This window comes from Ruegeria sp. AD6 (assembly GCF_056542325.1).
The window spans coordinates 55,957-109,475 of record NZ_JBQFZQ010000007.1 but is presented as its reverse complement, the minus strand read 5'-3'; the positions used below and the strand labels follow the sequence as shown (position 1 = coordinate 109,475).

Below are 53,519 nucleotides of genomic sequence, written 5' to 3'. Positions count from 1 at the left end.
GGCGAGGGGGAATATGGCCTGGCCCTGGTCGAAGCGGTTGCACATATGAGCCATCTTTACCACATTGGAGCTGTCACCCGGACGCGCCGCGCAGACGGTGCCTGGGTCTACCAACGCAAAGGGTAAAGAATGCAGGACGAGATCGAAACCTCAGCCGAAGCTGCCGAAGCGGCGGCCCTGCCGCGCTGCTACGAGGTCCACGCCAACGCCGAGGCCGAATCCGGTTCGAAAACCCTGCCGGAACCCTTGCAACAACCGGTCGAGACCAAAAGCCCGGCCCAATGGGCATACGAACGTCTGATCCTTTACATCCAGAACTTTGAAAAGACGCTGGATGGAGATCAGGAGGTTGCGATGGGCTTCACCGGCGGTGACGCGGGTGTCATGCGGATCGAAGGGATGGGGTATTTCGACCCCGATGTCATCACCTTCTACGGCTCGGATGGATCGGGCGCCCGCACCCAGCTGGTACAGCATGTCAGCCAGTTGAATGTCATGCTGCGCGCTTTGCCGAAATCGGTCGAGGACAAGCCCGCCAACCGCATCGGGTTCCGTCTGGCCGCAGATCTGGAAGAAAGCTGACTTGCAATTCACGCTTTCGCAGCCTTGAATGAGTAAACCGTTCAGGAGGCCGCGCAAGTGTCAGATTTCTCAGCCGTTACACATGCCTATGGTGCCGCCTGGCGGCGGCGGCGTGTCTTTGTGCCCGTCTACCTTGCCGTCCGCCTGTTGCTGATCGCGCTGATTGCACCGGGCGTGGCGGCGGCGGTCAATCTCGCGGTGTCCATGTCAAATCAAACGGCCCTGACGGATCAGGACATCGCAGCCTTCATTCTGTCCCCCGCCGGGTTCATCGCGGCGCTTGTGGTGCTGAGCCTGTTTCTGATGACCGAGGTTTTTGTCTTTGCGGTCATGGCGGGTTCGCTGCGTATGGGCGAGCCCGATCCGTGGCGCGCAGGCAGCTCTTCGATCCGCCTGGTTCTGTCGCGCCTGCCCGCGCTGTTCAGCTTTGCCGCGCGCTTTATCCTGCGCGTGCTGCTTCTGGCGCTGCCCTTTCTGGCCATTTCCGGCCTTATCGCGTGGTGGTGGCTGACCGAATATGACATCAACTACTACCTGACCTTCCACCCGCCCGCCTTCTGGGTTGCTGTGTTGATGATCGGGGCGGTGATGCTTGTGATGGCATGGGTCCTGATCCGCAGGCTATCGGCCTGGGCGCTTTCGCTGCATCTGGTGTTGTTTGAAAACGTTCACCCGGCGCATGTGTTCAATATCAGCGCATCGCGGATGGAGGGTAATCGGGGCCGTCTGAAACTGTCGCTGGTGCTGTGGCTGGCCACGCGCCTTGTCATTGCTGCAGTGATTGCGTGGGTTGCGGGCCTCCTGTTTGCACTGGTGCCGTTGCAGGGCAGCGGCCATCTGCGTCTGGCCTTGATCTACAGCCTGGTCATTGCGGGGCTTTGGGCCTTGGCCGGTTTGGTGCTGGCGGCCACGGCGCTGGGCGCTTTGGCGGTTTTGCTGGATCGGTTCTTTGAACCGCAGACAGCCGACCTGCCGCATCCCGAACCGGGGCGTCTGGGGGTGCCGCTGTTCACCGCTGTAGGTCTGGCCTTGATCGCCGTGCTGGCAGGTGTTTGGTTTGGTCAAAACCTGCTGGAAAGGGTGCAGGCCCCGGACCGGGCCGAGGTGATCGGCCACCGCGGGGCGGCGGCGTTGCGGCCTGAAAACACTATGGCCTCGGTCCTGAAAGCCATCGAGGACGGCGCGGACTGGGTTGAGATCGACGTACAGGAAACGGCGGATGACGTGGTGATCGTCGCCCATGACAGCGATTTCATGAAACTGGCCGGGGTCAATCTAAAGGTTTGGGACGCCACGATGGAGGATGTGGCCCAGATTGATATCGGCAGCTGGTTTGGCCCCGAATATGCCGATCAGCGCACCCCGACGCTGCGTGAGGTTTTGGGGGCCACAAAGGGTAGATCCAAGGTCATTATCGAGCTGAAATACTACGGTCACGATATTGATCTGGAGAACCGCGTGGCCGCTTTGGTCGAAGAGTTGGGAATGCAGGACGACATTGCCACGATGTCGCTGAAATACCCGGCTGTTCAAAAGATGAAGGCGATCCGGCCCGATTGGCGCGCGGGCGTTCTGGCCGCAACCGCCGTGGGTGATCTGTCCGGGTTGGAGGGGGATTTTGTTGCCGTGAACGCGGCCACGGTCTCGCCTGGGCTGATCCGATCCGTTCAGGATGCGGGCAAGGACATCTATGTCTGGACGGTGAATGATCCGCTGCAAATGTCTGCCATGGCCTCGATGGGGGTGGACGGGCTGATCACCGACCGCCCAGCCATGGCGCGCGAGGTTTTGCGCGTTCGTGCCGAGATGGGACCGGCAGAGCGGTTGCTGCTGTGGCTGGCCACAAGTTTCGGAATGCAGGTCGATACCGAGGCGATGCGCGATGACAGCCCATAAGCTGGCGCTGTTTCTGATCTGCCTGTCGGGGCCTGCCGTCGCGCAGGACCTGATGCGCAGCGTCGAAATGCCTGCCCACCGGGCCTTGATCGCGCAGCGGGGCGTCGAACCTCTGACACCGTTTGAAACCGACGGATGTTCGGGCGGGTTGTCGGCCAGTTGGCGCTGGGTGGCAGACACCTTCCCGCAGATCGGTGAATTGTATCAGGCGCATCCCCCTTGGGAGGAATGTTGCGTCATCCATGACCGTGCCTATCACAACGCAGGTGGGGCCTTGCGCGCCGAAGACAGCTTTGACGCGCGGCTTTCTGCGGATCAAACCTTGCGGGCCTGCGTCAAGGACCATGGCGACAGCCATGCCGAGGAATACGCTGAGCGCTATGAGATGACCCCTGATCAGATCCGAAACGTCCATGCGTTGACAGCAGATACCATCTACGGTGCCGTCCGCTTTGGCGGCGGCCCGTGCAGCGGATTGCCCTGGCGCTGGGGATTTGGATATCCGGGATGTTCCGTGTTCGGAGAACGCACCCCTGCAAGCGAGTGACGTCATGCCCTGCGCGCGAATGACGTGGTGACAGCCTGACTCTTTTCGATTATCCAACAGGAAAACACGCGAATTGGGATTCTAAGACACATGGCTGACCACAAGCACGGCGAAATGGACATCACCGTCCAGGAAAAAACCTTTAACGGCTTCATCAAGGCCACCACATGGTGCGTGGTTGTCATCGCCTTCCTTTGCCTGTTCCTCGCGGTTTTCGCGTCCTAAGCTGAACCGAGGGCGACCCGTGTTCCGGATTTTGATTGCCTGCCTTCTGGCAGCAACGCTGACAGGCTGCGCGGTGTCCGACCGTCCGCAGGCAGATCAGGCCGAGATTGTCGCCCGGTCTTACCGTGACCCCGGGCCGTCTACCCTGACGCTGTATACGATGATCAACACGCGCACCGGATCCGGCGCGCACACATCCTTGATGATCGGCGGCAGCGAGCGGGTGATCTTTGATCCTGCCGGGTCGTTTCGCGCGGACGTAGTGCCGATCAAGGACGACGTTCTTTATGGGATCACCCCGGCGGTCGAGCAAGCCTATCGCAGCTCGCACGCACGCGAATCCCATTATGCGCGGATCCAAACGATTCAGGTGAGCCCTCAGCAGGCCGAAATCGCGCTGCAGCTGGCCAAGCAAAGCGGACCGGTTGCAGGCGCGTTCTGCGCAAACTCAACCGCCCGGATATTGCAGCAGGTGCCGGGGTTCGAGCAGATCGACGTCACGTTTTATCCGGTGAAGCTCTCGGATCAGTTCGGACAATTGCCCGGTGTGGTGACGGAAGAATACCGCGAGAACGACGATGCCGATCTGCAAAAGGGTCTGGCCGCGAACAATGCGCGCCTGAACCAGTTGGATGCGACGTCAACCCAATAGGAACAGCAACCCATAAAGGGTTGCCGAGCCGGTGAAAATCGCGGCAAGAACGTTTTTCGTCAGAACTCCGACCGATAATGCGACTGCGGCGGCTGCCATGCGCGGGATGTCGGGTTGCCCTTCGGTTGCCGTGGGCCAGACGACCAGTGGCGCAATCAGGGCCGGAATGATGGCAACCGCTGTGTAGCGCAGGTGCCGCAACAGCCACGGTGGCATCGGACGGTCGCCAACCAGCCCGATAAAGGCAAAGCGCAGGGCAAAGCTGCCGACGGCCAGCCCGACGATGATGGTCCAGATGGTGACCGGGTCGACCTGAGTCATGATTTCTTCCCCTCCAGCATCAGTTCGGCTTGCGCCCCGGCCACCATCCCCGCCGCTCCGGCGATCAGCAAACCCAGATTGAACGGGACGGCAACCGTCAGCAGCGCGACGACAATCGCAACCAGCGCGGCGACCACATGCGCCAGCGTCCGCATCATCGGGCCCACCATGGCCAGAAAGGTGATCGGCAGCGCAAAATCCAGTGCCCAGCTTTCAGGGATTTGTGCCCCAAGAACCGCACCCAGATAGGTGGTGAGCATCCAAAGCGGCGTGATCGGCGTGACCGACCCGAAGAAATACGCCATGCGCTGAGGCACGGTCATCCGGGGTTCTTTTTCGAACCGCACCACCGAGCAGGCATAGGACTGATCCACGATCAAATAGGCTGCGCAGGCCCTCTGCCACAGGGGCGCCGCCCCTAAATAAGGGGTGAGCGAGGCCGAATACATCGCCACCCGCAGGTTTACCGCCAATGCGGAGGCCAGAATGATGATGGTCGGTGCGTTGTCCTGCAGCAACTGCAGGGCCGCAAACTGTGCGGCGCCTGCAAAAACCGTGATCGAGAAGGCCATTGTCTGAACGATGTCCAGCCCGGCCTCGGTCGCGAAAACGCCGAACAGGGTCCCGAAGGGCATCGCCACGAAGATGAACGGCGTCCCGTCGCGAAAACCCTTCCAGAAGTATGACTTGGATGTGGCGGTTGCCATGGCTAAATCCTATGGTGTCCGCAGAAGAAGTAGCGGTCTTGGGAAAGGGTTGCAATTGGCCACGGAACTGGATGTCACGGACTACATCATCGCCCCAGACCCCGGCGCGGCCCGCCTGACCCGCGCGGTGGAAGGCGTGGACCAGAATGGCGAGGTCAGCCAAATCTCGGTGGTCGAGGAGCGCCCGCTGACGATATTCCTGAATTCGCAGGAAATCGTCACGGCGATGACAATCGGCGACTACCCGGAATATCTGGCACTGGGATTCCTGCGCAATCAGGGCATGTTGCTGGCCGATGACCAGATCACGCGGGTGGACTATGACGACGATCTGGAAACCGTCGTGGTTCGCACGGCGCGTGAGACCTCCTACGAGGACAAGCTGAAGAAAAAGACCCGCACCAGCGGCTGCGCCGTGGGCACCGTGTTTGGCGACATGATGGAGGGGTTGGAGGACGTGCGCCTGCCGCAGGTTCAGGTGCGCACCTCATGGCTCTATGATCTGGCCGCCAAGATCAACCGTACGCCATCCCTGTATCTTGAGGCCGGGGCGATCCATGGCACCGTGCTGTGCCGCGAGAACCGCCCGCTGGTTTATATGGAGGATGTGGGCCGCCACAACGCGGTCGACAAGATCGCAGGCTGGATGCTGTCCGAGGGTAAGGCGGCGGAGGACAAGATCCTTTACACCACCGGGCGGCTGACGTCCGAGATGGTGATCAAAACAGCGATGATGGGCATCCCGGTTCTGGCCTCACGGTCCGGTTTCACCGCCTGGGGCGTCGAGATCGCGCGCGAGGTCGGCCTGACCCTGATCGGCCGGATGCGCGGCCAGCGGTTTGTGTGCCTCTCGGGTGAGGACCGGCTGGTACGCGACGTAGACCCGGCCAGCGTCGCGGTAGAGGACAGGAAACATCGACGGAAAAGTGCGGGGTGAACATTGACATACAATTTCCATTTGTCGGAACAAATAGACGACAAAACTCTTATTAGAGCCATGGGCCCTTGCAGGCAAAATTATAGCGGGAAAGGAGCTTATTGGGGCTACTTGGCTTTGGATGCATCAAGAGGAATTTTGGCTGTTGTTGGCGGAATTGTTGTTGCTTTCATAGTGTTTCGTGCGCTTGGTACTCTACCTCTTACACAAGGTCTTTTTGCACCTGTTTCCGGAGGGGTGATTGGAGCTGGAGTACTCTATTTTGCGGAACGTTCTTCCAAAAGGCTGAAAGTCCGACAGATGCTGGCCTCGCCGATTTACAGCGGTGGAACTGACTTTATGTTCTCGCCAGAAGGTTTGGATATGCGGTCACCTCACGTAACTTGGAATGTGTCTTGGCATGCTGTTGAGCAAGTCGTCGAAGATAGGGCGGGGTTTTTCTTTTACGCAGGTGCCTTCGTGTATGTTCTGCCCAAAAAACTGTTGAGTACAGAAGAGGCTAAGACCTTCCCAAAAACAGTCGAAAACTGGCGTTCTACGGAGAAGACAAATTGATCCGCCCCCTCGGCGTTATCCTCGCAGGCGGTCTAGCAACCCGCATGGGGGGTGGTGACAAGGGCCTGTTGGAAATCGGGGGGCAAAGCCTGTTATCTCATGTTATCGAGCGGCTGTCTCCGCAGGTCGATCATCTTGCCCTCAACGCCAATGGCGACCCCAAACGGTTCGCTGATCTGAACTTGCCGGTCCTGCCGGACACGATCGAGGGTTTTGCCGGTCCATTGGCGGGCGTTCTGGCCGGGCTCGATTGGGCGGCCGAGCAGGGCGCGGACAGTATCGTGACAGCCGCCGCAGATACGCCCTTTTTCCCACGCGATCTGGTGGATCGGTTGACCGCCACAGCGCAGGGGCAGACGCATCCGCTGGTGTTGGCGACGACGCCGCGCACGGGTGAGGAGGCGTTGAAATCCGGCGGCGGCAAGCGGGTGAACCGGCACCCGACTTTTGGCCTCTGGCCGGTGGCGCTGCGCGATGATCTGCGTGCGGCGTTGAACGATGGGCTGCGTAAGGTCGTGCTGTGGACCGATCAGCACAACGGGCGCGAGGCGTTGTTTCCGGCTGACCCCTTTGATCCGTTCTTCAACGTCAATACGCCCGACGATCTGGCGCTGGCCCGAAAACTGTTGGAGCAGGCATGAGGGTTTACGGCGTCACCGGTTGGAAAAACGCGGGCAAAACCGGGTTGATGGAGCGGCTGGTGGCCGAGGTCACCGGGCGCGGGTTCACCGTTTCAACCGTCAAACATGCGCATCATTCCTTTGATGTCGACCAGCCCGGGCGCGACAGTCACCGTCACCGAATGGCGGGCGCCAGCGAGGTGCTGCTGGCCTCGGGCCAGCGCGTGGCCCTGATGCAGGAATTGCGCGGCGCGCCGGAACCTTCGCTGGAGGCTCTGCTGGCGCGTCTGTCGCCGGTCGATCTGGTGCTGATCGAAGGCTACAAACGCGAGCGTCACCCCAAGGTCGAAGCCTTCCGCGCTGAGCCAGGCAATGATCTGATCGCGACCCGAGACGACACGATCCGCGCGGTTGCCAGCGATACGCCTCTGGACCTGGATCGCCCTGTTTTCGACCTGAACGACACAAAGGCAATTGCGGATTTCATCCTGTCCGAGGTCGGTTTGTGAGCCTTTTCGACAGCTTTGCGATGGTGGACTGGTCGGGTGGTAACGATACCGGACCGCGCCCGCGCAAAGACGCGATCTGGGCTTGTGTGGTGCGCGAGGATGCCGTGCAGGCGCTGGACTATTTGCGCAACCGTCAGGTCGCCGAGGACTGGTTGCGCAGGCTGATCGAGACCGAACTGGCCGAAGGTCGCCGCTTGCTCCTGGGCTTTGATTTTCCCTTTGGCTACCCCAATGGCTTTGCCAAGGCGGTTACGGGGACAAGTGACCCCTTGGCTTTGTGGGATTGGTTCGGGGCGCAGATCCAGGATTCTCCGACCGCCAACAACCGCTTCGATCTGGCGGGGCGGATCAACCGTCGGTTTGGCGGCAAAGGTCCGTTCTGGATGAACGCCCTGCGGCGCGAGGTTGATGGATTGCCGCGCACCAAACAGGACTATCACAACCCGTTCCCGGATCGCCGCATTGTTGAGACGCGGGCCAAAGGCAGTTTCACCTGTTGGCAGATGGCCGGGGCGGGCGCGGTGGGCGGTCAGGTGATGATGGGCCTGCCGGTTCTGAACCGTTTGCGGCACGCTTATGCGGGCAAGATCGCCGTCTGGCCGTTTCAACCGCTGGACAGGCCCGTGGCTTTTGTCGAGATATGGCCCTCGCTCAAGTTGGGGAAGGCTCCGCCGGATCGGATCAAGGATGCATGGCAGGTTGAACAGGTCGCATTGACACTGTCGCGCTTGACGGATCAGGAATTGGCAGAGCAATTGACTGTCACGGCCCCAGAGGAGGGGTGGATTTTGGGTGTACCGCAAAACAAACCGACCATAGCGCCGCCGCCATTGCGGAACGATTGTTTCGCCTTGCCCGCGGGCGTGAACTGGACGCCGGTGGATGAGGCATTGGCGCTGTTGCGGGATCGGTTACGACCGGTAACAGGGGCCGAGACGGTGCCCTTGGCGCAGTCGATGGGTCGGGTTCTGGCCGAAGACGTGGAGGCGCAACGCTCGAACCCGCCGCAACCCAATACGGCGGTGGATGGCTATGGCTTTGCAGGTCCCGCTGCAGACGGCGCGCAGGTGATGCCCCTGACCGAGGGCCGCGCGGCTGCGGGCATTCCCTTTGACGGGTCTGTGCCTGCGGGTCATGCGCTGCGCATTCTGACCGGGGCCGCTTTGCCCGAAAGTGTTGATACCGTTGTTCTGGAAGAGGACGTGACCGTTCAGGACGGCCATATCGCCTTTCACGGGCCTATGAAAAAGGGCGCAAACACCCGCCGCGCTGGCGAGGACGTTGCGCAGGGTGACACCGCCTTGCCCGCCGGGCGCAGGGTGACACCGGCGGATATGGCTCTGCTGTCCGCCGTCGGTATCGCCGAGGTTCCCGTTCGCAAACCCCTGCGCGTCGCAGTTCTGTCCACCGGTGATGAACTGGTCGAGCCGGGCGATGCTGTGGGTGCGGGTCAGATTTTCGATGCGAACCGCCCGATGTTGTTGTCCTTGTTGGAGCGGATGGGGTTTGAGCCCATCGATATGGGTCGTGTGGCAGACGACCGCGATGTGTTGCGCGCGCGGCTGGATGAGGCGGCAGAACATGCCGATGCCATTCTGACCAGTGGCGGCGCATCGGCGGGGGATGAGGATCACGTCTCGGCCCTGTTGCGCGAAGCGGGCGCGATGCAGGAATGGCGGATTGCGCTGAAACCCGGACGCCCCCTGGCGCTGGGCATGTGGTCGGACACGCCGGTCTTTGGCTTGCCCGGCAACCCCGTGGCCGCGATGGTCTGCACGTTGATCTTCGCCCGCCCGGCTTTGTGCCTGATGTCGGGCGAGGGCTGGATCGATCCGCAAGGCTTCGATGTGCCCGCCGCGTTTGAGAAGCGCAAGAAACCCGGTCGTCGCGAATACCTGCGCGCGCGCCTGCGCGATGGCAGGGCCGAGGTCTTTCACTCGGAAGGGTCGGGCCGGATTAGCGGGCTCAGCTGGGCCGAGGGGCTGGTCGAAATCGAAGACGGCGCGCGACATATCCAGCCGGGCGATCCGGTGCGGTTCATTCCCTATGGCAGTTTCGGACTATGACCGTAACCGTCTCGCAAGGATTTACCGAGGCGGAACGATCCCAGGCCGCAGCCCTGTTCTGGCAGGCATTTGCAGCCAAACTGCACAAGGTCATGGGCCCCGACGACAAGGGGCTGGCCTTTTTCGAACGCGCGCTTGCCCCGGACTTTGCATTGGTCGCGCGGGATTCGTCTGGCCGGTTGCTGGGCCTTGCAGGGTTCAAGACGGCCGAGGGCGGGTTGGCGGGCGGCAGCCTGTCGGACCTCGCGCGCGTTTATGGCTGGCTCGGCGCGCTGTGGCGCGGCATGGTGCTGAGCGTGCTGGAGCGGGACCTGAAACCCGGCGTGTTTCAGATGGACGGCATCTTTGTTGCCGCCGAGGCGCGCGGGCAGGGCGTCGGGACGATGCTATTATCCGCGATCAAGGACGAGGCGCGTAGCCGGGGCATGGCCGAGGTGCAGTTGGACGTGATCGACACGAACCCGCGCGCGCAGGCTTTGTATGAACGCGAAGGTTTCAGGCCGGTGGGTTATGAGAAAACGGGACCGTTCCGCCATCTGTTCGGGTTCAGCAGTGCCACCAAGATGAGCTGGGCGGTCACGCCCGCCTAGTCGAAAGTCCCCGCAACGCGGCCCACCAGCATGAAGGCCCGTGCCGTTCTGGTATCGCCAAGCGCGGTCAGTTCCGCGTCGCTGGCATCAGGTTCAAACTCGACAATCATGTTGTCGAAGCGCCGCAGGAAGTGATGGGCGGCATCCCGGAAGATCGGGTCCTGTTTCATTCGCGCGGCGGTCAGCGCCAGCGAAGACCGGTCCCGGATCCCGCCCAGGGCTGCAACGGACCGCCCGCGCGCGCCTTGGGCAAATTGCCGCCAGATTTCGGGCCGCGCCATGTCGGGGCGCAGGTCGTCCATATAGATGCCCTCCTGGCTGAGCAGGGTCAGAACATCCTGAGAGGCCTGCACCAGTTGTGCGGTTTTCCGATCTTTCAACGCCATTCGCAAGGCGTTGAACCCTTCGGTGTCTTTCTCGGTCTCGGGGAAATTCAGGGCGCGGATAAAGGTATCGGTTGTCAGTGGCGGCGCGATGTCTTCGGCGGTGGTGCCAAGCGCCAAAGATGTCTGATCGCCCGGAGCCAGCGTGGGCTGGCCGCCCGACGCAGGCTCTCGCCGTTTGGTCGAAAAGGTGGCCAGCGCATCCTCGGCCTTTTTCGTGGCAGCGGCGATTTCGTCCAGTTTCTTGGCAACCGCAGGCTCAACGGAACTGGCCGCCCGCTGCTGTTGCAGGACATAGGCTTGTCGGATCGCGTCAATCGCTGTCTGCAACCGCGCGCTTTCCTCGCGCATCACGCGGCTGGCCCGCATCGCTGTGGCCGCAACCCAGATCATCGCCACCGGCATGAACACCGCAAGGAAGGTCACGATGAACCCGCTGCCTTCGTTCTGGTCGGGCAGCACCAGAAACACAACTGATACCACCAGCCAGATGACGCTGAGCACACCTGCGGCGATTTCGATCGAGGTCAAGCCTGTCCGCTCGGGGCGATCATAGATGCCCAGAGAGGTTGGCCGTTCGGTTTCCTGGTCAGGTTGGGTCCCCGACATATCAGACGCTCCGGTCAGGCGTATTCGATGCTCAGAACTTCGTAAGATCGCACTCCGCCGGGCGTGCGAACCTCGACACTGTCGCCTTCGTCCTTGCCGATCAGGGCGCGGGCCATGGGCGATTTGATATTCAGCAGGCCGTTTTCGATATTGGCCTCATACTCTCCGACGATCTGCCAGGTCTTTTCTTCGTCGGTATCCTCATCGACCAGCGTGACTTTGGCGCCGAACTTGATCGCACCGGACAATTTGGCAGGGTCGATCACGTCGGCCAGCGACAGGATGCCTTCCAGTTCCTTGATGCGGCCTTCGATAAAGCCCTGCTTTTCACGGGCCGAGTGGTATTCGGCGTTTTCCTTCAAATCACCCAGTTCCCGCGCCGAAGCGATGGCTTCGATGATCGCCGGACGCTCGACGGATTTGAGGTTTTTCAGCTCTGCTGCCAGCGCGGCATTGCCCGCAGGCGTCATTGGAATCTTTTCCATAGTCTTGTGGTCCACGCATAAATTGAGCCGCCCCGCCGCAGGGAAAGCGTCGGGGCGAATGATGGGTCGTTCAGTACCTGACCCAAATGGGGCGTGAATTGCAAGAGGCCAAGGGGCAGTCAGCGTTCGATTCGCGACTTAGCGCCGTTCATGTGGGGACGGTTCGCGCCTGTGACGGTGATCCGGGGGCTTGTTGCGCCGCCAGCGGCGCGAAGGGGTGCAAAGCCACAGCATATCAATCATATTGCACCACTTCGAACTCGATGCCGTTGTCATCGTCGAAATAGAACCGTCTGCCCGGTTCGTAATCGGCGTGGTTATGCGGTGTGAACCCGGCCTCGCGCACCTTGGCTTCGGTGGCGTCGATGTCTTCGACCAGAACGCCCACGTGATTGAGCCCGCCGACGATGTCATAGCTGCTTTCGCCTGCGGGTTTCGGGTTTCCGGGGGCATAAAGCGCAAGATAGGTATGCTGGCTGCCGACATGCACCGTATAGCCACCGGCAATGGCGGGGCCTTCCCAGCGGGTTTTCCAGCCAAAGACCCTTTGCATCCAAGCCGCCGAGGCCTGCGGGTCGCGGACGGTGAAATTGGTGTGTTCAAGCGTCGCCATCATGGGATCTCCTTTGCGAATTTGTTGCTTGTCACGACTCAGCGTAATTTCTAAACCTAACTTCAGGTCAAGATATTTTTTGCGAGGGTTCTATGGCGGTTTCCGAAGGGCTGGCAATTGGCGCATTGGCCCGGCGCACGGGATTGGCGGTGTCGGCCATCCGGTATTACGAGGCGCAGGGCCTGATCGCGCCCTGGCGCAATGCAGGCGGGCAGCGGCGCTATCAGCGGGCCGATATAAGACGGCTGAGCTTTGTGATGATCGCGCAGCAGTTCGGCCTGACCCTGCCGGAAATCCGCGAGGTTCTGTCGGGCCTACCGGGCAACCGCACACCCACGCCGCAGGACTGGAAGGATATCAGCATCACCCTGCGCGCCCGGCTGGATCAGCGAATCGATACTCTGATGCGGTTGCGCGACAATCTGGATGGGTGCATTGGCTGCGGCTGCCTCAGCCTGCCGAAATGCGCGCTTTACAATCCTGATGACCGGGCCAAGTCCCATGGTAGCGGTCCCAGATACCTGATGGGGGACGCGCCCGATACATAACTGCCGCATTGCAGCAATGTTACGCCGTGTTTTGATTGACCAAGGTCTTTCGGACCGGGTAATCACCCGTGAAACAAAATTGCGCAGACCACGCAGTGAAAGCGCCAATTCGGAAAGTTAGCTAAGGAGCCCGCGATGGCCGAGATTGAACGCGAAGCGATGGAATACGACGTAGTGATCGTGGGCGCTGGCCCTGCGGGTCTGTCTGCGGCCATCCGTCTGAAACAGCTTGATGCCGACCTGAACGTTGTTGTTCTGGAAAAAGGGTCCGAAGTGGGTGCGCATATCCTGTCGGGTGCGGTGCTTGACCCTTGCGGGCTGGACGCGCTGATCCCGGACTGGAAGGAAAAAGGCGCGCCGCTGAACGTGCCGGTGCATGAAGATAACTTCTACATGCTGGGAGAGGCCGGTCAGATCCGCATTCCCAACTTCCCGATGCCGCCGCTGATGAACAACCACGGTAACTACATCGTATCGATGGGCAATGTCTGCCGCTGGATGGCTGAGCAGGCCGAGGAACTGGGCGTCGAAATCTTCCCCGGCATGGCCTGTTCCGAGCTGGTTTATGGCGACAATGGCGAAGTCAAAGGCGTGGTCGCCGGTGTCTTTGGTCTGGAAGCCGACGGCTCTTATGGCCCGAACACCGAGCCGGGCATGGAGCTGCACGGCAAGTATGTCTTCCTGTCGGAAGGTGTGCGCGGTTCGCTGTCCAAGGAAGTCATCGCCAAATACGACTTGCAGGCCGGTAAGGAAGTGCAGAAATACGGCGTCGGCATGAAAGAGATCTGGGAGATCGATCCGGCCAAGCACAAAGAAGGCAGCGTCACCCACACCATGGGCTGGCCTTTGGGCAGCAACGCAGGTGGCGGTTCCTTCATCTATCATCTTGAAAACAATCAGGTCTATGTCGGATTCGTGGTTCACCTGAACTACAAGAACCCGCACCTGTACCCCTACATGGAATTCCAGCGCTTCAAGCACCACCCGATGGTGGCCGAGCTGCTGAAAGGCGGCAAGCGCGTCGCTTATGGTGCCCGTGCGATCACCGAGGGCGGCTATCAGTCAATGCCCAAGTTGGTGGCACCCGGCGTGGCGCTGCTGGGCTGTTCGGCGGGTATGGTCAACGTGCCGCGCATCAAGGGCAACCACAACGCCATGCTGTCGGGCAAAGCCGCAGCCGAAGCGGCGTTCGACGCCATCAAGGCCGACCGTTCGGGGGATGAGCTGACCGCTTATGAGACCGACGTGCGCGATGGTGCCATCGGCAGCGACCTGAAGAAGGTGCGCAACGTCAAGCCGATGTGGTCGAAATGGGGTCTGACCGCCTCGCTGATGCTGGGCGGTCTGGATATGTGGACCAACACGCTGGGCTTTTCGCTGTTCGGCACGCTGGGCCACGGCAAGAACGATGCGGATTCCACCGAAGATGCCAGCAAGCACAAGCCCATCGATTATCCCAAACCCGATGGCACGCTGTCCTTTGACCGCCTGACCAACGTGTCCTTCGCGGCCACCAACCACGAGGAAGCCCAGCCTTGCCACCTGCGCCTGGCCGACCCCGAGATCCCGGTGAAGGTCAACCTGCCCAAGTTCGACGAACCGGCGCAGCGCTACTGCCCCGCGGGCGTGTACGAGATGGTCGAGGATGAAAACGGTCCGCGATTCGTCATCAACTTCCAGAACTGCGTCCATTGCAAAACCTGCGACATCAAGGATCCCAGCCAGAACATCACCTGGACCACGCCGCAGGGTGGGGATGGCCCGAACTATCCCAACATGTAAGCAAAAAGATGGGCACTGGCAGGGTCGTGAAGGCTCTGCCATTGCCTCTTGCTGGCCAAGGCCCTAGCTTATCGCCCAGTCAATGACAGCAAGGCAGGCTTTTGGTGATTTCCATTGTTCGTCGCACGGTATTGGCCGTGTTGCTCTCTTCTTCCGTTGCGGTTCCGGTGTCTGCGGATACAGGCGCAGGCTCTTATCTGGCTGGGCGTCAGGCGATCTATGAAAGCGATTATGCGGCGGCCGAGAAATACTATGCTCAGGCACTGAAATTCGACCCCCAGAACGCGCTGCTTCTGGAAAGCGTTGTCGTCGCACGGCTTGCGCTGGGTGAGATCGAGCGCGCCTTGCCCGTTGCGCAGTCAATTGAAGAGGCGAACCTGCCCAGTCAGGCTGCGCGGATGGTGGTCGCCGCCAACCTGATCGCCGATGATAATCTGGCCGAACTGTTGGCCCGCGATCCTGAAACTCAGGGTGTTGGGCCATTGGTCGATGGTTTGATGATGTCCTGGGCCTATCTGGGTCAGGGTGAGATGACCAAAGCGATGGAGCAGTTCGATACAGTCTCGACCCAAAACGGACTGCGCGAGTTTGCGTTTTACCACAAAGCCATGGCGCTGGCCTCGATCGGGGATTTCGAAGGGGCCGAGGCGATTTTTGCGGAAAATGACGGTGCAATCGCGCAATTCTCGCGCCGTGCTGCGATGGCGCGGGTCGAGGTCTTGTCACAACTGGACCGCAACGCCGACGCATTGGCGTTTCTGGACGACGTCTTTGCGGCGGGCAGCGATCCGTCCATCGAAGACTACATCAGCCGTCTGACAGCCGGTGAGACCTTGCCCTTCACCCATGTGCAATCCGCGCGTGATGGGATGGCCGAGGTGTTTTTCTCGGTCGGGGCGGCGCTGAATGCCGAAGCATCGCCCGACTATGTCTTGCTTTACGCGCGCATGGCCAGTTTCCTGCGTCCCGATCACGTCGATGCCATTCTGCTGAGTGCCGAGTTGCTGGACGAACTGAACCAATACGATCTGGCGGTGGATGCCTATCGTCAGGTGCCCGCAGACAGCAATGATCATCACGCCGCTGAACTGGGTCGGGCCGAGGTTCTGGGCCGGTCGGGTAAAACGGATGCCGCCATCGAAGTGCTGCAGAATCTGGCCGCGCAAAAGCCCGACCTGCCGGGCGTTCATGTCGCGCTGGCGGATATTCAGCGCCGGGAAGAGAATTACGCGGCGGCGGTAGACTCCTACGACACGGCCATTGACCTGACTGAAACCGAATCCAGCGGCAACTGGTTCCTGCACTATGCCCGTGGGATCTCGCACGAGCGTCTCAAGCGATGGGATCAGGCCGAGGCCGATTTCCGGCGCGCGTTGGAATTGAACCCCGATCAGCCGCAAGTGTTGAACTATCTCGGCTACTCGCTGGTCGAACGGCGCGAAAAGCTGGACGAGGCGCTGGACATGATCGAACGCGCCGTGGCTGCGCGCCCGGACAGCGGCTATATCGTCGACAGTCTGGGTTGGGTCCTGTTCCGTCTTGGCCGCTATGACGAAGCGGTCGAGCATATGGAGCGTGCCGTTGAACTGATGCCGGTCGATCCGGTGGTCAATGACCATCTGGGCGATGTCTACTGGGCCGTTGGCCGCGCCCGCGAGGCCGAGTTTCAGTGGAAACGGGCGCTGTCGTTCATCGACGCCGAAGATACCGACAGCGAGGCCGATCCCGAACGCATCCGCCGCAAGCTTGAGGTTGGGCTGGATGTGGTTCTGGCCGAGGAAGGCGCTGATCCATTGAAGGTCGCCAATGGCAACTGAGGCCTTCGCGCCCGCCAAAATCAATCTGACCTTGCATGTCACCGGCCAGCGCGCGGATGGCTATCATCTGCTCGATTCCCTTGTGGCTTTCGCGGATGTGGGGGATCAGTTGGAATTTGCGCCGGGGCCTGACCTGTCGATCTCGGTTACCGGAGAGCATGCGACAGGCGTTCCCACCGACAATCGCAACCTGATCTGGAAAGCGGCCGAGGCTGTGGGGTGGACGGGCCATGTTTCGTTGAACAAGGTCCTGCCGCATGGCGGCGGGATTGGCGGTGGCTCATCTGACGCTGCGGCCATGCTGCGCCATGCGGCGGGTCAGGGCATCGAAATCCCTGCAGAGCTGCCGGTTGCGCTTGGTGCAGATATTCCGGTTTGCATGGTTGCCCAAGCGTCCCGGATGCGTGGTATTGGCGAGCAGGTTGCGCCGATGGCCCTGCCTGTGTTGCCTGCATTGCTGGTGAATCCCGGCGTTGAAGTCCCTACGGGGTCTGTTTTCAAGGCCATGGAAACCCGAGTCAATCCGGGAATGCCGGATGATATTCCCGCGTTTGACGACGTTGGGGCGTGTGCCGATTGGCTGTCCGCCCAGCGAAACGATCTGCAAGGTCCCGCTGTGGCCATTGCCCCACAAATCGGGCGGGTGCTAGAGGAATTGGCGGCCACGCGCGATGTGTTGCTGACGCGAATGTCCGGCTCAGGCTCGACCTGCTTTGCGCTTTTTCCGTCGATGAAGGCGGCCCATTTCGCGGCCTATGAGATCGGTGCGGCCCATCCCGATTGGTGGTGCCGCGCGACCCGGCTTAGTTAAGCCGCGACACCACGTAATCCGCCAGATCGCGCAGCAGGGTGCGAACCTCGTGATCCGGCAGCGCGTCCAGCGAAGCCTTGGCCTTGTTGGCCCATCCCAACGCGTCCTGGCGGGTGGCTTCAAGCGTCTGGTACTTGTCCATCAGGCCAAGCGCGTGGTCCAGATCGCCCTCTTGCTGGCGGCCCTTTTCAATGGTGCGCTCCCAGAAAGCACGCTCATCCGCTGTGGCTTGTGCGACTGCTTTGATCACCGGTAGTGTCAGTTTCCGCTCGCGGAAATCGTCGCCGATATTCTTGCCGGTTGTTTTGCTGTCGCCCTGATAATCCAGAAGATCGTCGGCAATCTGGAAGGCGATACCCAGCGCGTCGCCATAGTCGAATAGCGCCTGCACCTGCAGGTCCGAAGCCCCGGCGATGACGCCACCCACCTCGGTCGCGGCTGAAAACAGCGCCGCTGTCTTGCCGCGTACGACCTGCAGGTAAACACCCTCATCGGTGCCCAGATCGGTGGCGGCGGTCATTTGCAGCACTTCACCTTCGGCAATCGTGGCCGAAGCGTTGGCCAGAATGTCCAGAACGCGCAGCGATCCGGTTTCGACCATCAACTGAAAGCTGCGGGAGAACAGATAGTCGCCCACCAACACGCTGGATTTATTGTCCCAGAGCAGGTTCGCCGTGGGCCGTCCACGCCGCTGGGCGCTTTCGTCGACCACATCGTCATGCAACAGGGTTGCGGTATGGATAAACTCGACCGTCGCCGCCAGTCGCACATGATGCTCGCCCGTATACCCAAACAACCGCGCTGCCGCCAATGTCAGCATCGGGCGCAGACGTTTGCCGCCCGCTTCGACCAGATGCGCGGTGACCTCGGGGATGCGGGGCGCGTGCTCTGATGCCATCCGCGTCTGGATCAGCGTATTCACCGCCTCCATCTCGGCGCTCAGAATTTCGGCGAGCCGCTCATGCGGTTTCGAGATTGTGCTGATGTCCATCACACTCCTGATACAAGGCTCGACTTCTGTCCTGCCTTGCCCTTACATCCATCCCCATGAAAGAACTATTGCGCAGCACCGATCCGACAATCCTGGCCTTTGCATCCGCTCTTCTTGAAGGCGAGGATATAGACTGCTTTCAGATGGACGTAAATATGAGCATCCTCGAAGGCGGCATTGGAATCTTTCCCCGTCGCCTGATGGTGCGGGCCGATGATCTGACCCGCGCCGAACGGGTGATGCGCGACAATGAGATCCCGCTGGGGCGATGACCGGTTTTGCTGACCATGAGCTAAGCCGGAACGATTTTTTGGGCGGTCGGGTGCGCCTGTGGCAGCCGACAAAAGGCTATCGTGCCGGTGTAGACCCTGTTTTGCTGGCCGCTTCGGTGCCTGCAACCAGTGGCCAATCGGTGTTGGAGCTTGGATGCGGGGCAGGGGCTGCGATCCTGTGTCTGGCCGCACGGGTGCCCGGTTTGCAGATGTGCGGGGTCGAACTGCAACCGGCCTATGCGGATTTGGCCCGCCGCAATGCCGCCGATAACAATATCGTGCTGGATGTGGTGACATCCGATCTGTCCGCACTTCCGGTGGATCTGAGACAACGTCAGTTCGACCATGTGATCGCGAATCCGCCTTATTACCGCGCCGGTGCCCATAGCCCGGCCACAGATACCGGGCGCAGCGTGGCCTTGGGCGAGGAAACGCCCCTGGTTGATTGGATCGATGTGGCAGCCAGACGGCTGGCTTCGCGTGGCTATCTGCACATGATCCAAAAGGCCGACCGCCTGCCCGATATGCTGATGGCCTGTCAGGATCGGCTTGGGTCGGTCGAGGTGTTGCCGCTTGCGGCACGCGCGGGCCGCGAGGCTGAGTTGGTGATTTTGCGCGCCCGCAAAGGCGGCCGGGCCGCGTTTCGCCTGCATGCGCCCGTGATCCTGCATATGGGCGCGCGGCACGAAAAGGACGGGGAAAGCTACACCCCGGATGTTTCTGCGGCCCTTCGGGACGGGGCTGCGTTGGGTCCGTTTCACAGCCTTAGGCAATGACCAGCCGAATTTGTCGGATTTATTACAGAATCTGTGCGTCTGCAGCGTGACAGGGTGGAAACGATGTGCTCAACTTCTTACGTGACATATACACTCGCAACCAAGGAGGATCGCCATGAGCGTGAGCGCACATCTGACGGAACTGAAGAAGAAGCACGAATCTCTCGGTCTCGAAGTGGAACAAGCCCAACGCTCGCCAGGCATCGATGATCTCCATATCGCCCAACTCAAGAAGCAAAAACTAAAGCTCAAGGAAGAGATCGAGCGCCTGTCAACTTAACCTTTCAAGCTGGCGCGTGCCGCAATCAACGCACCGCCGGTGATCAGTAAAGCCGCGATCGCCAATGTCCATGTCGGCATGGCGATCCCGGCAAGTACCAAAACCACGGTGGACAACAAGGGCGCCGCGTACGAGCTGGTTCCCAGCATTTGTATGTCGCCCTGTTTGACCCCGATATCCCACACATAAAACGCCAGCCCCACAGGCCCCAGACCAAGGGCCAGGGTTGATGCCCAGCCAAGCGTCGTATCCGGCCAGACGGTTGTTTCCAGCGCAAAGTGCAAAGCCCATGACGCAATGGCGGTCAGTACGCAGAAGACCGCAACCGAGCTTGTCGGCGTTTCGCCAAGTCTGCGGGACAGAACCGAATAACCCGACCATGTCAGCGCACACAGGAAGGCCAGCGCGTATCCGGGCAGGTGGTCGATTTGGAAGCCAGCGCTGCCGCCGCCGGTGATGATCAGCGCGGCCCCGGCAAAGCCCAGACAGGCCCCGATCAGATGGCCGGCGCGCAAATGCTCGCCGGGAAGCAACCCCGAAAACAGCACGATCAGCAAGGGCCAGAGATAGGCGATCAGCCCCGCCTCGGCCGCAGGTGCCATGCGCAGGGCCGAGAAATACAGCGCGTGATAACCGAACAGGCCTACGGTGCCGAAGGCATAGATCTTCCAACTGATGCTGCGCAATTTGGAAAAGCCGCCTGACCGCCATGTCCAGATCAACCCCAGGGACCCGCCGATGCTGAAGCATATGGCGTTCAGCAACAAAGGCGGCGTTGGGGCCGAGCCAACCGTGAACAGCGCCAGAAGGGCCCAAAGCAGGACGGCGATGAATCCGACGGTCGTGGCGCGATTTCTGGTCATTTCAGGGATATGTCTTCTACAGGGATAATCGTGAATTCATCCGAGATGTGGGCGGTCTTTTCAATCTCAGCCGCGAACCAATCGCGGAATGCAGCGATCTGTGGCCGGTTTTCCGCACCGGGCAGGCACAGAAACCGGAACCGCCCCTTGGTTTCAATGGCGGTTTTGAACGGCGCGACCAGCCGGCCTTCGGTCATGTCCTTGATGATCATCGCGCGCCGACCCAAGGCAACACCGACCCCCGCCACCGCCGCATCAATCGCGTGATCCGCGTTCGAGAAATGCGCGCCATGGGTCGGCGTGAAATCAACACCAACCGCCCGAAACCAGGTGGGCCAGTCGGCGGGCGGCTTGAGAAACGCGATTGAGTCGTCATGGATCAGCGGCGCATCGCGCAGGCTTTCGGGCGTCGTGAATTGCTCGGCCAGCTCCGGCGTCATGACCGGGGTCAGCCATTCCTTGCGCACGGGCAGGCAATACAGCCCGTCATCCTGACCATAGCCAAAGCGGATCGCGACATCCACGTCGTCCCGCTCCAGATCCATATTGCGCAGGGTGGCCGAGAATCTCAGGTCAATCTCCGGATGGGCGCGGGCAAAGTCATAAAGGCGTGGGGCCAGCCATTTCGCCGTCAGGGCAGGCCCGGCCGTGACCGTAAGCGTGGTGTTGTCCTGCAATCTGCGCGTCGCGGCCCATGCGGATTTGAGCGCGGCAAAGCCTTCGGCCGTGCCGGGGGCAAGCGCCTTGCCAGCTTCGGTCAGTTCCACCGCGCGGTTCAGACGTTTGAACAGGGGGTGGCCCAGATGCTCCTCCAGCGATTTGATCTGGAAGGACAGCGCAGCGGGGGTCACGTTCAACTCATCCGCTGCCTTGGCAAAAGACATATGGCGCGCGGCGGCGTCAAAGGCCCGCAAGGCGGTAAGAGGGGGAAGCCTGTCGCTCATGTCGCTTAAGAATTTCTTGTCCGAACCGTCGAAAACTCTCGTTTGTACGTTTTGAAATCAAACGCCATGTTGAAGGCAAGTCAAGTTCAGCTTTAGCCAAGGGGATATGCCATGATCGAGATGACGACAAACCCGTCTGTTCAGGATGCGATCCGTCGCGCGCATGAAGAACGCAGCAAGATGGTCCATCAGGTCTGGGGTTGGCTATTCGGTTCCCGCTGACCGCAGCGCGCGCGGGCTTACGGGATAAAGAAGGGCCGGCCCAAAAGGACCGGCCCGATTTTGTTGCACTGCTTCGGGTTTAGACGAAGAACTGCGCGCCGTTTGCCGAGATGGTCGAGCCGTTGATGAACTGAGACTCGTCTGAGGCCAGGAAGGCCACGCAGCGGGCAATCTCTTCCGGCTCACCCAGACGGCCAGCAGGGATCTGGCTGATGATCGATTCACGCACCTTCTCGGGTACCGCCATCACCATTTCGGTTGCAATATAACCGGGGCAGATCGCGTTGGCGGTGATGCCTGCGCGTGCACCTTCCTGCGCCAGCGATTTCACGATGCCCAGATCACCCGCTTTGGTCGCGGCATAGTTCACCTGCGCGAACTGGCCTTTCTGACCGTTGATCGAGCTGATGACGATCACGCGGCCAAATTTGCGCTCGCGCATGCCGGGCCAGACGGGGTGAACAGTGTTGAACACGCCGGTCAGGTTGGTGTCGATGACCTGATGCCACTGCTCGGGCGTCATTTTGTGGAACGGTGCGTCCTTGGTGATACCCGCGTTGGCCACAACGATGTCGATCGGGCCAACCTCGGCCTCGACTTTTTCGATGCCCGCTTTGGACTCGTCATAGTCGGCGACGTTCCACTTGTAAGTGGCGATGCCGGTTTCTTCGGTGAACTTCGCGGCGGCTTCATCGTTTCCTGCATAGGTGGCCGCAACATTGTACCCTTCGGCCTTGAGCGCCTTGGAAATTGCTGCGCCGATGCCGCGAGAGCCGCCGGTTACGAGTGCTGTACGTGCCATTTAGGGATCCTCCAAATTTAGTCGTCTTGGTAATTCTGTTACTCTGAGGGAGATTGGTGCGCAATATCGTTTCGTGATCGTTTTCGACTTTCTGTTTGGCGATATTGTCGCATCTAACGGATATGCTTCGATTGTAACAAAAAAGGGCGCTGGTAGAGCGCCCTTTTCTATTTAGGTGTCAACGCACTTAGTCGCGCTCCACGCACAGGGCGACGCCCATGCCGCCGCCGATGCACAGGGTCGCCAGACCCTTTTTCGCGTCGCGGCGTTTCATTTCGAACAGCAGCGTGTTCAGGACACGGCAGCCGGATGCGCCGATCGGGTGGCCGATGGCAATCGCGCCGCCGTTGACGTTCACGATGGACGGGTCCCAGCCCATGTCCTTGTTCACGGCGCAGGCCTGTGCGGCGAAGGCTTCGTTCGCCTCAACCAGATCCAGATCGTCAACCGACCAGCCCGCTTTTTCCAGCGCCTTGCGCGAGGCGTAGATCGGGCCGACGCCCATGATCGACGGGTCCAGACCAGCGGTCGCGTAGGACGCGATACGGGCCAAAGGCTCGATCCCGCGCTTTTCGGCGTTTTCGGCCGACATCAGCAGGGTTGCTGCCGCACCATCGTTCAGACCCGAAGCGTTTGCTGCTGTGACCGAGCCGTCCTTGGTGAAGGCCGGGCGCAGCTTTGCCATGGCTTCCATGGTTGCGCCGTGGCGGATGTACTCGTCCTTGTCCATCACAATATCGCCCTTGCGGGTCTTGATAGTGAAGGGCACGATTTCATCCGCGAACTTGCCCGCTTTCTGAGCCGCTTCGGCCTTGTTCTGCGAGGCAACGGCGAATTCGTCCTGCTGATCGCGGCTGATCTGCCATTTCTCGGCGACGTTTTCGGCGGTCTGACCCATGTGGTAGCCGTTGAAGGCGTCCCACAGACCGTCGCGGATCATTGTGTCGATATATTTCATGTCACCCATCTTGTGACCGGCGCGCAGGGCGGCGGCGTGGGGCGACAGGGTCATGTTCTCTTGTCCACCGGCGGCAACGATGTCGGCATCGCCCAGCTGAATGTGCTGAGCCCCCAGCGCAACCGCGCGCAGGCCCGAGCCACACACCTGGTTAATGCCCCAAGCCGCGCTTTCCTGCGGCAGGCCGGCATTGATATGCGCCTGACGGGCGGGGTTCTGGCCCTGAGCGGCGGTCAGCACCTGACCCATGATGGTTTCGCTTACTTCGCCCTTCTCTACTCCGGCGCGTTCTACGACTGCTTCCAGGACGGCAGCGCCCAGATCATGTGCAGGGGTGTTCGCAAACGAACCGCTAAAGCTGCCGACGCCCGTGCGTGCGGCGGATGCGATTACTACGTTGGTCATATAATCAGTCCTTTACCGTCATGGTCCAAAGGGAAATCTGACGGCGCAGGTGGCAGAGAGGCTCTCTGACAGTACAAGAGCGCCCCAAGTTCCCCGCTCCAGCACCTTTTGCAATACCGCAATGCTGCAATTGCAGCAACGGACAGCTTGTCTCAGCGCTGAACACGATTTGCTGTCGCGAGCGGGTTTTTGCCTAAGAGCCTGTTTTGGATTTCTTTTCCTGCTTCCACGGGGGCGAAACCGCGGGCGCGCCAAACAGAAATCCCTGCAGGCAGTCGACGCCGCTGGCAGCCAGGAACGCGGCATCCGCCTGGTTTTCGACCGATTCGGCGGTCACCAGGATCTCGAATTCCCGCGCGACTGCGATCAAAGCACGCACCAGCGCCTGATTGTCAGGCTGTTCGCTGATCCCCCGAATGAACTGCCCGTCGATCTTGGCCGCGTCGAACAGAAACTCGCGAAAATGGCGAAAGCTGAAATCGCTGGCACCGAAATCGTCCAACGCAAAGGCGATGCCGCGTTCCTGCAGGCGGTCCATCAGGTCGATCACAAGCTCGGGCACCTGCATGGCGGATTGTTCGGAAATCTCAAGGATCAGCCGTTCCCCCAAACCCGCGTCGCGTTTCAGAAAGCGGTCCAGCACCCGGGTCCAGCGCGAGAACCCGATCGACCGGGCCGACATGTTGATGGACAACCGGATCGAGGGGTTTCGGGCAAGCGTACGCAGCCCCAGTTCCAGTGCGATGCAATCCAGTTCCCGGCCCAATGGGGTGTGTTCCAATTGCGGCATGAACTCGCGCGCCGGGATCACCCGCCCGGTTTCGTCCAGAACCCGGATGAAGCCTTCGTAGAATGCGACATCATACGGCGGGTCGGCCTGCACAACCGGCTGGAACGCCAGCTTGCATTGTTTGTGCTTCACCGCTTCGGTCGCCATTTTCACAACGGATCTGTCCCGCGCCGAGATGGCCGAGTTCAACGGGCTTTCCGATCCTTCGGGTATATCCGCACGTTTCTTGTCCCGCATGAGCGCCGGTTCCCTGAGTGATTCCGAACAAAGGTCCGGCCCAGTGTCAGGTCAAACAGGTGAATCTGCGGTTAAGCTCGGGAAAGTTTCAGCGGGCAGATTGCCACACGCGGGTCAGAGAGGCTGCGGCTCCGATCACGGCACCGGTGACACCCATGATCATCATGACAAAGCCCAGTGCGATCAGGCCAGTCAACGCCGTCGCCAAAGCGGCGATCATGGCCAAAGTCAGACCCATCAGACCAACCACGGTCGAAACAGTTGTTAAACGGGTCATTTCGGGTCTCCGGCCACTCGTTACATTGCACCTGTTCCCTCATATGGCGTCGAAGGCTGGAATTTCAAGTTGAGATCCCTGTCGCACTTCGTGCGTCAGACCTGTTCCGCCTGACGATTGGGCACGTTCTTGTCCAGATGCTCGAATCCGGGCGTTCCGCGATCTTCGGGGTGGCGCGCCAGATGCTTCTCTTTGATCTGCGTTGAGCTGTCCCGGCTGCCATCATGGCTGTAGCCGGGCGGGGCGAAGCAATAGCCGAGCCTCTGGCGCAGGGTCAGGCCGGGCTGTGTGGCGTCGCGCCAGATGCCAACCCATTCGTGGAAGGCCACACGCAGCGGGTTGAAGGTGCCGATATTGTGGACCAACCCGTAATCGACCCGCTCATCTTCTTGTTCGGGTACAAAGGTGCCGAACATCTTGTCCCAGATGATGAAAACACCTGCATAGTTGCAGTCCAGATAGCGCGCGTTGCGGCCATGATGCACGCGGTGATGGCTGGGCGTGTTCATGATCGCCTCGAACCAGCGGGGCATTTTGCCGATGGCCTCGGTATGGATCCAAAACTGATAGATCAGGTTCAGCCCGCCAACGAACAGCACCATCGCGGGGTGAAAGCCCAGCAGGATCAGGGGCGCCCGGACGACCATCATGAAGGTGAACGTATAGGTCCATGTCTGCCGCAGCGCGGTCGTCAGGTTGTAGTGCTGAGAGCTGTGGTGGTTCACATGGCTGGCCCAGACCCAGCGGATGCGGTGCCCGAAACGATGCACCCAATAATACCGAAGGTCGTCCAGCACGAAACACAGGATGATGACGGGGATCGAGGTCCCAAGGTTCAGCGGTGTGACCTGCCACAACCACATGAAGAACCCATAGGCGATGAACCCCAGCAAGAAGCCCGAGGCGATATTGCCCGCCCCCATGATCAGTGAGGTCACGGCATCGCGCGTCTCATACCGGCCGCCACGCCCTTTGACCGTGATCCACAGAAACTCGGCCAGGATGGCGGCGATGAAAAACGGGACAGCCCATTGGACGGCGTCGGGAAAGCTGATGTGATCGGTCATGAAAGGTCCATCAGGTTTTGCCAGTGCTGGCGTTCGATTTCGTCAAGGCGGATGACCACCCTGGGCGTGGTGAAGTCGTGAAACTGTAACTCGAACCCGCCCGGCTGTTCGATCCAGTCGAAATCCAGCAGGTGCCGCGCCACCGTATCCGCGCCAAAGGACCACAGCAGGCCCGGCCCTGTCTCTGTCCGAACCAGAGCGGCATAGGCGTCGTGTGAGACGGTGACATCGATCACCACATCGTCGGGAAAGTGGCGCTGCCAATCCGCCAGCGCGGTTTCCCGTGTCAGAACACGCCGCTGAGACCGCCCGCTCAGGTGCAACAAAAGCGTTATTGCGGCAATCCCCCCGACCACAAGTACAAGCAATATCTCAAGTGGCATAGTTCTCTCCCCGCTGGCAGAGTGCAAAGCGGGAAGAACGCTGTCAAAGGTGGCGTTGCGTCAGCCGTGTTCCAGACGGTCCAGGATTTCATGCTGCACCACGCGCTGCACAAAGGGGACCAGGCCTTCGGGGCCCGAGCTTCGGTCTTTCAGATGGATACAGATATCGGGGCGGCGGGATGCAATGATCCCCACCAATTCACCGCGTATCATATCATCCAGCCCAGCCCCCATGATGGCACAGGCGATCCGGGGTTCAGCATCCAGTTGCCGCCGCACCTCATCGGGGTCATGTGCACCCAGCCATTGGATCGGAAGGTGATCAAGCTGCCGCGCAACATCTCCGATCACATTCGGTAAGCGTCCGATCAGCAGTACAACGGGTTTCATCGTTGCCTCCATTCCCAACACACAAACTGCCCCGCCCAAAACAGCGGGATGAGGACAGTGTATCACGAGATCGAATTTGACGGGGGCCGACAGCGGTTGGAAGCCGTTTCCTTAGCCTGCTGCGCCGACCAGAGTCGAGATAATCGCCTTGGCGCTGTCGGAATTCCATTCGGCATCGCCGATCAGACGGGCGATTTCATTGCCGTCGGGGTCGACGATCACGGTGATTGGCAGGCCGATCACACCCATCTCGCGCGCAACGGCCTGTGAAGGGTCCTGATGGCGGGGCAGGTTCTCGATGCCGTTTTCTTCGAAGAACTTCTTGATCCCGGCAGGTGAATTGCGCCCGGTGGCCAGCGTCAGCACTTCGAACTTGTCGCCTCCGAACTCTGCCTGCAACTCGGCGATCTGGGGCATTTCCTTGCGGCACGGCGCGCACCATGTGGCCCAGAAGTTCAGCAGAACGTATTTGCCTTTGTAATCCTCCAGCGAGGCTGTGCCGCCGTCATCCTCAAGCTCGAAGTCCACCGGCGTCACCGGCTTGGGCTGTGAATGCAGGATCAGACGCTTCAGGCTATCCTCGCGCAAGGGGGCGAGCGTCTCGGCATCGGCGGCCAAAGCGGCGTTTGCACCCAGCGCAAGGGCCATATAAAGGGGGATCAGACGAATAAGGCGCATATCAACTCCGGGTTTTCCAACATGACCGATCAATCCTCGAACCAGATGTGGGGCGGCCGCTTTGCCGCCGGACCAGACGCGATCATGGAGGCGATCAATGCCTCGATCGGGTTCGATCAGCGGATGGCAGCCCAGGACATCGCAGGCTCGCGCGCCCATGCCGCCATGCTGGCTGCCACAGGCGTTATTACTGATAGTGATGCGCAGGCCATTCGGGAAGGGCTGCTCACCGTTTTGTCAGAAATCCAGAACGGTGAGTTTCAGTTCTCGACCGCGTTGGAAGACATCCACATGAATGTGGAGGCGCGGCTGAAAGAGGTGATCGGAGAGCCTGCGGGCCGTCTGCATACCGGTCGTTCGCGGAATGACCAAGTTGCGACCGATTTTAAGCTATGGGTCCGCGATCAGCTGGACGCGGCGGAATCGGGTCTGCTGGCTCTGATCCGTGCGCTTCTGACGCAGGCCGAGGCTGGGGCCGATTGGGTCATGCCCGGTTTCACCCACCTGCAAACGGCGCAGCCGGTGACATGGGGCCATCACATGATGGCCTATGTCGAGATGTTCGGCCGCGACCTGTCCCGTGTCCGCGACGCCCGTGCCCGGATGAATGAATCCCCCTTGGGCGCTGCTGCATTGGCTGGAACATCCTTCCCCATCGACCGGGAAATGACAGCCAAAGCGCTGGGCTTTGATCGCCCCGCCGCGAACTCGCTGGATGCGGTCAGCGACCGCGATTTCGCGCTCGAGTTCCTGTCCACCGCGTCGATCTGCGCCGTGCACCTGTCGCGCTTTGCCGAGGAACTGGTGATCTGGTCTTCGGCCCAGTTCCGGTTTGTGACGCTGTCCGACCGGTTCTCGACCGGTTCGTCGATCATGCCGCAGAAGAAAAACCCCGATGCCGCCGAGTTGATCCGCGCCAAGGTGGGCCGGATCTATGGCGCAAACACCGCTTTGATGATGGTGATGAAAGGCCTGCCGCTGGCCTATTCCAAGGACATGCAGGAAGACAAGGAACAGGTCTTTGACGCCGCCGACAACTGGATGCTGGCGCTGGCGGCGATGGAAGGCATGGTCAAGGACATGACCGCCAACCGCGACAGCCTCGCCGCCGCTGCCGGGTCAGGGTTCTCGACCGCGACCGATCTGGCCGACTGGCTGGTGCGGGTGCTGGGCCTGCCCTTCCGCGACGCGCACCATGTCACCGGATCGCTGGTTGCGATGGCTGAACAGAAAGCCTGCGACCTGCCGGACCTGACGCTGGAGGATATGCAATCGGTCCATGCAGACATCACCGATGACGTCTATTCTGTCCTTACCGTGGAAAACTCGGTAAACTCGCGCCAGTCCTACGGCGGTACCGCCCCCGATCAGGTTCGTGCGCAGATCGAACGATGGAAGGCATTGGTGTGATGTATATCTTCAGGGTCATTCTTCTGATTATGGCCGGGTTTGCCCTGGTCGCTTGCGGAGCGGATGGAGAGCCGGTGCAGCCCACCGCCAGCCTCGGGATCGGCGTCGGATCCAGCGGCACTCATGTCGGCGGCGGCGTTGGCTTCCGCCGCGGCGGCCTAGGTGTCTATCTGGGCGTCTGAGCCCTGCGCCATTGCAATGTTGCAAACAAGGCCCATGTCTGTCGGGCCGCATCATCTTGGGAAAACTGAATTTATGCGAACTCTTGGCCTGATCCTGACGCTTGCTGTTCTGGCGGCGTGCGAACCCACATCTGCACCGCGTCAGGAACCCAAGCCAGAACCCAGCGGATCCGGCGTTTCCGTGTCCGGCTATGCGCGGGTCGGTGTTTCGACCGGGTCCTGAGCGACCGATAGGCGCGTTGAGTGCCGGAATCCATTGATCCGTATCCCCCTTTTGGTCTAAGCGCGGCGTCATGGATCACTTTCTCTACCGCGACGGCGCGCTCTACGCCGAGGATGTCCCGATTTCCGAAATCGCAGCTGCGGTCGGAACCCCGTTCTATGTCTATTCGACGGCAACCCTGTTGCGGCATTTCAAGCTGTTCGACGACGCACTTGAGGGCACCGATCACCTTGTCTGCTACGCGATGAAAGCGGCCAGCAATCAGGCGATCCTGAAAACGCTGGCGCAGGCGGGCGCGGGGATGGATGTGGTTTCGGGAGGGGAATACCTGCGGGCCAAGGCTGCAGGCGTTCCGGGCGACAAGATCGTGTTTTCGGGCGTCGGCAAAACAGCGGATGAGATTCGCACGGCGCTGACCGGCGGCATCCGCCAGTTCAACGTTGAATCCGAACCTGAGATGGAGGTGATCAACGCCGTCGCTCTGGAACTGGGCGTGATCGCGCCGATCACCGTGCGCGTGAACCCGGATGTGGACGCCAAGACCCATGCGAAAATCGCGACCGGTAAGTCCGAGAACAAATTCGGCATCCCGATCTCACGCGCGTCCGAGGTTTATGCGCTGGCCGCCAGCCTTCCGGGGCTGGACGTGATTGGTATCGATGTCCATATCGGCTCGCAATTGACCGAACTGGAGCCGTTCGAGCTGGCCTATACCAAAGTCGCCGAGCTGACCGAACAACTGCGCGCCGAGGGGCACAATATCCGCAGGCTCGATCTGGGGGGCGGTTTGGGCATTCCCTATGCGCGGTCGAATGAAGCGCCGCCGCTGCCGATGGAATACGGCGCTTTGATCAAGAAAACGCTGGGCCATCTGGGCTGCGAGATCGAAATTGAACCGGGCCGCCTGATCGCGGGCAATGCGGGGCTGATGGTCAGCAAAGTGATCTATGTGAAATCGGGCGAAGGCCGCGATTTCCTGATCCTCGATGGTGCGATGAACGACCTGATCCGCCCGGCAATGTACGAGGCGCATCACGACATTATCGCGGTGCAGGAACCTGCCGCCGGGGTCGAACAGCAACCCTATGACATCGTTGGCCCGGTCTGCGAAAGTGGCGATACCTTTGCCAAGCAACGCACCATGCCGCCGCTTGCGCCCGGTGATCTGGTCGCCTTCCGAAGCGCCGGGGCCTATGGCGCGGTGATGGCCAGCGAATACAACACCCGCCCCCTGATCCCCGAGGTTCTGGTGCACGGGGATCAATTTGCAGTTATTCGTGAACGCCCAAGCTTTGACGAAATCATAAACCGCGATACCATACCTGAGTGGCTTTGACGCGATAAGCGTGCAGGCCCGATCAGGAGGCCCGCATTGCGCGACAGATTGAAACTGCCGATTCCAAGACTTTCGCTTTGGCTGACCCATGCGGGGCTGCTGGCCGAGCAGGTTATGCGCGCTTTTTGGCCGTTTTTCTCGATCCTGATGGGCATTTTGGCCGCATTGATGCTGGGCCTGCAGGATCAGGTCCGGGTCGAGCTTGTCTGGGGTATCGGCGCGCTTGGCCTGATTGCGCTGGGTGTGGCTGCGGTTCTTGGGGTCCGGCGATTCCATCTGCCATCGCGGATCGAGGCGCTGGCGCGTCTGGATGAAACCCTTCCGGGGCGGCCCATACAGGCCTTGATGGATGATCAGGCAATTGGGGCCACGGATGCGGATTCGGTTGCGCTGTGGCACGCGCACAAGGCGCGTATGGCGCAGCGAGCCTCGACAGCCAAGGCAGTCAAACCCGATCTGCGACTTGCGTCGCGCGATCCGTATGCTTTGCGCTACGCCGCGCTGCTGGCGCTGGTGGTGGCTGTGTTGTTCGGGTCCTTCTGGCGCATCGGTTCGGTCGCGGAGATGACGCCCGGCACGGCTGTCGCCGGGCAGGGACCCACCTGGGAAGGCTGGGTCGAGCCGCCGCGCTATACCGGCCTGCCGACCCTGTATCTGGCCGACCAGTCCGGGCCGACCCTGTCTGTGCCGCAGGGCAGCAACATTACGCTGCGCTTTTACGGTGAGGTTGGGGCGCATAGCCTGACCGAAACAAGCTCTGTTCTGGGTACAGAAGCCGCCACCGCGCCGGAACAGGAATTCGTGGTCGACCGCTCGGGCCAGTTGCGGATCGACGGACCCGCAGGCCGGGATTGGACGCTGGATGTGGTCACGGATGCCGCACCCCGGATCAGCGTCGCAGGCGTGGCCGAGGCTGAAGCCGGTGGGCAGATGAAATTGCCCTTCCAGTCCAGCGATGATTACGGTGTCGTCTCGGGCTCGGCCCTGATCGAACTGGATCTGACCGCCGTTGATCGCCGCTATGGCCTGACCACAGAGCCTGAGCCGCGCGAGGTGATTCAGATCGAGTTGCCCATGCCGATCACCGGCGACCGGGCCGATTTCACCGAAGATCTGATCGAAGATTTCTCGCAGCACCCGTGGGCGCATCTGCCGGTGCGCATCACGTTGATGGCGCGGGATGCCGCAGATCAGCAGTCCGAATCCGAACCGTATCTGACCGCCTTGCCTGCGCGTCGGTTCTTTGACCCGCTGGCGGCGGCGGTGATCGAACAGCGTCGCGATTTGCTGTGGTCGCGCGACAATGGCGCGCGGGTTGCTCAGGTATTGCGCGCAGTGTCCCATCGCCCCGAAGATCTGTTCCGCTCGGACACGGCCTATCTGCGGCTTCGCGTTCTGTTGCGCCGGTTGGAGACGTTCACGGAATATGGCCTGAAGCAGCCTCAGCAAGAGGAGATTGCGCAGGCGCTGTGGGACCTTGCGGTTCTGATCGAGGACGGCACGCTTGCGGATGCTTTGGAACGGATGCGCCGCGCGCAGGAACGTTTGACCGAGGCCATGCAGAACGGTGCCAGCGACGAGGAAATTGCCGAGCTGATGCAGGAATTGCGCGAGGCGACGCAGGACTATTTGCAACAGCTTCAGCGTCTGGCACAGCAGAATGGCGAAGACGGCGAGCGGCAGCAGGGCCAGAACGGCGAATCCATGCAGATGACGCAGGACGATCTGCAGGCCATGATGGACCGCATTCAGGAACTGATGGAACAGGGCCGCATGGCCGAGGCGCAGCAGGCGTTGGAAGAATTCCAGCAGATGATGGAGAATACGCGCGTCACTCAAGGGCAAGGTCAGGGCGGCCAGTCCGAAGGGCAACAGGCCATGGAAGGCCTGGCCGAGACATTGCGCGAACAACAGGGCCTTAGCGATCAGGCCTTCCGCGACCTGCAGGAACAATTCAACCCCGGTGCGCAGTCTGGTGAGAGCCAGGGCAATGAAGGGCGTAGTGGCGGCATGGGCCGTGGACAAAGCCACGAGGGCCAGGGCGGTCAGGGGCAGGATTCGGATCAGGCCGGGGAAGGCCAGTCCGGACAGGGTAACCTTGCCGACCGTCAGCAGGCCCTGCGGGATGAGTTGCGGCGGCAGGAGCAAGGTCTGCCCGGTGCAGGAACGCCGGAAGGCGAGGCCGCGCGTGATGCGTTGGGCCGGGCAGGGCGCGCGATGGACGAGGCCGAACAGGCCCTGCGCGGCGATGATCTGGCCGAGGCAATAGACCGCCAGTCCGAGGCGATGGAAGCCCTGCGCGAGGGCATGCGATCGCTGGGTGAGGCCTTGGCCCAGAACCAGCAGAACCAGCCCGGTCAGGGCGCGCAGGAGGGTGAGGCGCAGGCCAACAACCGCGACCCGCTTGGCCGCAATCCGGGTGCTGCCGGGTCAATCTCGACCGAGGAAAACCTGTTGCAGGGCGAGGATGTGTATCGCCGCGCGCGTGAGCTGCTGGACGAAATCCGCCGCCGGACCGGCGAAAGCGACCGGCCCACGATTGAACTGGAATATCTGAAACGTCTGCTCGAACGGTTCTGACGACGTCAGGTCTAAGGCGCGCCGGATCCGGCTTGGCTCTCAAGCCAGACACGCGCCTGATCCACAAGTGAGACATAGGAATTCAGCACCGGATCCGCCTGCGGCACAGCTTCGCTGATCTGCTGGGCGTTGCCGTAGATCAGGTACAGAATCACGCCGATGATCAGCATCAGCGCAAACCCACGCACAAAGCCGCCGGATTTGCGTGCAGGCTGTTCGGTCTCACCCTCTTCGCTGAGCATGCTGGAATTGATCGCCTCAACATCCGGTAGAGCGTCTTTCTGACCGGCATCCTCGGATGTTTCCGAGGCGGTAGGGCGCCGTGGCTCGACCTTGGGCGTCGGCGCGACATCCAGCGCCAGATCCGGTTGCGTTTCCAGGCTGCTGCCCTCTTGCGCCCGCAAGTCAGCCTCGCGCGCGGCCTCTTCCTGCAGAATATTGGCCACGGCAGGGTCCACGTTGCCGGTAGGTTTGGCATCTGCCGGTTCCGGCTCAGGCTCAGGCTCGGGTTCTGGCGCGATCTCGGCCACAACCGGCGCAGCCTCTTCAGGTTGCGGGTCTTCGGCGGCCTCAGGCTCGACCGCTTCGGGTTCCGGCGTGTCGGCTTCGGCCGGGGCGGGCTCTGGTGTTTCCGCTACAGGATGTTTGGCCTGAAACCATGTGTGATCGCAGGCCGAGCATTGGACATCGCGGCCTTCCTCGGGGATGACCTCATCCGGGACCTCATATTGGGCACTGCAATTCGGACATGTAAGACGCATGCTGCCTCCCCGGCCGTGCAATCCGGCCGATAATAGTTTTTTCAGGCATGATATTCCGTTAAGACCCAACAGCAAAGCGCGTTTTCGGTTTCACGGTCCAAGTGTCACCAATTGGACTCGGTACAGGCATTGAAACCACACCCGCACTGGGGCAAGAAGAGCGGCATAATAAATGGGGGCACGTGTGATCGAGCTGGAAAATGTCAGCTACACCTATGGTGACGGCGAATTGCTGAGCGATGTCTCGGTGCAATTGCAGCCGGGTTCGTTTCACTTTCTGACGGGGCCTTCGGGTGCGGGCAAAACCACGTTTCTGAAACTGTGCTACGGCGCATTGTTGCCCACGTCAGGGCAACTGAGCGTTTTTGATCAGGACATTGCGTCGCTGGATCGCGATCAGATGGCGCTGTTGCGCCGCCGGATTGGCGTGGTTCATCAGAATTGCGAGTTTCTGGACCATATGACCTTGGCCGAAAACGTCGCGCTGCCGTTGATGGTTTCAGGCCGGGTTGAAGCGGATGAGCAGGACAACCTGACCGAGTTGCTGGGCTGGGTGGGTCTGGGATCCCGTCTTGAAGCGCATCCACCAGAGTTGTCGGGCGGTGAACGGCAGCGCGCCGCGCTGGCCCGGGCGGTGATCCTGTCGCCCGATGTGGTGCTGGCCGATGAACCCACAGGCAACGTGGATTGGGAGATGTCGCAGCGCCTGCTGCGCCTGCTGGTCGAACTCAACCGGATGGGCAAAACCGTCCTGATCGCCACCCATGATCTAAGCCTGATCCGTGCCGCGAAAAGTCAGGTTCAGGCGCGTGTTCTGCGCATCTCGCAGCGTCGTCTGCAATTGGCGGGGGCGGATCTATGAGCCGGGGCGATATCCGAAACCTGCTGCGACGAGATTCTCGGGCCGACCGCGTGGTGCCCCCAACCGGGTATACCGCGCATTTGACCCTATTCGTTTCGGGCGCGATGGCGTTTCTGACCGTTTTTGCTTTGGCCCTGTCGCTGGCCTCGGGCCGGATTGCCGACCGATGGGCGACGGAACTGGCCGGGGCCGCCACCCTGCGCATCAACGCGCCGGCCGAGCAGCTGGCCGCCCAGGCCCAGGCCGCGCTGACCGTGCTGAGCCAAACGCCCGGCGTCGCTTCGGCCCGCGCCCTGACGACCGAGGAACAGGCGGCCCTGCTGTCGCCCTGGTTCGGGCCAGATCTGCCACTGGACACGCTGCCCATCCCGCAACTGATCGAGATTGTCGAAGGCGAACCGGGCCTTGACGCCGCCGGTCTGCGCCTGCGCCTTGGGGCCGAGGTACCGGGCGCGGTTCTGGATGACCACACCAGATGGCGCGAACCTTTGGTCGATGCCGCCATGTCCCTTAGGCGATTGGGCTGGATTTCGATCCTGCTGATCGGTGGGGCGACGGCGGCCATGATCACTCTGGCCGCGAATGCCTCACTGGCTGCGAATGCCAAGATCATCGAGGTGTTGCGTCAGGTTGGGGCCCGCGACCGGTTTATCGCAGGAGCCTTCGTGCGCCGCTTTACCTACCGGGCGCTGTTTGGCGCAGCCGTGGGCACGCTGTTGGGGATGACCGGCGTTTTGTTGTTGCCCGAAGCCTCGGATGCCGGGGGCTTCCTGTCTGGCGTCGGGTTTCAGGGCAGTGACTGGATTTTGCCCGTGGCCATTCCCATTCTGGGCGCGGCCGTCGCCTTTTTTGCCACCTGGGCCGCCGCGCGCCGCAAGTTGAAGGAGCTTTCGTGATGTCCATGGCCATTCAGTGGGTCCGCTCATTGGTCTTCATGTTTGTGATCTACCTTTGGATGCTGATCCTTGGCATTCTGTACCTGCCTTACGCAATCTTCACCAAACGCGGCGCGTTGCGGGCCTGCAAAGCCTATGCCAGCAGTACCATTTGGCTTGCGCGCTGGATGGTTGGCATTCGCTCTGAGGTGCGCGGCGCAGTGCCCACGGGCGAGGTTGTCATCGGGGCCAAGCACCAGTCGTTTCTTGATATTCTCTTGATCTTCAACGCGATCCCGCATGGCAAGTTCATCATGAAGCGAGAGCTTTTGTGGACTCCGGTCATTGGCCTATATGCGCGCCGATTGGGATGTATTCCGGTCAACCGGGGCAAGAAGGGTGCGGCGGTGGCCAAGATGGTCAAGGATGTCGCCAAGGAATTCACCGAACCCGGCCAGTTGGTCATCTACCCTCAGGGCACCCGCGTCGCACCGGGGGCCAAAAAGCCCTATAAGGTAGGCACGGCGGTTCTGTACGAAGGGCTTGGCGTGCCTTGCGTCCCTGTTGCCACAAACGCGGGCGTCTTCTGGCCGCGCTCGGGCATCTTGCGCAAACCCGGCCTGGCAATCGTCGATTTCCTCGACCCGATCGAGCCGGGTGTCGCGCGTGATGCGTTCCTTGGACGGCTGGAAGAGGTGATCGAGACCCGCTCGACCGCGTTGATGAAAGAAGTGGGGTTTGACCCAGATGGAGTTCATTGAAGATACCGAGACGCTTGCGGGGCTCTATGGCACCCCGGGCGCACCGTCCTTGCGCAAAGTGGCACACAGGCTGACGCCGCTGTATCGGACATGGATCATGGCCTCGCGCCTGTGCATCCTCAGCACGGTCGGGCCGGAAGGTGTCGACGGCAGCCCGCGCGGTGACGATGGCCCGGTGGTGCTGGAGCTGGATCCAAAGACTCTGGCGATGCCGGATTGGCGGGGCAACAACCGCCTGGATTCGCTGCGCAACATCGTGCGCGATCCGCGTGTTTCGCTGATGTTCATCGTGCCCGGTTCCAACAATGTGGTGCGGGTGAACGGGACGGCGCGTCTGACTGCGGATGACGAATTGCGGGCCCGGTTCGAAAAGCAGGGCAAGCGCCCGGCGACTGTGATCGTTATCGAACTTCACGAGGTTTACACTCAATGCGCGCGGGCGCTGATGCGGGCAAGAACCTGGACTTGCGGTGATGAGTCCGCGCCTCTTCCAACCATCGGAGAAATTCTGGCCGAGGCGTCGGACGGGGACGAAGGCGGCGCACGCTATGATCGCGAATGGGGCGCGCGCGCCGCTAAAACCATGTGGTAGTCACGGCGGCTACACTGCCGCTGCGCCAATCCTGGCGACCTTGGAAATCCAGCGCTCGACATGACCGGGCTTGGGATAGCTGGCCCCTGCGAAATAGGTAAACCGTGTTGGCTTGAAGCCGACAAAGCCCAGGATCTGATCGCGTACTTGCCGGATCAGTGCCTGGCGATAGATCAGCCGCATGAACCAGCCCGGCGTGTCCGACGTCAGAATGACGCGCGCGGTGCGACCGGTCAGCATCGGGGCCGGGAAACCCATCTTGGTCGTGTGTCGCGTATCGAAAGTACGCCCCGGGATGAACATGCGGTCAATCAGACCCTTCAGTTTCGCAGGCAGACCGCCCCACCACATTGGCGCTGTCAGGACCAGATGATCGCTCCATTCAAAATCCTGCAGAACCTGTTCCAGCACGGGCTCTAACGGCTTGAAGTCGTGGTAATTGCCCTGACCGAAATCGTGGTCGAACTGCAGATCGCTCAGGTGGATTAGGCGGACATCATGGCCGTTTTCGCGGGCGGCGTCGCCATAGGTTTGCGCAAAGGTGCGGGACAGGCTGCTTTCGGCAGGGTGTCCATCAAGGATCAGAATTTTCTTCGGCTGCATCGGGGTTCTCCTAAAAATGACCGTGGTCAGTTTATAGAATCAAAAAATGACCGTGGTCAATAAAAAATTTGACCACGGTCAGAAAACGTGCAAATTAGCCTTATGCAGAAGACAGTTCAAAAACGTACGCTGAAAACCCGCGCCCGACTGATGGCGGCGTCCGAGGCGTTGATTCAGGACAGCGGGTATGAGGCGCTGAGGGTGGAAGATGTCGTTAAGGCCGCCGGTGTGGCCAAGGGGACGTTCTTTGCGCATTTCCACGACAAAGACGCGATGATGGAAATTCTGATCGCTGACAGGTTGAACGCGTGCCTGGATCAGGCCGAGTCCGGCCCGCCGCCCGGAACCGTCGCCGAAATCATCGCCGCGCTAGAACCCGCCCACAGTTTCATGACGTCCGAGCGGTATGTGTTCGATCTGTTGATCAGGTATTCCGGCGCGGCGGCAATCGCCGAGGTGGGCCCGATCGCCTATTGCTTTGAGCGGTACTTCCGCGTCGTGATGATGTGGCTTGACGCTGCTCAGATGCGCAAGGACGTGCCGCCCGAGCTTTTGGCAGAAGGTGTGCAGGCCTTTGCGATTCAGGCCATGTCACTAAGATTTTGCGCGCTGCATTCCGCGACGACATTCACCGACAGGCTGGAAACCTATCTGGATGCATGGCTGACCCCGGCGGGTTGACTGCCGCCGGAGTCATTGGTCCTAGCTGTGGATCGGTCCGTCGCCGCAAGCCAAGGCAGCCTCGCGCACGGCTTCGGAATAGGTCGGGTGGGCGTGGCAGGTCAGGGCCAGATCTTCGGCTGAGGCTCCGAATTCCATGGCAACGCAGACCTCGTGGATCAGATCGCCAGCGCCGGGGCCGATGATGTGTGCGCCCAGAATACGGTCGGTTTCCTTGTCGGCTAGAATCTTCACGAACCCGTCGGCGGCAAAGTTGGCTTTGGCCCGACCGTTGCCCATGAACATGAACTTGCCGACCTTGTAGGCGCGGCCCTGTTCTTTCAGCGTCTCTTCGGTTTCGCCGACATTGGCAACCTCGGGCCAGGTGTAGATCACGCCAGGAATGACGCCGTAGTTCACGTGACCATGCTTGCCCGCGACCTGTTCGGCGGCAGCCATGCCCTCATCCTCGGCCTTATGCGCCAACATCGGGCCTTCGGTGACGTCGCCGATGGCGTAGATGCCAGGCACGTTGGTCTGCCAGTCGGCCCCGACCTTGATCTGACCACGCGGCGTCATCTCGACGCCCAAAGCGTCCAGCCCCAGGCCGTCCGAATACGGTTTGCGCCCGGTGGCGACCAGTACGGTATCCGCCTCGACCACATGCTCGCTGTCGTCCTTGCGCAGTTTGTACGTGACCTTGGCCTTAGTCTTGGTGGCTTCGGTCTTTTGCACCGCTGCGCCCATGACAAACTTCAAACCCTGTTTCTTGAGGATACGCTGGAAGGTTTTCTGCACCTCGGGGTCCATGCCCGGTGTGATCACGTCGAGGAATTCGATCACCGTGACCTCGGCACCCAGCCGCTGATAGACCGAACCCAGTTCAAGCCCGATCACACCTGCACCAATAACGACCATCTTCTTCGGGATCTTGCCCAGCGACAGCGCACCCGTCGAGGTGACGACAACCTTCTCATCAACTTCAACACCGGGCAGCGAGGCGGGCTCGGACCCCGAGGCGATGATGATGTTCTTCGCCTCGTGCACCTCATCACCAACCTTGACCTGACCTGCAGCGGGGATCGAGCCCCAGCCTTTCAGCCAGTCGATCTTGTTCTTCTTGAACAGGAACTCGATGCCCTTGGTATTGCCTTCGATCACCTCGTCCTTGTAGGTCTGCATCTGCTTCCAATCGACCGAAGGCGATTTACCCTTCAGGCCCATCTTGGCAAAGTTATGCTCGGCCTCGTGCAACTGATGGCTGGCGTGCAGCAGCGCCTTGGATGGGATGCAGCCCACATTCAGACAGGTGCCGCCCAATGTGTCCCGTCCTTCAACGCAGGCGGTTTTCAGGCCCAGCTGGGCACAACGGATGGCACACACATAGCCGCCGGGGCCTGAGCCGATTACGATGACGTCATAACTTGCCATTGAGGGTCTCCTTGAGAATTCGGGCTGTCACAGGGCGTAAACCTCTGAACAGGTTGTACATCAGCGGCGTCACAATAGCACCGCCAAAAGCATGAAGGTGGTAGTCAGGAACCCGGCGAACCAGATCAGGGTGCGCCAGGGCTTCCAACCGTAATAATAGGCGGGCACGTAAAGGACGCGCGCCACCAGATAGGTCCAGGCGCAGGTCGCAGTGAAGTCGTTGCCCGTCCCACTGAGGGTCACGACCACACAAGCGATGGAGAACAGGATCAGCCCTTCGAAGTGATTGTTCAGCGCCCGATACAGACGGGCCGTTTCATCGGACAGCTGATCTTCGAGTGCACCACCCAACCGGCTGCGGTCGCGCGCGGACATGGTCTTGCCCGGACCCAGTTCCAGATTGGCCGGGATCGCCATCAGAGCATATTGGATGATCTGCAACAGTGCGGCCAATGTCAGGGCAGTCAACTCGGGTGTCACAGGGGAACACCTTCATTTTTGCCGCCCACCCTATGATGGGTCCGGCGGCCAGTTGGGATTATGTCTGATCCGGGCAGCACTGTTTAGACAGGGTTCAGAACTTTGACCTGGATATGCGCAACGCCCCCGCGTTCGTGGTGCATCGCCAGCTCTTCTGATTCCAGAAAACTCTGCGCGCGGTCCAGATCGGTGATTTCGAACAGGGCCACAGCGTGATCCTTCTGAACTGGGTCCTGCCAGATATGGAGGTCGCGGATTCCCGCAGCCTCACGCATTTTCTGGTCTTCGCGGAACACGGTCAGCCAGGCATCGAAATCCGCCACATCGGCTTGCCAAAGGACATGAGTCGCCATGATTACAGATCCATCAACAGGCGGCGCGGATCTTCCAGCGCCTCTTTCACGCGGACAAGGAACGTCACCGCGCCTTTGCCGTCCACGATGCGGTGATCATAGGACAGGGCCAGATACATCATCGGACGAATCTTGATTTCGCCATTGATAACCATCGGACGGTCCTGGATCTTGTGCATTCCCAGAATACCCGACTGCGGCGGGTTCAGGATCGGTGAGGACATCAGCGAGCCGTAGACGCCACCGTTTGAGATGGTGAAGGTGCCGCCCTGCATCTCTTCCATGCTCAGCTTGCCGTCACGGGCGCGTCGGCCTTTTTCGGCAATCGCCTTCTCGATCGCGGCAAAGGACATGCTGTCGGCATCGCGGATCACCGGAACCACCAGACCCTGCGGCGTACCGGCGGCAACGCCCATATGCACGAAGTTCTTGTAGACGATATCGGTGCCGTCGATTTCCGCGTTCACCTCGGGCACTTCTTTCAGCGCATGACAGCAGGCCTTGGTGAAGAAGGACATAAAGCCCAGACGCACGCCGTGCTTCTTCTCGAACTGATCCTTGTACTGGTTGCGCAGGGCCATCACCTCGGTCATGTCCACCTCGTTATAGGTGGTCAGGATCGCTGCGGTGTTCTGCGCATCCTTCAGGCGCTTGGCGATGGTTTGGCGCAGACGGGTCATGCGTACCCGTTCTTCGCGCCCGGCATCTGCGGCAGCCACAGGCGCGCGCGGGGTTGGTGCCGGGGTAGGGGCCGCCGGGGCCGGTGCGGGGGCCGACGGTGCTGAAGCGGCGCGGGCCACATCTTCTTTCATGATCCGGCCATCGCGACCGGTTCCAGTGACCTGATCGGCCGACAGGCCAGCCTCGGCCATGGCTTTTTCGGCTGACGGCGCATTGGCGATATCCTTGCCTGTGCTGGCCGCTGCCGGGGCCGCCGCCGCGGCTGCTGCCGGAGCCGGAGCAGCCCCAGCCGCCGCGCCCGAGATCACCGCCAGCTTGGCCGAGGCATCCACGGTCGCGCCTTCGGGGGCCACGATTTCAGCCAGCACGCCCGCAGCGGGGGCCGGAACCTCGACCGAAACCTTGTCGGTTTCCAATTCGCACAGCATCTCATCCTGCGCGACGCTGTCGCCGACCTGTTTGAACCATGTCGAAACGGTTGCTTCGGTCACGGATTCGCCCAGCGTCGGCACCATGACGTCCACGCTGCCGCCCGACGCAGCCGGGGCGGCTGCCGGGGCCGGAGCGGCGGCAGGCGCAGGAGCCGCGCCTTCGCCCGCGGTGATTGTGGCCAGCAGGGCGTCAACGCCAACGGTTTCACCTTCGGCGGCGACGATTTCGCCCATCACACCGGCAGAGGGCGAGGGCACTTCGACCGTAACCTTGTCGGTCTCAAGCTCGCACAGCATTTCATCTACGGCGACCGCATCGCCGGGTTTCTTGAACCAGGTCGCAACCGTCGCTTCGGTTACCGATTCGCCAAGCGTGGGAACACGAACTTCAATCGTCATCGTTTACTTTCCTTCAATGCTCAGCGCTTCGTTCACCAGCGCTTGTTGTTGGGCTTTGTGTTGGCTGGCCAGACCCGTCGCGGGTGAGGCGGATGTTGCGCGACCGACATAGCGCGGCCGGGTATGCTTGGCCTTGATGCGGGTCAGCACCCATTCGATATTGGGCTCGATAAAGGTCCAGGCGCCCTGGTTCTTGGGCTCTTCCTGACACCAGATCATTTCCGCACCCTTAAAGCGCTCAAGCTCATTGATCAGCGAGTGCGCCGGGAACGGATAAAACTGTTCGATCCGCATCAGGTAGACATCGTCGATCCCACGCGTGTCGCGTTCCTCCAGCAGGTCGTAGTAAACCTTGCCGGAACACATCACGACCCGCTTGATCTTGTCGTCCTTGACCAGCTTGGTGTCCGAGTTTCCGTGCTGCGCATCGTCCCACAGAACCCGGTGGAAGCTGGAGCCTGTGGTGAATTCTTCTGCCTTGCTGACAGCCAGCTTGTGGCGCAGCAGCGATTTCGGCGTCACCAGGATCAGCGGCTTACGGAAGGTCCGGTGCAGCTGACGGCGCAGGATGTGGAAATAGTTTGCAGGCGTCGTGCAGTTCGCCACGATCCAGTTGTCCTGACCGCACATTTGCAGGAACCGTTCCAGACGGGCAGACGAGTGTTCCGGCCCTTGCCCTTCAAACCCGTGCGGCAGCAGGCAAACCAGACCGGACATCCGCAGCCACTTGCTTTCGCCCGAGCTGATGAACTGGTCGAACATGATCTGCGCCCCGTTGGCGAAATCGCCGAACTGCGCTTCCCACAGGGTCAGGGCGTTGGGTTCGGCCAGCGAGTAGCCGTATTCGAAACCCAGAACCGCATATTCGGACAGCATCGAGTCGATCACTTCGTACTGCGCCTGCCCGGAGCGAATATTGTTCAGCGGGTAATAGCGTTCTTCACTTTCCTGATGGACAAAGCCGGAATGGCGCTGACTGAAGGTCCCGCGTGTAGCGTCCTGCCCGGACAGGCGCACCGGGTAACCTTCGGTCAGCAATGAGCCAAAGGCCAGTGCTTCGCCCGTGGCCCAGTCAAACCCTGTGCCTGTTTCAAACATCTGCTTTTTGTGATCCAGCAGGCGACCCACTGTCTTGTGTAAGGCCACATTGTCGGGCGCATGGGTCAGTGCCTTGCCAACCTCAGCCAGCGTGTCAGGCGAGATTGCGGTCTCACCCCGCACATATTCTTCCTTGCTTTTGTCCATGTGCGACCAGCGCCCATCCAGCCAGTCGGCCTTGTTGGGTTTATAGTCTTTGCCAGCCTCGAACTCATCATTCAGATGGGCCTGGAAGGCGGCCTTCATGTCCTCGATTTCGCCCTCGGGGATCAGACCGTCCTTGACCAGACGCTCGGTGTACAGAGACAGCGTGGTCTTATGCGTCTTGATCTTCTTGTACATGATCGGGTTGGTGAACATGGGCTCATCGCCCTCGTTATGACCAAACCGGCGATAGCAGAATATGTCGATGACCACGTCTTTGTGGAACTTCTGGCGGAATTCGGTCGCCACCTTCGCCGCATGCACCACGGCCTCGGGGTCGTCCCCGTTGACGTGGAAGATCGGTGCTTCAACCATCAGCGCAATATCCGTGGGATAGGGGCTGGAGCGTGAGAAGTGCGGCGCGGTGGTGAAACCGATCTGGTTATTCACCACGATATGCATCGTTCCACCGGTCTTGTGCCCGCGCAGGCCGGACAGGCCGAACCCTTCGGCCACCACACCCTGACCGGCAAAGGCCGCATCGCCGTGCAGCAGGATGCCCATGACCTTGGTGCGGTCTTCGTCTTTCAACTGATCCTGCTTGGCGCGGACCTTGCCCAGCACAACCGGGTTCACGGCCTCAAGGTGGCTGGGGTTGGCGGTCAGCGACAGGTGCACGCTGTTGCCATCAAACTCGCGGTCGCTGGAGGCGCCAAGGTGATATTTCACGTCGCCCGAGCCATCCACGTCCTCGGGCTTGAAGCTGCCGCCCTGGAATTCGTTGAAAATCGCGCGGTAAGGCTTGCCCATCACGTTGGCGAGGATGTTCAGACGCCCGCGGTGCGGCATGCCGATCACGATGTCCTGAACGCCTAGGGCACCGCCGCGCTTGATGATCTGCTCCATCGCCGGGATCAGACTTTCGCCGCCGTCCAGACCGAACCGCTTGGTGCCCATGTATTTTACATGCAAGAATTTTTCGAAGCCTTCGGCCTCGACCATCTTGTTCAGGATCGCCTTGCGGCCTTCCTTGGTAAAGGCGATTTCCTTGCCGTAGCCTTCGATCCGTTCTTTCAGCCAGGCGGCCTGTTCGGGGTCCGAGATATGCATGTATTGCAGTGCGAAGGTGCCGCAATAGGTGCGTTTCACGATCTCGACGATCTGGCGCATGCTGGCCATCTGCAGGCCCAGCACGTTGTCGATGAAAATCTGACGATCCATATCGGCTTCGGTAAAGCCGTAGGTCTTTGGGTCCAGTTCCGGGTGCGTGCTGGCCGCGCGCATGCCCAGCGGATCCAGATCGGCAGCCAGATGGCCCCGGATCCGATAGGCCCGGATCAGCATCAGGGCACGTAGGCTGTCCAGCACGGCGCGTTTGACCTGATCTTCACTGACCTTGACGCCCGTGTCAGCGGCCTTGTCCTTGATCTTTTTGCCTGCCGCCTTGGCGTCGATCTCGGCCCACTCGCCGGTCAGCGCGCCGGTCAGATCATCGGCAGGCATCGGCGGCCAGTCGGTCCGCGCCCAGGACGGCCCTTCTGCCTCTTTCTGAACGTCGGGCGTAGCGTCGCCCATCTGCCGGAAGAAATCGACCCAGGCCGCGTCTATCGCGTTCGGGTCTTTCGTGTACTGGGCATAAAGCTGTTCCAGATACTCGGCATTGTGCCCTTGCATGAAGCTTGAGGCATGAAAGGCAGAGTTGGGCGTATGTTCGGTCATTGGGCTACCTCATATGGGTTGGGACCGTATTGGTTGGCGCCGGGTTGGCTGGGGCGGGTCAGCCACCACAGAACCAGCAGGGGCGACACAAACAGAACGATGAGTGTCGGAATGACGATCAGCAGAGTGGCACGTGTGAACAGAATGTCCAGAGTGCCACCGTGGAACTGGCTGGCAAGGCCAATGCCAAAGATCAGGACCGCAAAGGCCCCGAGTATCAGCAGGATCGGCAGCAGAGCATAAAGCCCGCTGCGCCCGCTATCATGCATCCGCCGCCACGCGACGGCCAGATGCGGGAAGAAGACGATCAGGCTGACGATGCTTTGAACCGGTTGGCGGGATGTCGCGGTGACCTGTTTGACCTCATCGCTTTCGTTGACCGAGACCTGAGTGAAGAACTGCGCATCGATGATCCCTGCGATTAAGCTCCAGATCACGATAAACAGGAAAAAGAACCAGTATTCGGGGCGGGAGGCCCGACCCGAGAAGGTGAAGAACTTGGAGAAACAAGTGCGGATGGCGTCAGAGAAGGTCACTGTTTGGCCTCCTTATTTCGCCGATAAATTTCTAATCCAAATGCAGAATTGGGTTTTCTAGAATACTGCTCTTCGAATTCGGATTGCTCGAACCAGAAAAAATCCACTCTCGCTGGCCCCATGCCAACTTGGGGTTCCAGAATCGGGCGATCAACAAAAACGCCTAGTTTCACGAGAAAACTAGCAGCACCAGAAAGCGGTTTGTGTAGTTCGTCTCCAATAGTTGTCGCGCTCACAGTTCGAGCCGGACCAAGAGATACTTTGTGCCCGTCACCCGGGTATTGATGAACTGCATCAGAAACCAATGTTGCATCTTGCAAAGAAGAACTAAAGAAGCGGCATCCAAGGTCTTCGCCAAGTTTTCTATTTCCGCCCTTGTCATGGATCATCAAAAACGCGCGGGTGTCTCCATCCCACCAGAACGCATCATAGACACCGCGCTGTGAGACATCAGATATGGTGTCCAGATGCTCAATCATGTCGGGAATGATGCCAGTTTCTGTATCCAGACCGAAAAAGTTGTATCTCTCATCAATAAGGGCACGGAAGAGTCCGCCATCTGCCAAAAGCGAAGCAAGTGCTTCGGGATAGGGCGCACGGAACGTTTTCCATCCGCGTTGGGTGAATTCCTCAGCAACCGAAGCACGATCTGCCAATGACCATGTACATAGATCGATTACGTCCTGTGTTGGCTTTGTGAATTTCGGTGATGCGCTGGCAGTCCCCGAGATTGCGGAAAACTGGACACTTAGAAACAAAACCAAAACATGCAGGAGGCGAGGGGATTTTGCCCCCCGCCTCACAAAGCATATTTTCTGGCGCGCCATCGCGCTTACCCAATCGCTTCCAGCACGGCCTCACCCAGCTGCGCCGGGCTTTCGGCTACGACGATACCGGCCGAGCGCATGGCTTCGATCTTGTCCTCGGCACCGCCCTTGCCACCGGCGACGATTGCGCCCGCGTGGCCCATGCGGCGGCCCGGAGGGGCTGTGCGGCCTGCGATGAAACCGGCGGTCGGCTTCTTGCGGCCCTTCTTGGCCTCATCCGCCAGGAACTGCGCGGCTTCTTCCTCGGCCGAGCCACCGATCTCACCGATCATGATGATCGACTCGGTCTCGTCATCGGCCAGGAACCATTCCAGCACGTCGATATGCTCGGTGCCCTTGATCGGGTCTCCGCCGATGCCCACACAGGTGGACTGGCCCAGACCCACATCGGTGGTCTGCTTGACGGCCTCATAAGTCAGGGTGCCCGAACGGGACACAACGCCGACCGAGCCGCGCTTGTGGATGTGGCCGGGCATGATGCCGATCTTGCAGGCGTCGGGCGTGATGACACCGGGGCAGTTCGGGCCGATCAGGCGCGAGCTTGAGCCTTCCAGCGCGCGTTTTACCTTCATCATGTCCAGAACCGGGATGCCTTCGGTGATGCAGACGATCACCTCCATCTCGGCATCAATCGCTTCGAGGATCGAGTCAGCCGCGAAGGGCGGCGGCACATAGATGACAGAGGCGTTGGCTTCGGTCACATGCTTGGCTTCGTGGACCGAGTTGAACACGGGCAGGTCGAGATGGGTCATCCCACCTTTGCCGGGGGTCACGCCGCCGACCATCTTGGTGCCATAGGCGATGGCCTGTTCGCTGTGGAATGTGCCCTGCGAGCCGGTAAAGCCCTGACAGATCACTTTGGTATTTTCGTCGATGAGGACTGCCATTTGATATGGTTCCTTTAGTTGAAAGCCGTAATGCGAAATAAGCGAGGCCCAATCTTCTCGAAGAAGATTCTTGTTCCTTCTTTCGCATGGCTGCGTTTGTAAAACTCTCCAACTGCACCATTCGCGCGGATGCGGAGGATTTTTTTGTCTTCTGCTATGTCGGTCTCGAAAGTGCCTATGCCGTCTAGCATCACATCTATCGGGGCTGCTGCCGCTGCCTTGCGGCTTCCGCCGAAGCAGTCAGCCGGAAACAAATCCGCGACGTGCGCAATGGGGATGTGATTATTTTTCACATTCCCTTCCGTGATTTTGATTGCTTTGCCTTCGACAGCGGATGCCATGAACTTAGCCCTTAACCGCCTTCACGATCTTCTCGGCACCGTCTTTCAGGTTGTCCGCCGCGATCACGTCAAGGCCAGAGGTGTTGATGATCTCTTTGCCTTTCTCGACATTGGTGCCTTCCAGACGCACAACCAGCGGAACCTGCAGGCCGACCTCTTTCACCGCGGCGACAACGCCCTCGGCGATGACGTCACAGCGCATGATACCGCCGAAGATGTTGACCAGAATGCCTTTGACGTTTGGGTCCGAGGTGATGATCTTGAAGGCTTCGGTCACTTTCTCTTTGGTTGCACCACCACCTACGTCGAGGAAGTTGGCAGGCTCTGCCCCATACAGCTTGATGATGTCCATGGTGGCCATCGCCAGACCGGCACCGTTGACCATGCACCCGATCTCACCATCCAGCGCGATGTAGTTCAGGTCGTATTTCGAGGCTTCCAGTTCCTTGGGGTCTTCCTCGGTTGTGTCGCGCAGTTCGGCGATGTCGGGGTGGCGGTAAACCGCGTTGCCGTCAAAGCTGACTTTGGCGTCCAGCACCTTGAGGTCGCCGCCATCGGTGATGATCAGCGGGTTGATCTCCAGCATCTCCATGTCCTTCTCGACGAAGGCCTGGTACAGCTGACCCATCAGCTTGACGCATTGCTTGACCTGCGCGCCTTGCAGACCCAGCGAGAACGCGATGCGGCGGCCGTGATAGGGCTGATAGCCGGTCGCGGGATCGACCGAGAACGACAGGATTTTCTCGGGCGTTTCAGCGGCCACTTCTTCGATGTCCATGCCGCCTTCGGTCGAGCAGACAAACGAGATGCGGCTGGTCTGGCGGTCCACCAGCAGGGCCAGGTACATTTCGGTTTCGATACCGGAACCGGCTTCGATGTAGATGCGGTTGACCTGTTTGCCCGCCGGGCCGGTCTGATGCGTGACCAGCGTGCGGCCCAGCATCTTCTTGGCTTCTTCGGCGGCTTCCTCGACCGACTTGGTCAGGCGCACACCGCCTTTTTCACCGGCGTCTGCCTCTTTGAAAGAGCCTTTGCCGCGACCGCCTGCGTGGATCTGCGATTTGACCACCCAAAGCGGGCCGTCCAGTTCACCGGCTGCGGTTTTGGCTTCTTCGGCGCGCAGAACCGCGCGACCTTCAGAGACCGGAGCGCCATAGCTGCGAAGAAGCGCTTTGGCCTGATATTCGTGGATATTCATCGAAACTGTCCCGTTTGACTACGATTGAACCGTTATAGGCGTGTCTAGAGGGCAAGTTTAAAGGGTTTTTTGACGTGTCACGAGTTTTTGTGGAAGATTTTCAGTATTTGTGATCACAGGTTTTTGGGGTGTGATCACAAAATCCGAACGGGCTGGCGTTTGATTCGATCTTGCCGGTAGATCGATAAAATCACATTCAAAAAGCAGAGTTTGCGACGTTTGCGATAACAGGAGCGACCGGAAATCAGCCGGATCGAAAGCCACGAAAAAACCGGCCTCGCAAGAAGGCCGGTTTGGAATGCGTGTGCAGAGGCGCGGTTTACGCCAGCGAGCTGTCGATGCCCTTGCACGCCTCGATCAGGCCTTTCACGGCGTTGACCGAGTTGTCGAAACCGGCCTGTTCGTCCGCGTTCAGCTTGATGTCCACGATGCGCTCGACACCGCCTGCGCCGATTACGGTCGGGACGCCGACATACAGGCCATCGACACCCAGTTCACCGCTGCAATAGGCGGCACAGGGCAGAACGCGCTTTTGGTCTTTCAGATAGGCTTCGGCCATTTCGATCGCCGAAGTCGCAGGCGCGTAATAGGCCGAGCCGGTTTTCAGCAGGCCAACAATCTCGGCACCGCCGTCGCGGGTACGCTGAACGATGGCGTCCAGTTTTTCCTGCGAAGTCCAGCCCATCTCGACCAGATCGGGCAGTGGGATACCGGCAACGGTCGAATAGCGGACCGAGGGAACCATGGTGTCGCCGTGGCCGCCCAGAACAAAGGCGGTGACGTCGCGCATCGAGACGTTGAACTCTTCCGACAGGAAATGCGCGAAACGCGCCGAATCCAGCACGCCCGCCATGCCGCAGACCTTGTTGTGGGGCAGGCCCGAGAATTCGCGCAGCGCCCAGACCATCGCGTCCAGCGGGTTGGTGATGCAGATCACGAAGGCGTCAGGCGCGTGGGCAGCGATGCCTTCGCCAACCGACTTCATGACTTTCAGGTTGATACCCAGCAGGTCATCGCGGCTCATCCCCGGTTTGCGGGCGACGCCTGCGGTGACGATGCACACATCCGCGCCTGCGATGTCGGCGTAGTCACTGGTGCCTTTCATCGAAGCGTCAAAGCCTTCCGAAGGGCCGGATTCTGCGATGTCGAGTGCCTTGCCCTGCGGCAGTCCGTCTGCGATGTCAAACAGGACAACGTCACCCAGTTCTTTGACAGCTGCCAGATGTGCAAGCGTGCCGCCGATGTTCCCCGCGCCGATCAGCGCAATCTTGGGTCTGGCCATTTGGAATTCTCCGGTCGGTTTTGAAATCGCGGTTGTGCTAGTCGCTAAATGGCAATTGCGCAAGGGTCCTGCTGCGCGGCATGCCACCGCATACCGTTTGCCTTGCCCGTGTTGATTGCGCTAAACGGCTTGTGAGATAAGCCAATTCGCAGGCCGCCGCATGTTCGAACTGAACCTGATGTTTTTTGCCGTGGCGATCCCTGCGGTGATCTTTGCCGGTATTTCAAAAGGCGGGTTCGGTTCGGGCGTGGCTTTTGCGTCCTCGTCGATTCTGGCGCTGATCCTGAGCCCGGCGCAGGCCGTGGCGCTGATGTTGCCGATCCTGATGATCATCGATGTGGCGACGCTTGGCCCCTATTGGAAACGTTGGAGCTGGCCGGATTGCCGCCTGTTGATACTGGGCGGCATACCCGGCGTGGTGCTGGGAATGGGCCTTTTCCACCTGACCAATGACGACGTGCTGCGGTTGCTGATCGGCGGCATCTCGGTCGCGTTTGTGGTTTGGCATATCGCACAGGTCCGAGGTTGGATTCGCGGCTTTTCAGACCGTTTGCCCCCATCCGCCGGGGTGTTTGCCGGTGTGGTGGCAGGGTTCACCAGCTTCGTCAGCCATGCCGGGGGACCGCCTGCCGCGGTTTATCTGCTGTCGCAGCGCCTGACGAAGACCGAATTTCAGGCGTCGACCGTGCTGGTCTTTTGGGTCATCAATATCGTGAAGTTTGTGCCCTATGCCTATCTGGGGCTTTTCACCCTGCAAACGGCCTGGGCCAATCTTCTGCTGGCTCCGTTTGCCGTCTTAGGGGCCTGGCTCGGCGTTCGGGCGCATTTCATGCTGTCCGAACGCGTGTTCTTTGGCATCACCTATGTTCTGCTGACCCTGACCGGATCAAAACTGATCTGGGACGCTTTGACTTAGGCATTGGGCGGCAGGGCTTCGGTAAGCGCCTCGTAGGACTGGCCCGAGGCCACAAGGCAGGTCATGCCGTCCGGCAGGGTGACGGTGATCGTCCAGCTTCCCGTCTCGTCCGAGGCAAACACCTCCATCACCGCGCCTTGACGGGCAATGCCGATCCCCTTGCGGGTTTCGCCATAGGTGCCGGCCAGACGCTCGATCACGTCCGCGCGCGGGGCGCAGTTGCGGTTCTGCGCCTGCACCTGTTGGGCCGCCAACACCATGATCCCAAGCCCGATGGTCATATTCACAACTCTCTTTTTCATCTCCGACCCCTTTTGTTTGGTGTGCAAGTCAGCTTGCGGGCGGGGACCGGAAATCCGGTTAAACCAAAGTGCGTTGCGTCACGCGGCGGGTCGAATGCTGCGTTGCGGCGATTTTGACCTTGAAGTTTCCCGAAAAAAATGGCCCATTCCGCGCAACTTTATTTCTTAGGGAGGCATCGATGGATCCGCGTCAACGCCCGTATCGTTCGGTTCTGTATATTCCCGGCTCGCGTGATCGGGCCCTGGACAAGGCACGCACTCTGCCTGTTGATGCGATCATCTTCGATCTGGAAGATGCAGTTGCAGCGGACGAGAAAGAGAATGCACGCGAGACGCTCAAGGCAGCCCTGGCCACTGGCGGGTATGGTTCGCGGGTCAAGATCGTTCGAATCAACGGGCTGGACACCGAATGGGGCCGCGCCGATGCCGAAGCCGTGCGGGACATGGATGCCGATGTGGTTCTGCTGCCCAAGGTGAGCTCGGCCGCTGATGTCGACGCTTTGGCCGCAATCACCGGGGATCTGCCGATCTGGGCGATGATGGAAACCCCGCGCGGGATGCTGAACGCGGCCGAGATTGCGGCCCATCCCCTGATGGCGGGCTTTGTCATGGGCACCAACGATCTGGCGAAAGAGCTTCAGACACGCTTCCGCCCGGATCGCCTGCCGCTGATAACGTCTTTGGGCCTGTGCCTGTTGGCGGCCAAGGCCGAAGGTCTGATCATTGTGGACGGCGTATATAATGCGTTCAAAGACACAGAAGGTTTGGCCGCCGAATGTGCGCAGGGCCGGGATATGGGCTTTGACGGTAAAACTCTGATCCACCCGGCGCAGGTCGAGGTCACGAATGAGGCCTTCGCACCTTCGGATGCCGAGATCGATCTGGCCCGCCGCCAGATCGCCGCCTTTGAAGAGACCGAGGCGCAAGGGCAGGGCGTTGCTGTCGTTGACGGCAAGATTGTCGAAAACCTGCATGTTGTAACCGCACGTGAAATTCTGGCAAAAGCGGAGGCGATTACAGCTTTGCAAGCGGGGTAAGCCAGCAATGGGTTTTGTACTTCTGATCCTCGGGGTGGCGCTTTGGTGGGCCGCACATCTGTTCAAACGCGTCATGCCGGATCAACGCGCCGCGTTGGGCGATGCGGGCAAGGGCGCGGTGGCCTTGGCGTTGGTCGCGGCGATCCTGTTGATGATCTTCGGTTATCGCATGACCGACTTCATCCATGTCTGGGCCCCGCCGACCTTTCTGATCCACGTCAACAACCTGCTGGTGCTGATCGCGATCTATCTGATGAGTCCGGCTGGTGCGAAAGGCCGCCTGCTGAACAAGGTTCGCCACCCGATGCTGGGCGGATTCAAGCTGTGGGCTTTTGCGCATCTGCTGGTAAACGGCGATCTGGCGTCCATTGTCCTGTTCGGAGGGCTGCTGGCCTGGGCGGTGGTCGAAGTGATCGTGATCAACAAGTCCGAACCCGAATGGACCCCGGGCGAGCCCGGCACCTATGGCAAGGACGCGATGTTCTTTGTCGCCTCGATCGTCTTGCTGGGCATCATCGGTTATATCCACGGTCTGGTCGGCCCGTCCCCCTTCGGCGGATAAGGAACTGAAATAATGGCAAAGCTTTATCGTCTGTTGACGGAAGAAGACACATCCGCCTTCTGCCACAAAGTGTCGGACGCATTGGCCAAAGGATGGGAGCTGTATGGCGACCCATCCTATGCCTATGACACGGCAAACAGCGTCATGCGCTGTGCGCAGGCCGTGACCAAAGAGGTCGAAGGCGACTACTCCCCTGAAATGAAACTGGGACAGCAATAATGGCAAAAACCAATCCGGGCCGCTTTTTTGAGGATTATTCCGTCGGGCAGGTGCTGACTCATGCAGTGCCCCGCACCGTAACGGATGGCGAGCGGGCGTTGTATCATGCGCTGTATCCGGCGCGGCATGCGCTTTATTCCTCGGACGAATTTGCGCGCAGCTGCGGATTGCCGGAAAGCCCCCTTGATGACCTGTCGGCGTTTCATGTGGTCTTTGGCAAAACCGTGCCGGATGTGTCGCT

64 protein-coding genes (2 of these 64 only partly in view) are annotated in these 53,519 nt (G+C 60.4%); 34 read left to right on the top strand and 30 right to left on the bottom strand.

Translation table 11 applies throughout. The features are described from left to right. The 6 genes from ACR0KJ_RS14890 to ACR0KJ_RS14865 form a co-directional block, all read left to right on the top strand. Window positions 1–126, top strand: the 3' portion of a protein-coding gene (locus tag ACR0KJ_RS14890; protein ID WP_480627031.1) for an MBL fold metallo-hydrolase. It extends 924 nt beyond the left edge of the window; only the last 126 of its 1,050 coding nucleotides appear in the window; its start codon lies beyond the left edge, outside the window; its stop codon occupies window positions 124–126. A gap of 3 nt (window positions 127–129) precedes the next feature. After that, window positions 130–582, top strand: a complete 453-nt coding sequence (locus ACR0KJ_RS14885; protein ID WP_170453181.1) for a DUF6173 family protein — start codon at window positions 130–132, stop codon at window positions 580–582. A 57-nt stretch (window positions 583–639) separates the two neighbouring features. Next, window positions 640–2,478, top strand: coding sequence for a glycerophosphodiester phosphodiesterase family protein (locus ACR0KJ_RS14880; protein WP_480627030.1), 1,839 nt, complete (start codon window positions 640–642; stop codon window positions 2,476–2,478). After that, window positions 2,465–3,025: a hypothetical protein gene (locus ACR0KJ_RS14875; protein WP_480627029.1), complete on the top strand. Its 561-nt coding sequence runs from the start codon at window positions 2,465–2,467 to the stop codon at window positions 3,023–3,025. Before ACR0KJ_RS14880 ends, ACR0KJ_RS14875 begins: the two co-directional genes overlap by 14 nt. 90 nt (window positions 3,026–3,115) lie before the next feature. Beyond that, complete coding sequence (locus ACR0KJ_RS14870) at window positions 3,116–3,250, top strand: aa3-type cytochrome c oxidase subunit IV (RefSeq protein ID WP_170453178.1); 135 nt, start codon at window positions 3,116–3,118, stop codon at window positions 3,248–3,250. Between the two features lie 19 nt (window positions 3,251–3,269). After that, complete coding sequence (locus ACR0KJ_RS14865) at window positions 3,270–3,902, top strand: hypothetical protein (protein ID WP_170453177.1); 633 nt, start codon at window positions 3,270–3,272, stop codon at window positions 3,900–3,902. Here the strand turns inward: ACR0KJ_RS14865 and ACR0KJ_RS14860 are convergent. Continuing rightward, complete coding sequence (locus tag ACR0KJ_RS14860) at window positions 3,891–4,223, bottom strand: AzlD domain-containing protein (protein ID WP_480627028.1); 333 nt, start codon at window positions 4,221–4,223, stop codon at window positions 3,891–3,893. The genes ACR0KJ_RS14865 and ACR0KJ_RS14860 overlap by 12 nt on opposite strands. Further along, the gene (locus ACR0KJ_RS14855) at window positions 4,220–4,930 is read right to left on the bottom strand and encodes an AzlC family ABC transporter permease (protein ID WP_170453175.1); all 711 of its coding nucleotides are present in this window, start codon (window positions 4,928–4,930) and stop codon (window positions 4,220–4,222) included. Before ACR0KJ_RS14855 ends, ACR0KJ_RS14860 begins: the two co-directional genes overlap by 4 nt. On the opposite strand from ACR0KJ_RS14855, the gene ACR0KJ_RS14850 reads away from it, so the two are divergent. The 6 genes from ACR0KJ_RS14850 to ACR0KJ_RS14825 are packed head-to-tail and all read left to right on the top strand — an operon-like array spanning window position 4,929 to window position 10,207. After that, entirely contained in the window at window positions 4,929–5,867 is a 939-nt protein-coding gene (locus tag ACR0KJ_RS14850; RefSeq protein WP_480627027.1) for a formate dehydrogenase accessory sulfurtransferase FdhD, read from the top strand. The genes ACR0KJ_RS14855 and ACR0KJ_RS14850 overlap by 2 nt on opposite strands. A gap of 3 nt (window positions 5,868–5,870) precedes the next feature. Continuing rightward, complete coding sequence (locus tag ACR0KJ_RS14845) at window positions 5,871–6,422, top strand: YcxB family protein (RefSeq protein WP_480627026.1); 552 nt, start codon at window positions 5,871–5,873, stop codon at window positions 6,420–6,422. Next, on the top strand, window positions 6,419–7,063 hold the full coding sequence (mobA, locus tag ACR0KJ_RS14840) for a molybdenum cofactor guanylyltransferase MobA (RefSeq protein ID WP_480627025.1): 645 nt from the start codon (window positions 6,419–6,421) through the stop codon (window positions 7,061–7,063). The genes ACR0KJ_RS14845 and mobA overlap by 4 nt, the downstream gene beginning before the upstream one ends. Continuing rightward, window positions 7,060–7,551 (top strand): molybdopterin-guanine dinucleotide biosynthesis protein B, encoded by a 492-nt coding sequence (gene mobB / locus ACR0KJ_RS14835; protein WP_170453172.1) that lies wholly within the window; start codon window positions 7,060–7,062, stop codon window positions 7,549–7,551. The genes mobA and mobB overlap by 4 nt, the downstream gene beginning before the upstream one ends. After that, a complete protein-coding gene (locus ACR0KJ_RS14830; protein WP_480627024.1) occupies window positions 7,548–9,617 on the top strand; it encodes a molybdopterin-binding protein in 2,070 nt (689 codons plus the stop codon). Before mobB ends, ACR0KJ_RS14830 begins: the two co-directional genes overlap by 4 nt. Then, on the top strand, window positions 9,614–10,207 hold the full coding sequence (locus ACR0KJ_RS14825) for a GNAT family N-acetyltransferase (protein WP_170522172.1): 594 nt from the start codon (window positions 9,614–9,616) through the stop codon (window positions 10,205–10,207). Before ACR0KJ_RS14830 ends, ACR0KJ_RS14825 begins: the two co-directional genes overlap by 4 nt. Here the strand turns inward: ACR0KJ_RS14825 and ACR0KJ_RS14820 are convergent. From ACR0KJ_RS14820 to ACR0KJ_RS14810, 3 genes are all read right to left on the bottom strand, one after another. After that, entirely contained in the window at window positions 10,204–11,199 is a 996-nt protein-coding gene (locus tag ACR0KJ_RS14820) for a hypothetical protein (RefSeq protein WP_480627023.1), read from the bottom strand. The two genes, ACR0KJ_RS14825 and ACR0KJ_RS14820, sit on opposite strands and share 4 nt — an antisense overlap. Before the next feature lie 14 nt (window positions 11,200–11,213). Then, window positions 11,214–11,684 (bottom strand): transcription elongation factor GreA, encoded by a 471-nt coding sequence (gene greA, locus ACR0KJ_RS14815; RefSeq protein ID WP_170453169.1) that lies wholly within the window; start codon window positions 11,682–11,684, stop codon window positions 11,214–11,216. A 235-nt stretch (window positions 11,685–11,919) separates the two neighbouring features. Then, window positions 11,920–12,300 carry a VOC family protein gene (locus ACR0KJ_RS14810; protein WP_480627022.1) on the bottom strand — a complete coding sequence of 127 codons (381 nt, stop codon included), beginning with the start codon at window positions 12,298–12,300 and terminating at the stop codon, window positions 11,920–11,922. Between the two features lie 89 nt (window positions 12,301–12,389). Between ACR0KJ_RS14810 and soxR the strand changes: the two genes are divergently transcribed. The 4 genes from soxR (at window position 12,390) to ACR0KJ_RS14790 (ending at window position 17,255) form a co-directional block, all read left to right on the top strand. Next, window positions 12,390–12,845: a redox-sensitive transcriptional activator SoxR gene (soxR, locus tag ACR0KJ_RS14805; RefSeq protein WP_170453167.1), complete on the top strand. Its 456-nt coding sequence runs from the start codon at window positions 12,390–12,392 to the stop codon at window positions 12,843–12,845. Window positions 12,846–12,980: 135 nt separating this feature from the next. Further along, window positions 12,981–14,627, top strand: coding sequence for an electron transfer flavoprotein-ubiquinone oxidoreductase (locus tag ACR0KJ_RS14800; RefSeq protein ID WP_170522180.1), 1,647 nt, complete (start codon window positions 12,981–12,983; stop codon window positions 14,625–14,627). Window positions 14,628–14,728: 101 nt separating this feature from the next. Beyond that, window positions 14,729–16,444: a tetratricopeptide repeat protein gene (locus ACR0KJ_RS14795; protein ID WP_480627021.1), complete on the top strand. Its 1,716-nt coding sequence runs from the start codon at window positions 14,729–14,731 to the stop codon at window positions 16,442–16,444. After that, window positions 16,434–17,255 (top strand): 4-(cytidine 5'-diphospho)-2-C-methyl-D-erythritol kinase, encoded by an 822-nt coding sequence (locus tag ACR0KJ_RS14790; protein ID WP_480627020.1) that lies wholly within the window; start codon window positions 16,434–16,436, stop codon window positions 17,253–17,255. The genes ACR0KJ_RS14795 and ACR0KJ_RS14790 overlap by 11 nt, the downstream gene beginning before the upstream one ends. Here the strand turns inward: ACR0KJ_RS14790 and ACR0KJ_RS14785 are convergent. Continuing rightward, a complete protein-coding gene (locus ACR0KJ_RS14785; protein ID WP_480585633.1) occupies window positions 17,248–18,246 on the bottom strand; it encodes a polyprenyl synthetase family protein in 999 nt (332 codons plus the stop codon). The two genes, ACR0KJ_RS14790 and ACR0KJ_RS14785, sit on opposite strands and share 8 nt — an antisense overlap. 56 nt (window positions 18,247–18,302) lie before the next feature. On the opposite strand from ACR0KJ_RS14785, the gene ACR0KJ_RS14780 reads away from it, so the two are divergent. The 3 genes from ACR0KJ_RS14780 to ACR0KJ_RS14770 all read left to right on the top strand — a co-directional run bounded on the left by ACR0KJ_RS14780 (window position 18,303) and on the right by ACR0KJ_RS14770 (window position 19,574). Then, complete coding sequence (locus tag ACR0KJ_RS14780) at window positions 18,303–18,518, top strand: putative signal transducing protein (RefSeq protein ID WP_037316655.1); 216 nt, start codon at window positions 18,303–18,305, stop codon at window positions 18,516–18,518. Continuing rightward, a complete protein-coding gene (locus ACR0KJ_RS14775; protein ID WP_480627019.1) occupies window positions 18,515–19,294 on the top strand; it encodes a tRNA1(Val) (adenine(37)-N6)-methyltransferase in 780 nt (259 codons plus the stop codon). Before ACR0KJ_RS14780 ends, ACR0KJ_RS14775 begins: the two co-directional genes overlap by 4 nt. Before the next feature lie 115 nt (window positions 19,295–19,409). After that, entirely contained in the window at window positions 19,410–19,574 is a 165-nt protein-coding gene (locus tag ACR0KJ_RS14770) for a DUF465 domain-containing protein (protein WP_170453161.1), read from the top strand. Here ACR0KJ_RS14770 and yddG read toward each other — a convergent pair. The 10 genes from yddG to ACR0KJ_RS14720 form a co-directional block, all read right to left on the bottom strand. Beyond that, complete coding sequence (gene yddG, locus ACR0KJ_RS14765; protein ID WP_170522192.1) at window positions 19,571–20,437, bottom strand: aromatic amino acid exporter YddG; 867 nt, start codon at window positions 20,435–20,437, stop codon at window positions 19,571–19,573. The genes ACR0KJ_RS14770 and yddG overlap by 4 nt on opposite strands. Continuing rightward, window positions 20,434–21,381 carry a transcriptional regulator GcvA gene (locus ACR0KJ_RS14760; RefSeq protein WP_170522194.1) on the bottom strand — a complete coding sequence of 316 codons (948 nt, stop codon included), beginning with the start codon at window positions 21,379–21,381 and terminating at the stop codon, window positions 20,434–20,436. The genes yddG and ACR0KJ_RS14760 overlap by 4 nt, the downstream gene beginning before the upstream one ends. 301 nt (window positions 21,382–21,682) lie before the next feature. Next, window positions 21,683–22,405, bottom strand: coding sequence for an acetoacetyl-CoA reductase (gene phbB / locus ACR0KJ_RS14755; RefSeq protein WP_170453158.1), 723 nt, complete (start codon window positions 22,403–22,405; stop codon window positions 21,683–21,685). Window positions 22,406–22,592: 187 nt separating this feature from the next. Further along, on the bottom strand, window positions 22,593–23,768 hold the full coding sequence (locus ACR0KJ_RS14750; RefSeq protein WP_170453157.1) for an acetyl-CoA C-acetyltransferase: 1,176 nt from the start codon (window positions 23,766–23,768) through the stop codon (window positions 22,593–22,595). Between the two features lie 193 nt (window positions 23,769–23,961). Further along, window positions 23,962–24,795 (bottom strand): EAL domain-containing protein, encoded by an 834-nt coding sequence (locus tag ACR0KJ_RS14745; protein WP_480627018.1) that lies wholly within the window; start codon window positions 24,793–24,795, stop codon window positions 23,962–23,964. A gap of 88 nt (window positions 24,796–24,883) precedes the next feature. Beyond that, complete coding sequence (locus ACR0KJ_RS14740) at window positions 24,884–25,072, bottom strand: hypothetical protein (protein ID WP_480627017.1); 189 nt, start codon at window positions 25,070–25,072, stop codon at window positions 24,884–24,886. Window positions 25,073–25,167: 95 nt separating this feature from the next. After that, window positions 25,168–26,139, bottom strand: coding sequence for a sterol desaturase family protein (locus ACR0KJ_RS14735; RefSeq protein WP_170453154.1), 972 nt, complete (start codon window positions 26,137–26,139; stop codon window positions 25,168–25,170). Continuing rightward, window positions 26,136–26,522: a hypothetical protein gene (locus ACR0KJ_RS14730; RefSeq protein WP_170737248.1), complete on the bottom strand. Its 387-nt coding sequence runs from the start codon at window positions 26,520–26,522 to the stop codon at window positions 26,136–26,138. The genes ACR0KJ_RS14735 and ACR0KJ_RS14730 overlap by 4 nt, the downstream gene beginning before the upstream one ends. Window positions 26,523–26,582: 60 nt before the next feature. Beyond that, on the bottom strand, window positions 26,583–26,912 hold the full coding sequence (locus tag ACR0KJ_RS14725) for a hypothetical protein (RefSeq protein WP_170522204.1): 330 nt from the start codon (window positions 26,910–26,912) through the stop codon (window positions 26,583–26,585). Between the two features lie 111 nt (window positions 26,913–27,023). Next, on the bottom strand, window positions 27,024–27,590 hold the full coding sequence (locus tag ACR0KJ_RS14720; protein ID WP_480627016.1) for a TlpA disulfide reductase family protein: 567 nt from the start codon (window positions 27,588–27,590) through the stop codon (window positions 27,024–27,026). A 21-nt stretch (window positions 27,591–27,611) separates the two neighbouring features. Here ACR0KJ_RS14720 and argH point away from each other — a divergent pair, with 21 nt between their 5' ends. The 5 genes from argH (at window position 27,612) to ACR0KJ_RS14695 (ending at window position 33,321) form a co-directional block, all read left to right on the top strand. Further along, window positions 27,612–29,000 carry an argininosuccinate lyase gene (gene argH / locus ACR0KJ_RS14715; RefSeq protein WP_170455690.1) on the top strand — a complete coding sequence of 463 codons (1,389 nt, stop codon included), beginning with the start codon at window positions 27,612–27,614 and terminating at the stop codon, window positions 28,998–29,000. After that, window positions 28,982–29,182: an argininosuccinate lyase gene (locus ACR0KJ_RS14710; RefSeq protein WP_480627015.1), complete on the top strand. Its 201-nt coding sequence runs from the start codon at window positions 28,982–28,984 to the stop codon at window positions 29,180–29,182. Before argH ends, ACR0KJ_RS14710 begins: the two co-directional genes overlap by 19 nt. A 73-nt stretch (window positions 29,183–29,255) precedes the next feature. Beyond that, entirely contained in the window at window positions 29,256–29,405 is a 150-nt protein-coding gene (locus tag ACR0KJ_RS14705; RefSeq protein ID WP_170455687.1) for a hypothetical protein, read from the top strand. A gap of 70 nt (window positions 29,406–29,475) precedes the next feature. Next, complete coding sequence (gene lysA / locus ACR0KJ_RS14700; RefSeq protein WP_170624041.1) at window positions 29,476–30,741, top strand: diaminopimelate decarboxylase; 1,266 nt, start codon at window positions 29,476–29,478, stop codon at window positions 30,739–30,741. Window positions 30,742–30,777: 36 nt separating this feature from the next. Further along, window positions 30,778–33,321 carry a TIGR02302 family protein gene (locus ACR0KJ_RS14695; RefSeq protein ID WP_480627014.1) on the top strand — a complete coding sequence of 848 codons (2,544 nt, stop codon included), beginning with the start codon at window positions 30,778–30,780 and terminating at the stop codon, window positions 33,319–33,321. 11 nt (window positions 33,322–33,332) lie between these two features. Here the strand turns inward: ACR0KJ_RS14695 and ACR0KJ_RS14690 are convergent, their stop codons facing one another. Further along, the gene (locus ACR0KJ_RS14690) at window positions 33,333–34,082 is read right to left on the bottom strand and encodes a zinc-ribbon domain-containing protein (RefSeq protein WP_480627013.1); all 750 of its coding nucleotides are present in this window, start codon (window positions 34,080–34,082) and stop codon (window positions 33,333–33,335) included. A gap of 184 nt (window positions 34,083–34,266) precedes the next feature. On the opposite strand from ACR0KJ_RS14690, the gene ACR0KJ_RS14685 reads away from it, so the two are divergent. From ACR0KJ_RS14685 to ACR0KJ_RS14670, 4 genes are read left to right on the top strand one after another with little or no spacing between them, the layout of a single operon-like run. Beyond that, the gene (locus tag ACR0KJ_RS14685; RefSeq protein WP_480627012.1) at window positions 34,267–34,944 is read left to right on the top strand and encodes a cell division ATP-binding protein FtsE; all 678 of its coding nucleotides are present in this window, start codon (window positions 34,267–34,269) and stop codon (window positions 34,942–34,944) included. Beyond that, window positions 34,941–35,840 (top strand): FtsX-like permease family protein, encoded by a 900-nt coding sequence (locus ACR0KJ_RS14680; RefSeq protein ID WP_170624035.1) that lies wholly within the window; start codon window positions 34,941–34,943, stop codon window positions 35,838–35,840. The genes ACR0KJ_RS14685 and ACR0KJ_RS14680 overlap by 4 nt, the downstream gene beginning before the upstream one ends. Next, window positions 35,840–36,580, top strand: a complete 741-nt coding sequence (locus ACR0KJ_RS14675; protein WP_480627011.1) for a lysophospholipid acyltransferase family protein — start codon at window positions 35,840–35,842, stop codon at window positions 36,578–36,580. The genes ACR0KJ_RS14680 and ACR0KJ_RS14675 overlap by 1 nt, the downstream gene beginning before the upstream one ends. After that, window positions 36,567–37,172: a pyridoxamine 5'-phosphate oxidase family protein gene (locus tag ACR0KJ_RS14670; RefSeq protein WP_170522226.1), complete on the top strand. Its 606-nt coding sequence runs from the start codon at window positions 36,567–36,569 to the stop codon at window positions 37,170–37,172. Before ACR0KJ_RS14675 ends, ACR0KJ_RS14670 begins: the two co-directional genes overlap by 14 nt. Before the next feature lie 9 nt (window positions 37,173–37,181). Here the strand turns inward: ACR0KJ_RS14670 and ACR0KJ_RS14665 are convergent, their stop codons facing one another. After that, complete coding sequence (locus ACR0KJ_RS14665; protein WP_170522228.1) at window positions 37,182–37,775, bottom strand: NAD(P)H-dependent oxidoreductase; 594 nt, start codon at window positions 37,773–37,775, stop codon at window positions 37,182–37,184. Between the two features lie 102 nt (window positions 37,776–37,877). Here ACR0KJ_RS14665 and ACR0KJ_RS14660 point away from each other — a divergent pair, with 102 nt between their 5' ends. Beyond that, on the top strand, window positions 37,878–38,456 hold the full coding sequence (locus ACR0KJ_RS14660; RefSeq protein WP_170522230.1) for a TetR/AcrR family transcriptional regulator: 579 nt from the start codon (window positions 37,878–37,880) through the stop codon (window positions 38,454–38,456). A gap of 21 nt (window positions 38,457–38,477) precedes the next feature. Here the strand turns inward: ACR0KJ_RS14660 and lpdA are convergent, their stop codons facing one another. From lpdA to mdh, 11 genes are all read right to left on the bottom strand, one after another. Beyond that, window positions 38,478–39,866, bottom strand: a complete 1,389-nt coding sequence (lpdA, locus tag ACR0KJ_RS14655) for a dihydrolipoyl dehydrogenase (protein ID WP_170455669.1) — start codon at window positions 39,864–39,866, stop codon at window positions 38,478–38,480. Window positions 39,867–39,935: 69 nt separating this feature from the next. Then, window positions 39,936–40,346 carry an MAPEG family protein gene (locus tag ACR0KJ_RS14650; protein WP_170455667.1) on the bottom strand — a complete coding sequence of 137 codons (411 nt, stop codon included), beginning with the start codon at window positions 40,344–40,346 and terminating at the stop codon, window positions 39,936–39,938. A gap of 83 nt (window positions 40,347–40,429) precedes the next feature. Continuing rightward, the gene (locus ACR0KJ_RS14645; RefSeq protein WP_480627010.1) at window positions 40,430–40,699 is read right to left on the bottom strand and encodes a hypothetical protein; all 270 of its coding nucleotides are present in this window, start codon (window positions 40,697–40,699) and stop codon (window positions 40,430–40,432) included. Between the two features lie 2 nt (window positions 40,700–40,701). After that, the gene (gene odhB / locus ACR0KJ_RS14640; protein WP_480627009.1) at window positions 40,702–42,210 is read right to left on the bottom strand and encodes a 2-oxoglutarate dehydrogenase complex dihydrolipoyllysine-residue succinyltransferase; all 1,509 of its coding nucleotides are present in this window, start codon (window positions 42,208–42,210) and stop codon (window positions 40,702–40,704) included. Window positions 42,211–42,213: 3 nt separating this feature from the next. After that, window positions 42,214–45,171 (bottom strand): 2-oxoglutarate dehydrogenase E1 component, encoded by a 2,958-nt coding sequence (locus ACR0KJ_RS14635; protein WP_480627008.1) that lies wholly within the window; start codon window positions 45,169–45,171, stop codon window positions 42,214–42,216. Next, window positions 45,168–45,707, bottom strand: a complete 540-nt coding sequence (locus ACR0KJ_RS14630) for a DUF805 domain-containing protein (protein WP_480627007.1) — start codon at window positions 45,705–45,707, stop codon at window positions 45,168–45,170. Before ACR0KJ_RS14630 ends, ACR0KJ_RS14635 begins: the two co-directional genes overlap by 4 nt. Then, window positions 45,704–46,534 (bottom strand): hypothetical protein, encoded by an 831-nt coding sequence (locus tag ACR0KJ_RS14625; RefSeq protein WP_170522244.1) that lies wholly within the window; start codon window positions 46,532–46,534, stop codon window positions 45,704–45,706. The genes ACR0KJ_RS14630 and ACR0KJ_RS14625 overlap by 4 nt, the downstream gene beginning before the upstream one ends. A 5-nt stretch (window positions 46,535–46,539) precedes the next feature. After that, entirely contained in the window at window positions 46,540–47,421 is an 882-nt protein-coding gene (gene sucD / locus ACR0KJ_RS14620) for a succinate--CoA ligase subunit alpha (RefSeq protein ID WP_170350627.1), read from the bottom strand. A gap of 14 nt (window positions 47,422–47,435) precedes the next feature. Then, window positions 47,436–47,762 (bottom strand): hypothetical protein, encoded by a 327-nt coding sequence (locus tag ACR0KJ_RS14615; RefSeq protein WP_424832379.1) that lies wholly within the window; start codon window positions 47,760–47,762, stop codon window positions 47,436–47,438. Between the two features lie 4 nt (window positions 47,763–47,766). Beyond that, entirely contained in the window at window positions 47,767–48,960 is a 1,194-nt protein-coding gene (gene sucC / locus ACR0KJ_RS14610) for an ADP-forming succinate--CoA ligase subunit beta (RefSeq protein ID WP_170522250.1), read from the bottom strand. Between the two features lie 319 nt (window positions 48,961–49,279). Next, complete coding sequence (mdh, locus tag ACR0KJ_RS14605; RefSeq protein WP_170455651.1) at window positions 49,280–50,242, bottom strand: malate dehydrogenase; 963 nt, start codon at window positions 50,240–50,242, stop codon at window positions 49,280–49,282. Window positions 50,243–50,402: 160 nt separating this feature from the next. On the opposite strand from mdh, the gene ACR0KJ_RS14600 reads away from it, so the two are divergent. Continuing rightward, window positions 50,403–51,158, top strand: a complete 756-nt coding sequence (locus tag ACR0KJ_RS14600; protein ID WP_170455649.1) for a sulfite exporter TauE/SafE family protein — start codon at window positions 50,403–50,405, stop codon at window positions 51,156–51,158. Here the strand turns inward: ACR0KJ_RS14600 and ACR0KJ_RS14595 are convergent. Further along, on the bottom strand, window positions 51,155–51,460 hold the full coding sequence (locus ACR0KJ_RS14595) for a hypothetical protein (RefSeq protein ID WP_480627006.1): 306 nt from the start codon (window positions 51,458–51,460) through the stop codon (window positions 51,155–51,157). The genes ACR0KJ_RS14600 and ACR0KJ_RS14595 overlap by 4 nt on opposite strands. Before the next feature lie 179 nt (window positions 51,461–51,639). Between ACR0KJ_RS14595 and ACR0KJ_RS14590 the strand changes: the two genes are divergently transcribed. The 4 genes in view from ACR0KJ_RS14590 to ACR0KJ_RS14575 are tightly spaced (at most 12 nt apart) and all read left to right on the top strand, a layout consistent with a single transcriptional unit that may run on beyond the window. Further along, window positions 51,640–52,497, top strand: coding sequence for an HpcH/HpaI aldolase/citrate lyase family protein (locus tag ACR0KJ_RS14590; protein WP_480627005.1), 858 nt, complete (start codon window positions 51,640–51,642; stop codon window positions 52,495–52,497). A gap of 7 nt (window positions 52,498–52,504) precedes the next feature. Beyond that, window positions 52,505–53,059 carry an NnrU family protein gene (locus ACR0KJ_RS14585; RefSeq protein ID WP_170455642.1) on the top strand — a complete coding sequence of 185 codons (555 nt, stop codon included), beginning with the start codon at window positions 52,505–52,507 and terminating at the stop codon, window positions 53,057–53,059. A 12-nt stretch (window positions 53,060–53,071) separates the two neighbouring features. Next, a complete protein-coding gene (locus ACR0KJ_RS14580) occupies window positions 53,072–53,278 on the top strand; it encodes a DUF1737 domain-containing protein (protein WP_170455640.1) in 207 nt (68 codons plus the stop codon). Further along, a protein-coding gene (locus ACR0KJ_RS14575; RefSeq protein WP_480627004.1) for a MaoC family dehydratase crosses the window boundary here: on the top strand, window positions 53,278–53,519 show its 5' end (the start). 787 nt of this gene lie beyond the right edge of the window; the window shows 242 of its 1,029 coding nt (coding positions 1–242); the start codon lies at window positions 53,278–53,280; its stop codon lies off the right edge, out of view. The genes ACR0KJ_RS14580 and ACR0KJ_RS14575 overlap by 1 nt, the downstream gene beginning before the upstream one ends.

Excerpts from the sequence above, each read along its gene's own strand:
- ACR0KJ_RS14725 (WP_170522204.1), bottom strand. The coding sequence starts at position 26,912 with ATGAAACCCGTTGTACTGCTGATCGGACGCTTACCGAATGTGATCGGA.
- ACR0KJ_RS14670 (WP_170522226.1), top strand. The coding sequence starts at position 36,567 with ATGGAGTTCATTGAAGATACCGAGACGCTTGCGGGGCTCTATGGCACC.
- ACR0KJ_RS14730 (WP_170737248.1), bottom strand. The coding sequence starts at position 26,522 with ATGCCACTTGAGATATTGCTTGTACTTGTGGTCGGGGGGATTGCCGCA.
- ACR0KJ_RS14645 (WP_480627010.1), bottom strand. The coding sequence starts at position 40,699 with ATGGCGACTCATGTCCTTTGGCAAGCCGATGTGGCGGATTTCGATGCC.
- ACR0KJ_RS14800 (WP_170522180.1), top strand. The coding sequence starts at position 12,981 with ATGGCCGAGATTGAACGCGAAGCGATGGAATACGACGTAGTGATCGTG.
- ACR0KJ_RS14785 (WP_480585633.1), bottom strand. The coding sequence starts at position 18,246 with ATGGACATCAGCACAATCTCGAAACCGCATGAGCGGCTCGCCGAAATT.
- ACR0KJ_RS14855 (WP_170453175.1), bottom strand. The coding sequence starts at position 4,930 with ATGGCAACCGCCACATCCAAGTCATACTTCTGGAAGGGTTTTCGCGAC.
- greA (WP_170453169.1), bottom strand. The coding sequence starts at position 11,684 with ATGGAAAAGATTCCAATGACGCCTGCGGGCAATGCCGCGCTGGCAGCA.
- ACR0KJ_RS14750 (WP_170453157.1), bottom strand. The coding sequence starts at position 23,768 with ATGACCAACGTAGTAATCGCATCCGCCGCACGCACGGGCGTCGGCAGC.
- ACR0KJ_RS14760 (WP_170522194.1), bottom strand. The coding sequence starts at position 21,381 with ATGAGCGACAGGCTTCCCCCTCTTACCGCCTTGCGGGCCTTTGACGCC.
- ACR0KJ_RS14615 (WP_424832379.1), bottom strand. The coding sequence starts at position 47,762 with ATGGCATCCGCTGTCGAAGGCAAAGCAATCAAAATCACGGAAGGGAAT.
- lysA (WP_170624041.1), top strand. The coding sequence starts at position 29,476 with ATGGATCACTTTCTCTACCGCGACGGCGCGCTCTACGCCGAGGATGTC.
- sucC (WP_170522250.1), bottom strand. The coding sequence starts at position 48,960 with ATGAATATCCACGAATATCAGGCCAAAGCGCTTCTTCGCAGCTATGGC.
- ACR0KJ_RS14885 (WP_170453181.1), top strand. The coding sequence starts at position 130 with ATGCAGGACGAGATCGAAACCTCAGCCGAAGCTGCCGAAGCGGCGGCC.
- ACR0KJ_RS14590 (WP_480627005.1), top strand. The coding sequence starts at position 51,640 with ATGGATCCGCGTCAACGCCCGTATCGTTCGGTTCTGTATATTCCCGGC.
- ACR0KJ_RS14720 (WP_480627016.1), bottom strand. The coding sequence starts at position 27,590 with ATGCGCCTTATTCGTCTGATCCCCCTTTATATGGCCCTTGCGCTGGGT.
- lpdA (WP_170455669.1), bottom strand. The coding sequence starts at position 39,866 with ATGGCAAGTTATGACGTCATCGTAATCGGCTCAGGCCCCGGCGGCTAT.
- ACR0KJ_RS14625 (WP_170522244.1), bottom strand. The coding sequence starts at position 46,534 with ATGGCGCGCCAGAAAATATGCTTTGTGAGGCGGGGGGCAAAATCCCCT.
- ACR0KJ_RS14825 (WP_170522172.1), top strand. The coding sequence starts at position 9,614 with ATGACCGTAACCGTCTCGCAAGGATTTACCGAGGCGGAACGATCCCAG.
- ACR0KJ_RS14790 (WP_480627020.1), top strand. The coding sequence starts at position 16,434 with ATGGCAACTGAGGCCTTCGCGCCCGCCAAAATCAATCTGACCTTGCAT.
- ACR0KJ_RS14740 (WP_480627017.1), bottom strand. The coding sequence starts at position 25,072 with ATGACCCGTTTAACAACTGTTTCGACCGTGGTTGGTCTGATGGGTCTG.
- ACR0KJ_RS14660 (WP_170522230.1), top strand. The coding sequence starts at position 37,878 with ATGCAGAAGACAGTTCAAAAACGTACGCTGAAAACCCGCGCCCGACTG.
- ACR0KJ_RS14870 (WP_170453178.1), top strand. The coding sequence starts at position 3,116 with ATGGCTGACCACAAGCACGGCGAAATGGACATCACCGTCCAGGAAAAA.
- ACR0KJ_RS14775 (WP_480627019.1), top strand. The coding sequence starts at position 18,515 with ATGACCGGTTTTGCTGACCATGAGCTAAGCCGGAACGATTTTTTGGGC.
- ACR0KJ_RS14735 (WP_170453154.1), bottom strand. The coding sequence starts at position 26,139 with ATGACCGATCACATCAGCTTTCCCGACGCCGTCCAATGGGCTGTCCCG.
- mdh (WP_170455651.1), bottom strand. The coding sequence starts at position 50,242 with ATGGCCAGACCCAAGATTGCGCTGATCGGCGCGGGGAACATCGGCGGC.
- ACR0KJ_RS14595 (WP_480627006.1), bottom strand. The coding sequence starts at position 51,460 with ATGAAAAAGAGAGTTGTGAATATGACCATCGGGCTTGGGATCATGGTG.
- odhB (WP_480627009.1), bottom strand. The coding sequence starts at position 42,210 with ATGACGATTGAAGTTCGTGTTCCCACGCTTGGCGAATCGGTAACCGAA.
- argH (WP_170455690.1), top strand. The coding sequence starts at position 27,612 with ATGACCGATCAATCCTCGAACCAGATGTGGGGCGGCCGCTTTGCCGCC.
- ACR0KJ_RS14675 (WP_480627011.1), top strand. The coding sequence starts at position 35,840 with ATGTCCATGGCCATTCAGTGGGTCCGCTCATTGGTCTTCATGTTTGTG.
- ACR0KJ_RS14780 (WP_037316655.1), top strand. The coding sequence starts at position 18,303 with ATGAAAGAACTATTGCGCAGCACCGATCCGACAATCCTGGCCTTTGCA.
- yddG (WP_170522192.1), bottom strand. The coding sequence starts at position 20,437 with ATGACCAGAAATCGCGCCACGACCGTCGGATTCATCGCCGTCCTGCTT.
- ACR0KJ_RS14875 (WP_480627029.1), top strand. The coding sequence starts at position 2,465 with ATGACAGCCCATAAGCTGGCGCTGTTTCTGATCTGCCTGTCGGGGCCT.
- ACR0KJ_RS14770 (WP_170453161.1), top strand. The coding sequence starts at position 19,410 with ATGAGCGTGAGCGCACATCTGACGGAACTGAAGAAGAAGCACGAATCT.
- ACR0KJ_RS14850 (WP_480627027.1), top strand. The coding sequence starts at position 4,929 with ATGGCTAAATCCTATGGTGTCCGCAGAAGAAGTAGCGGTCTTGGGAAA.
- ACR0KJ_RS14710 (WP_480627015.1), top strand. The coding sequence starts at position 28,982 with ATGGAAGGCATTGGTGTGATGTATATCTTCAGGGTCATTCTTCTGATT.
- ACR0KJ_RS14810 (WP_480627022.1), bottom strand. The coding sequence starts at position 12,300 with ATGATGGCGACGCTTGAACACACCAATTTCACCGTCCGCGACCCGCAG.
- ACR0KJ_RS14680 (WP_170624035.1), top strand. The coding sequence starts at position 34,941 with ATGAGCCGGGGCGATATCCGAAACCTGCTGCGACGAGATTCTCGGGCC.
- ACR0KJ_RS14600 (WP_170455649.1), top strand. The coding sequence starts at position 50,403 with ATGTTCGAACTGAACCTGATGTTTTTTGCCGTGGCGATCCCTGCGGTG.
- soxR (WP_170453167.1), top strand. The coding sequence starts at position 12,390 with ATGGCGGTTTCCGAAGGGCTGGCAATTGGCGCATTGGCCCGGCGCACG.
- mobB (WP_170453172.1), top strand. The coding sequence starts at position 7,060 with ATGAGGGTTTACGGCGTCACCGGTTGGAAAAACGCGGGCAAAACCGGG.
- phbB (WP_170453158.1), bottom strand. The coding sequence starts at position 22,405 with ATGGCACGTACAGCACTCGTAACCGGCGGCTCTCGCGGCATCGGCGCA.
- sucD (WP_170350627.1), bottom strand. The coding sequence starts at position 47,421 with ATGGCAGTCCTCATCGACGAAAATACCAAAGTGATCTGTCAGGGCTTT.
- ACR0KJ_RS14705 (WP_170455687.1), top strand. The coding sequence starts at position 29,256 with ATGCGAACTCTTGGCCTGATCCTGACGCTTGCTGTTCTGGCGGCGTGC.
- ACR0KJ_RS14635 (WP_480627008.1), bottom strand. The coding sequence starts at position 45,171 with ATGACCGAACATACGCCCAACTCTGCCTTTCATGCCTCAAGCTTCATG.
- ACR0KJ_RS14820 (WP_480627023.1), bottom strand. The coding sequence starts at position 11,199 with ATGTCGGGGACCCAACCTGACCAGGAAACCGAACGGCCAACCTCTCTG.
- ACR0KJ_RS14665 (WP_170522228.1), bottom strand. The coding sequence starts at position 37,775 with ATGCAGCCGAAGAAAATTCTGATCCTTGATGGACACCCTGCCGAAAGC.
- ACR0KJ_RS14690 (WP_480627013.1), bottom strand. The coding sequence starts at position 34,082 with ATGCGTCTTACATGTCCGAATTGCAGTGCCCAATATGAGGTCCCGGAT.
- ACR0KJ_RS14585 (WP_170455642.1), top strand. The coding sequence starts at position 52,505 with ATGGGTTTTGTACTTCTGATCCTCGGGGTGGCGCTTTGGTGGGCCGCA.
- ACR0KJ_RS14745 (WP_480627018.1), bottom strand. The coding sequence starts at position 24,795 with ATGCGGGACAAGAAACGTGCGGATATACCCGAAGGATCGGAAAGCCCG.
- ACR0KJ_RS14860 (WP_480627028.1), bottom strand. The coding sequence starts at position 4,223 with ATGACTCAGGTCGACCCGGTCACCATCTGGACCATCATCGTCGGGCTG.
- ACR0KJ_RS14580 (WP_170455640.1), top strand. The coding sequence starts at position 53,072 with ATGGCAAAGCTTTATCGTCTGTTGACGGAAGAAGACACATCCGCCTTC.